The sequence below is a fragment of the Wolbachia endosymbiont (group A) of Acrocera orbiculus genome, from assembly GCF_947250015.1.
Classification (GTDB): Bacteria; Pseudomonadota; Alphaproteobacteria; order Rickettsiales; family Anaplasmataceae; genus Wolbachia; species Wolbachia pipientis.
Map to the genome: position 1 here is coordinate 634387 of NZ_OX366272.1, position 57671 is coordinate 692057.

Annotated in this window: 48 protein-coding genes, 1 tRNA gene and 10 pseudogenes (2 of these 59 only partly in view); 31 read left to right on the forward strand and 28 right to left on the reverse strand. The window is 35.3% G+C overall.

All coding sequences use genetic code 11. From position 1 onward, the window contains the following. The 9 genes from pstB to OOL03_RS03235 form a co-directional block, all read right to left on the reverse strand. Positions 1-425, reverse strand: the 5' portion of a protein-coding gene (pstB, locus tag OOL03_RS03195; protein WP_006280935.1) for a phosphate ABC transporter ATP-binding protein PstB. 334 nt of this gene lie to the left of the window's left edge; only the first 425 of its 759 coding nucleotides appear in the window; it begins with the start codon at positions 423-425; its stop codon lies beyond the left edge, outside the window. After that, complete coding sequence (gene dapB / locus OOL03_RS03200) at positions 422-1207, reverse strand: 4-hydroxy-tetrahydrodipicolinate reductase (RefSeq protein ID WP_264707625.1); 786 nt, start codon at positions 1205-1207, stop codon at positions 422-424. Before dapB ends, pstB begins: the two co-directional genes overlap by 4 nt. Positions 1208-1353: 146 nt before the next feature. Then, on the reverse strand, positions 1354-1530 hold the full coding sequence (locus OOL03_RS03205) for a hypothetical protein (RefSeq protein WP_264707626.1): 177 nt from the start codon (positions 1528-1530) through the stop codon (positions 1354-1356). An 83-nt stretch (positions 1531-1613) separates the two neighbouring features. Next, positions 1614-2660: a Fic family protein gene (locus OOL03_RS03210; RefSeq protein WP_264707627.1), complete on the reverse strand. Its 1047-nt coding sequence runs from the start codon at positions 2658-2660 to the stop codon at positions 1614-1616. 169 nt (positions 2661-2829) lie between these two features. Further along, entirely contained in the window at positions 2830-3822 is a 993-nt protein-coding gene (holA, locus tag OOL03_RS03215; protein ID WP_264707628.1) for a DNA polymerase III subunit delta, read from the reverse strand. Positions 3823-3827: 5 nt separating this feature from the next. Then, positions 3828-4007: a hypothetical protein gene (locus OOL03_RS03220; RefSeq protein ID WP_010082539.1), complete on the reverse strand. Its 180-nt coding sequence runs from the start codon at positions 4005-4007 to the stop codon at positions 3828-3830. Between the two features lie 131 nt (positions 4008-4138). Then, positions 4139-4948, reverse strand: a complete 810-nt coding sequence (locus tag OOL03_RS03225; RefSeq protein ID WP_264707629.1) for a metal ABC transporter permease — start codon at positions 4946-4948, stop codon at positions 4139-4141. Position 4949: 1 nt separating this feature from the next. After that, positions 4950-5315: an Mth938-like domain-containing protein gene (locus OOL03_RS03230; RefSeq protein ID WP_182366721.1), complete on the reverse strand. Its 366-nt coding sequence runs from the start codon at positions 5313-5315 to the stop codon at positions 4950-4952. Between the two features lie 3 nt (positions 5316-5318). Further along, a complete protein-coding gene (locus tag OOL03_RS03235; protein WP_006280386.1) occupies positions 5319-6185 on the reverse strand; it encodes a 4-(cytidine 5'-diphospho)-2-C-methyl-D-erythritol kinase in 867 nt (288 codons plus the stop codon). An 81-nt stretch (positions 6186-6266) separates the two neighbouring features. On the opposite strand from OOL03_RS03235, the gene OOL03_RS03240 reads away from it, so the two are divergent. After that, positions 6267-9671, forward strand: a complete 3405-nt coding sequence (locus OOL03_RS03240) for a UvrD-helicase domain-containing protein (protein WP_264707630.1) — start codon at positions 6267-6269, stop codon at positions 9669-9671. A gap of 268 nt (positions 9672-9939) precedes the next feature. On the opposite strand, the gene OOL03_RS03245 is transcribed toward OOL03_RS03240, so the two are convergent. From OOL03_RS03245 to OOL03_RS03265, 5 genes are all read right to left on the reverse strand, one after another. Beyond that, positions 9940-10230, reverse strand: coding sequence for a GIY-YIG nuclease family protein (locus OOL03_RS03245; RefSeq protein ID WP_010082530.1), 291 nt, complete (start codon positions 10228-10230; stop codon positions 9940-9942). A gap of 160 nt (positions 10231-10390) precedes the next feature. Then, positions 10391-11065, reverse strand: coding sequence for a RadC family protein (gene radC / locus OOL03_RS03250; RefSeq protein WP_006280440.1), 675 nt, complete (start codon positions 11063-11065; stop codon positions 10391-10393). Then, complete coding sequence (locus tag OOL03_RS03255) at positions 11040-11270, reverse strand: hypothetical protein (protein WP_041573522.1); 231 nt, start codon at positions 11268-11270, stop codon at positions 11040-11042. The genes radC and OOL03_RS03255 overlap by 26 nt, the downstream gene beginning before the upstream one ends. Positions 11271-11412: 142 nt before the next feature. Then, positions 11413-12009: an RDD family protein gene (locus OOL03_RS03260; protein ID WP_064124935.1), complete on the reverse strand. Its 597-nt coding sequence runs from the start codon at positions 12007-12009 to the stop codon at positions 11413-11415. Between the two features lie 24 nt (positions 12010-12033). Then, positions 12034-12116: transfer RNA gene (locus OOL03_RS03265), tRNA-Leu, on the reverse strand. A gap of 114 nt (positions 12117-12230) precedes the next feature. Between OOL03_RS03265 and OOL03_RS03270 the strand changes: the two genes are divergently transcribed. Further along, the gene (locus OOL03_RS03270; RefSeq protein ID WP_264707631.1) at positions 12231-13682 is read left to right on the forward strand and encodes a replicative DNA helicase; all 1452 of its coding nucleotides are present in this window, start codon (positions 12231-12233) and stop codon (positions 13680-13682) included. Between the two features lie 115 nt (positions 13683-13797). Further along, positions 13798-15018, forward strand: a complete 1221-nt coding sequence (locus OOL03_RS03275; RefSeq protein WP_264707632.1) for a hypothetical protein — start codon at positions 13798-13800, stop codon at positions 15016-15018. 33 nt (positions 15019-15051) lie between these two features. Here the strand turns inward: OOL03_RS03275 and metG are convergent, their stop codons facing one another. Next, positions 15052-16689 (reverse strand): methionine--tRNA ligase, encoded by a 1638-nt coding sequence (gene metG, locus OOL03_RS03280; protein WP_038228048.1) that lies wholly within the window; start codon positions 16687-16689, stop codon positions 15052-15054. 157 nt (positions 16690-16846) lie between these two features. Between metG and OOL03_RS03285 the strand changes: the two genes are divergently transcribed. Beyond that, positions 16847-17269, forward strand: coding sequence for a TrbC/VirB2 family protein (locus tag OOL03_RS03285; RefSeq protein ID WP_233395601.1), 423 nt, complete (start codon positions 16847-16849; stop codon positions 17267-17269). Between the two features lie 11 nt (positions 17270-17280). Here OOL03_RS03285 and ubiG read toward each other — a convergent pair whose 3' ends face one another. Continuing rightward, entirely contained in the window at positions 17281-18456 is a 1176-nt protein-coding gene (gene ubiG, locus OOL03_RS03290; RefSeq protein ID WP_015589098.1) for a bifunctional 2-polyprenyl-6-hydroxyphenol methylase/3-demethylubiquinol 3-O-methyltransferase UbiG, read from the reverse strand. A gap of 195 nt (positions 18457-18651) precedes the next feature. On the opposite strand from ubiG, the pseudogene OOL03_RS06975 reads away from it, so the two are divergent. The 5 genes and pseudogenes from OOL03_RS06975 to OOL03_RS03310 all read left to right on the forward strand — a co-directional run. After that, a pseudogene (locus tag OOL03_RS06975) lies at positions 18652-18741 on the forward strand (WPE palindromic element domain-containing protein); the annotation flags it as partial. A gap of 607 nt (positions 18742-19348) precedes the next feature. Beyond that, positions 19349-21097, forward strand: coding sequence for a DNA primase (gene dnaG / locus OOL03_RS03295; RefSeq protein ID WP_264707633.1), 1749 nt, complete (start codon positions 19349-19351; stop codon positions 21095-21097). Between the two features lie 227 nt (positions 21098-21324). Continuing rightward, positions 21325-21966 (forward strand): Fic family protein, encoded by a 642-nt coding sequence (locus OOL03_RS03300; protein WP_264707634.1) that lies wholly within the window; start codon positions 21325-21327, stop codon positions 21964-21966. Then, on the forward strand, positions 21936-22406 hold the full coding sequence (locus tag OOL03_RS03305; RefSeq protein WP_264707670.1) for a Fic family protein: 471 nt from the start codon (positions 21936-21938) through the stop codon (positions 22404-22406). Before OOL03_RS03300 ends, OOL03_RS03305 begins: the two co-directional genes overlap by 31 nt. Before the next feature lie 208 nt (positions 22407-22614). Next, complete coding sequence (locus tag OOL03_RS03310) at positions 22615-23697, forward strand: efflux RND transporter periplasmic adaptor subunit (protein WP_264707635.1); 1083 nt, start codon at positions 22615-22617, stop codon at positions 23695-23697. A gap of 57 nt (positions 23698-23754) precedes the next feature. Here OOL03_RS03310 and OOL03_RS07155 read toward each other — a convergent pair. The 4 genes and pseudogenes from OOL03_RS07155 to OOL03_RS03340 form a co-directional block, all read right to left on the reverse strand. Then, positions 23755-24848, reverse strand: a pseudogene (locus OOL03_RS07155) (IS3 family transposase). A 287-nt stretch (positions 24849-25135) separates the two neighbouring features. Next, positions 25136-25450: an FtsB family cell division protein gene (locus OOL03_RS03330; RefSeq protein WP_264707637.1), complete on the reverse strand. Its 315-nt coding sequence runs from the start codon at positions 25448-25450 to the stop codon at positions 25136-25138. A 49-nt stretch (positions 25451-25499) separates the two neighbouring features. After that, a complete protein-coding gene (gene ykgO / locus OOL03_RS03335; protein ID WP_006279631.1) occupies positions 25500-25628 on the reverse strand; it encodes a type B 50S ribosomal protein L36 in 129 nt (42 codons plus the stop codon). A gap of 49 nt (positions 25629-25677) precedes the next feature. After that, positions 25678-26508 carry a pyruvate, water dikinase regulatory protein gene (locus tag OOL03_RS03340; RefSeq protein WP_065095172.1) on the reverse strand — a complete coding sequence of 277 codons (831 nt, stop codon included), beginning with the start codon at positions 26506-26508 and terminating at the stop codon, positions 25678-25680. Positions 26509-26658: 150 nt separating this feature from the next. Here OOL03_RS03340 and ccmC point away from each other — a divergent pair, with 150 nt between their 5' ends. Beyond that, positions 26659-27369 (forward strand): heme ABC transporter permease CcmC, encoded by a 711-nt coding sequence (gene ccmC, locus OOL03_RS03345; RefSeq protein WP_065095173.1) that lies wholly within the window; start codon positions 26659-26661, stop codon positions 27367-27369. A gap of 8 nt (positions 27370-27377) precedes the next feature. Next, entirely contained in the window at positions 27378-27794 is a 417-nt protein-coding gene (locus tag OOL03_RS03350) for a GNAT family N-acetyltransferase (RefSeq protein WP_006279634.1), read from the forward strand. Positions 27795-27845: 51 nt separating this feature from the next. Here OOL03_RS03350 and OOL03_RS03355 read toward each other — a convergent pair. Together OOL03_RS03355 and OOL03_RS03360 are read right to left on the reverse strand one after the other, a co-directional pair. Continuing rightward, positions 27846-28421: pseudogene (locus tag OOL03_RS03355) on the reverse strand (hypothetical protein); the annotation flags it as partial. Between the two features lie 20 nt (positions 28422-28441). After that, positions 28442-29301 (reverse strand): IS630 family transposase gene (locus tag OOL03_RS03360; protein ID WP_264707019.1). Its coding sequence is split into 2 segments (ribosomal slippage): positions 28442-28977 and positions 28977-29301, totalling 861 coding nucleotides; the frame shifts between segments, so codons are not numbered across the junction. A gap of 61 nt (positions 29302-29362) precedes the next feature. Between OOL03_RS03360 and OOL03_RS03365 the strand changes: the two are divergent. From OOL03_RS03365 to OOL03_RS03425, 13 genes and pseudogenes are all read left to right on the forward strand, one after another. Next, positions 29363-30274, forward strand: a pseudogene (locus OOL03_RS03365) (phage portal protein); the annotation flags it as partial. Between the two features lie 11 nt (positions 30275-30285). After that, a complete protein-coding gene (locus OOL03_RS03370) occupies positions 30286-31353 on the forward strand; it encodes a S49 family peptidase (protein ID WP_264707639.1) in 1068 nt (355 codons plus the stop codon). Positions 31354-31568: 215 nt separating this feature from the next. Then, entirely contained in the window at positions 31569-31940 is a 372-nt protein-coding gene (locus OOL03_RS03375; RefSeq protein ID WP_264707640.1) for a head decoration protein, read from the forward strand. Positions 31941-31989: 49 nt separating this feature from the next. Then, positions 31990-32991 (forward strand): major capsid protein, encoded by a 1002-nt coding sequence (locus tag OOL03_RS03380; RefSeq protein WP_264707641.1) that lies wholly within the window; start codon positions 31990-31992, stop codon positions 32989-32991. Between the two features lie 82 nt (positions 32992-33073). Next, on the forward strand, positions 33074-33379 hold the full coding sequence (locus tag OOL03_RS03385) for a head-tail joining protein (RefSeq protein WP_264707642.1): 306 nt from the start codon (positions 33074-33076) through the stop codon (positions 33377-33379). Then, complete coding sequence (locus tag OOL03_RS03390; RefSeq protein WP_264707643.1) at positions 33380-33934, forward strand: phage tail protein; 555 nt, start codon at positions 33380-33382, stop codon at positions 33932-33934. It begins immediately after the preceding gene. Next, positions 33907-34029: pseudogene (locus tag OOL03_RS03395) on the forward strand (IS630 transposase-related protein); the annotation flags it as partial. The gene OOL03_RS03390 and the pseudogene OOL03_RS03395, both read left to right, overlap by 28 nt. 71 nt (positions 34030-34100) lie before the next feature. After that, positions 34101-34217, forward strand: a pseudogene (locus tag OOL03_RS03400) (tRNA pseudouridine(38-40) synthase TruA); the annotation flags it as partial. Positions 34218-34292: 75 nt separating this feature from the next. Next, positions 34293-35152, forward strand: a protein-coding gene (locus OOL03_RS03405) for an IS630 family transposase (protein WP_264707019.1) whose coding sequence is annotated in 2 segments (ribosomal slippage) — positions 34293-34617 and positions 34617-35152 — 861 coding nt in all. Because the reading frame shifts where the segments join, the coding sequence is not laid out codon by codon here. 51 nt (positions 35153-35203) lie between these two features. Further along, positions 35204-35494: pseudogene (locus tag OOL03_RS03410) on the forward strand (ankyrin repeat domain-containing protein); the annotation flags it as partial. Positions 35495-35536: 42 nt separating this feature from the next. Further along, positions 35537-35968, forward strand: a pseudogene (locus tag OOL03_RS03415) (DUF2924 domain-containing protein). 10 nt (positions 35969-35978) lie between these two features. Then, entirely contained in the window at positions 35979-37481 is a 1503-nt protein-coding gene (locus tag OOL03_RS03420; protein ID WP_264707645.1) for a recombinase family protein, read from the forward strand. 28 nt (positions 37482-37509) lie between these two features. Continuing rightward, a complete protein-coding gene (locus OOL03_RS03425; RefSeq protein ID WP_264707646.1) occupies positions 37510-38070 on the forward strand; it encodes a hypothetical protein in 561 nt (186 codons plus the stop codon). A 592-nt stretch (positions 38071-38662) separates the two neighbouring features. Here the strand turns inward: OOL03_RS03425 and OOL03_RS03430 are convergent. The 3 genes from OOL03_RS03430 to OOL03_RS03440 form a co-directional block, all read right to left on the reverse strand. Next, entirely contained in the window at positions 38663-39319 is a 657-nt protein-coding gene (locus OOL03_RS03430; protein ID WP_319803727.1) for an ankyrin repeat domain-containing protein, read from the reverse strand. Positions 39320-39344: 25 nt separating this feature from the next. Further along, positions 39345-39923, reverse strand: coding sequence for a DUF7691 family protein (locus OOL03_RS03435; RefSeq protein ID WP_264707647.1), 579 nt, complete (start codon positions 39921-39923; stop codon positions 39345-39347). A gap of 112 nt (positions 39924-40035) precedes the next feature. Further along, positions 40036-40458, reverse strand: coding sequence for a hypothetical protein (locus tag OOL03_RS03440; RefSeq protein WP_264707648.1), 423 nt, complete (start codon positions 40456-40458; stop codon positions 40036-40038). An 85-nt stretch (positions 40459-40543) separates the two neighbouring features. On the opposite strand from OOL03_RS03440, the gene OOL03_RS03445 reads away from it, so the two are divergent. The 3 genes from OOL03_RS03445 (at position 40544) to OOL03_RS03455 (ending at position 48831) form a co-directional block, all read left to right on the forward strand. Further along, positions 40544-41368: an IS110 family RNA-guided transposase gene (locus tag OOL03_RS03445; protein WP_264707142.1), complete on the forward strand. Its 825-nt coding sequence runs from the start codon at positions 40544-40546 to the stop codon at positions 41366-41368. Positions 41369-42007: 639 nt separating this feature from the next. Beyond that, the gene (locus OOL03_RS03450; protein ID WP_319803723.1) at positions 42008-42514 is read left to right on the forward strand and encodes a phage major tail tube protein; all 507 of its coding nucleotides are present in this window, start codon (positions 42008-42010) and stop codon (positions 42512-42514) included. Between the two features lie 188 nt (positions 42515-42702). After that, complete coding sequence (locus OOL03_RS03455; RefSeq protein ID WP_264707649.1) at positions 42703-48831, forward strand: ankyrin repeat domain-containing protein; 6129 nt, start codon at positions 42703-42705, stop codon at positions 48829-48831. Here the strand turns inward: OOL03_RS03455 and OOL03_RS03460 are convergent. Then, positions 48744-49603, reverse strand: a protein-coding gene (locus OOL03_RS03460) for an IS630 family transposase (protein WP_264707034.1) whose coding sequence is annotated in 2 segments (ribosomal slippage) — positions 48744-49279 and positions 49279-49603 — 861 coding nt in all. Because the reading frame shifts where the segments join, the coding sequence is not laid out codon by codon here. The genes OOL03_RS03455 and OOL03_RS03460 overlap by 88 nt on opposite strands. A gap of 487 nt (positions 49604-50090) precedes the next feature. Then, positions 50091-51008, reverse strand: a complete 918-nt coding sequence (locus tag OOL03_RS03465; protein WP_264707650.1) for an Rpn family recombination-promoting nuclease/putative transposase — start codon at positions 51006-51008, stop codon at positions 50091-50093. A gap of 120 nt (positions 51009-51128) precedes the next feature. On the opposite strand from OOL03_RS03465, the gene wmk reads away from it, so the two are divergent. The 4 genes and pseudogenes from wmk (at position 51129) to ltrA (ending at position 56220) form a co-directional block, all read left to right on the forward strand. Beyond that, positions 51129-52049, forward strand: a complete 921-nt coding sequence (gene wmk, locus OOL03_RS03470; protein ID WP_264707651.1) for a WO male-killing family protein Wmk — start codon at positions 51129-51131, stop codon at positions 52047-52049. A 171-nt stretch (positions 52050-52220) separates the two neighbouring features. Then, positions 52221-52877: a JAB domain-containing protein gene (locus tag OOL03_RS03475; protein WP_264330402.1), complete on the forward strand. Its 657-nt coding sequence runs from the start codon at positions 52221-52223 to the stop codon at positions 52875-52877. 99 nt (positions 52878-52976) lie between these two features. Further along, positions 52977-53942 (forward strand): annotated as a pseudogene (locus OOL03_RS03480) (hypothetical protein); the annotation flags it as partial. Positions 53943-54390: 448 nt separating this feature from the next. Next, positions 54391-56220: a group II intron reverse transcriptase/maturase gene (gene ltrA, locus OOL03_RS03485; protein ID WP_264707652.1), complete on the forward strand. Its 1830-nt coding sequence runs from the start codon at positions 54391-54393 to the stop codon at positions 56218-56220. Positions 56221-56609: 389 nt separating this feature from the next. Here the strand turns inward: ltrA and OOL03_RS07160 are convergent. Continuing rightward, positions 56610-57671: pseudogene (locus OOL03_RS07160) on the reverse strand (IS3 family transposase); it runs 32 nt beyond the window's last position.

Consider the following 57671-nt stretch of genomic DNA (forward strand, 5'->3'; position numbering starts at 1 on the left):
TCCTTCAATTCTTCCCATAAACCAACCTTGGTTAAACTATTTTCCACCATCTCATTCAATTTTTGCTTATCCTTCGCCATACCATGCAATTTTGGCCCACAAGCAACATTATCATATATTGATTTTGGAAAAGGATTTGGCTTTTGAAATACCATACCAACTTTTGCTCTAAGTAGTACAACATCCATATCGCGTGAATATATATCACCCAGCCCATCGATATCTAATTCACCAACAGTTTTGCAACCTGGTACGTAGTCATTCATACGATTAAAACAACGCAAAAATGTTGATTTACCGCACCCGGATGGTCCGATAAAAGTAGTAACTTTTCTTTTATAAATATTCAAATTTATATCGAATAAAACTTGCTTAGAGCCGTACCAGAGATTTAAATCTTTAACAGAGGCACGTGTATTGCTCATATCACATCCTGCATTGAATAGAGCCCCGGAATTTCTCTTTTATTTTCGTATAGCCATACTGCTGCTTGAACAGCTCCTCTAGCAAATGTTGTGCGATCAATTGCTTTGTGGTTTAGTTCTATCCGTTCATCAGAATTAACAAACATCACGCTGTGATCTCCTATTACTCCACCTCCACGAGATACTGCAAAACCTATTCCCCCCTTTTTTCTTATGTTTGAACCACTATGTAAATATTGATTGGACTGAAAATCCATTTTTGAAGCGTTAGCAATTGTTTTGCCAAGTTCTATAGCTGTTCCAGATGGTGAATCCTTTTTTAAGTTATGATGCATTTCCCAAATCTCAACGTCATATTCATTACCTAAAAGCTCAGCAGCTTTTTTTACCAATTTCAGCAACACATTAACCCCAACACTCATATTTGCTGACCATAATATTGGAACTTCAGCAGCATATTCTTTCAAATCGACACCTTCTATTCCAGTTGTGCCACTAACCAGCGGTGTTTTAAATTTTACAGCTGCTTTAAGGCAGTCTAACATACATTCTTTAGTTGTAAAATCTATTACAACGTCGGATAACTCAAATATGCCACTAATAGAACTTGTAACCTTGATTCCTAGATTGGCTATAATTGGTCCAATATCTGAATCTATGTACTTACTGCCTGAACGGGCAACAGCACCTGCTATTTCCACTTTGGTATTTGTAATTAATTCATTGAGTATTTTTTTGCCCATTCTGCCTAAGCAGCCTATTACTCCAACTCTGATTTTCATAAAGCTTTTTACGTTTATTAAGAATGTTAGGCCTTTTTTTAAGCTCTGTCACTTCTGATCTATATTCTATAGCTGTACGAACACTGCAATTTCAGATCCCAGTGCCTTGACCACAACTATTGCAATATGGTACATAGTGAACGATGTCATTCCAGTCTGGAATCTAGCCTTTCTGAAATCTCATCGAAAACGTTGTAACCACTTTCTATGCTAATTTGCTTGCTTACAAGCAAACTTTTCTGGATCCCAGTGTCTGGGCACTGGGATGACAGGAGAAGGCACTGGGATGACAAGAATAGGGCACTGGGATCTAGTGGGCTCAAACTACAATGTTTGTACAGCTGTGATCTATATTCTATAGCTGAATAATTTAACAATTCAAAATGAATACATATCCTGTTGAGCTCTATATTACATACCAGGTTGCTTTGCCTTTTCCATGCTGAGTGATGTGATTACTCTTTACGAGATTAGATACGTGCTTCTTTAAGGTATTGCAGTTTGCTTTAGTAATATTTTCCAAATCCTTAATTGTAAGACGTCCATGTTTGCTGAGTAGTGCTAATACTTTAGCAGAAAGTGGTGGTAAATAGAAATTTAACACTTTTTCATGTGACACCTTTTGTTCAAGATGAAATTTTTGCTTTTGTAGTGACCTTAAAAAGAACATAAGCCATGGATTAAAATCATAGCTGCTCGTCTTCAAGGATTGTTGAGTACGACGCAAAGCTAAGTAGTAACTCTCCTTATTACTTTCAATTATACTTTCAAGGGAACTGTAAGGTACATAGATATACCCTAACTTTAGTAACAAGAAAGTTGTGAGAATGCGTGATAATCTGCCATTTCCATCCTGGAAGGGATGAATAGCTAAAAAAGTAACTATAAAAATGCCAATAATTAATAGAGGGTGTAACGATTTCACCTCTAATTGCTGGCTAGTCCAATAAATAAGTTCTTGCATTTGTGTTGCTGTCTCAAATGGAGAGGCTGTTTCAAAAACTATGCCCAAGCTTTTTCCAGATTCATCAAACGCTTCAACATGATTGGGGAATTTTTTATATTCTCCCATGTGCCTTTGATCTTTATATGAAAATTGTAAAAGCCAGATGTGAAACTGTTTTATAGTGTTTTCTGTAAATGGCATCTTGTTAAAGTTTTGAAATACTTCTTCACACACATACGCATATCCGGCTATTTCTCGTTCATCTAGAGAACGAAATGAGCGTGTATCAAGTTTGGATAGTAATTGCTCAACTTCACGGTCTGATAATCTTGCCCCTTCAATACGAGTAGAAGAACCAATACTTTCAATTGTTGCAATTTTCTTGAGCATTTGTAAACGTTCTGGAGCTAAATTACCAAACAATTGCCATGCTCCTTTAAATTCATCAATTTCAGCAACTAATTTTAACATTTCAGGTGTTATTACAATTTTTGAAATGTCAAACATATCTGTATTTTTATCTAGTTATATTCAATTATATTCGAAAATATCCTATTAGCAAAGAATACTTGTGAGACACACACTAAAGAATGAATTTTGGTAGGCATAAAAGCAGCTATTTTATGTTAAAATACAACATTTTGATGAAATTATAAGAAAGGCTGGATCCGAGTAGTCAGCTACCCGTCAGTGCATGTTGAAAAATCATTTTATGATCTAAATCAGTTTTTTTACAGGTAACTTCTAAGCTTATCAATTTTTCCAAGATCTTCTTAAGTTCTGAAAGTTGCAAACTTTTCAAATGAGATTTAAAACTCTGCAATTGTTTAAAAAACAATGGAGGGCTTAGCTGATCAATCGCAGCCTGCTCACTCATTCCACCTTGCACTGACAGCAAAACGTTTTCAAGGCGTAGGAAATAATTTGATATAATGCGAATTAGCGCTATCGGTGAAAAATTTTCTTGCGATATCAATGCATCAGAAATTCTAATGAAACGCGACATATCTTTACTTGCTATGGCAGAGCATAGATCATCAAGTGTAGCATAGTCGTTGCCGGAAGTTGAAAAGCATAATTCTATATCAGTAAGTTTTAGGTCTTTTCTCTCCCCTAAGTATAAAACTAACTTCTCAAGTTCTGAACATATAGGCAGCTTGCTATGATTAAAGTAAGATTGCAAATGGTAGATTATCTCATTTGTGCATTTTATATCATTTTGTTTTAAGTAACTTGATATAATATCATAAAGATTACTGTTGCTGTCCTTATAGCAAGCAATTACACCAAAAATTTTTGAACTCTCCATATAACTTTTGGTTGCAGAATTGTGTGGAAGATCAGTTGCTGTCATCATTACATAATGACCACTTGCATTATAATCCAATACGTTTTTTAACTCTTTGGATATACCTCCACTCACATTTATCAGCTTAATTAATTTTTTGCTGGTAAACATCGAAATGTTTGCCAATTCAGAAAACAGTAAACCGGGTGACTTATTCACTATTGCAAAATCCATCACCTGAACTGAATACTCATCCAAATTAGCAATTATTTCTTGTACATAAAAACCAACCCTACTGTTATCACTTCCATGAATTAACACACCACTTAAAGCATCAGGTTTCTCTAGGAATCTTTTAACTTTGGATGGTGTAACCCTCATGCTATCTATATGATATCATTCTCATTTGACTGTACATGAGTATCCAAAGACTCTGAGTCTCCTTGTGCAATATTATGCACATCACCTGCTACATCATCTGACTCTTCTGTTTTTCCTGTAATATAATTATAAAATTTTTTCACAGGTTGAGATATATATTTGGAAAAAAATCCTTCTTCGCTCATATTGCTTACTCCATAAAATTAACAACTTATCATTAGCATATAAATAATAGTATAGCAAAAACTATTTTGTGCTAAGATAGTGATGTTTTATAATGAGTATATTACAAAATTATTAACATTCGAGATCAAAATTAAGCCAACCTGCTTAATACTAGCCTTATAAAATAAGCGATAATTAAATATACCGCTGCAACAAGTATAATTGCAGGTCCAGTTAACAAATCAAAACTTGCAGATAACATGAGACCCGATATCCCAGAGATTACAGAAAAAACTGTTGCAACAATAATCATCTCCATTGGAGTTTTTGAGATGAGTCTTGCGGATGCTGCTGGTATTAGCAAAAATGCAGCAATGAGTAATATTCCTATTAATTGGGCAGCAATTGCTATAAATATAGCAAGTGTAATTAAAAATTCTAGTCTAACAAAATTAACATTAATCTTCTCAACTACTGCTAAATCTTGATTAATTGAAATCATTAACCAATAACGCCATCTAAATATTAATATCAAAGTAACTACTGCAGAGGTTAAAAAAATCAATACTATATCACTTTGATCGAGCGTTAATATATCACCAAACAGTGAGCTAATAATACTATTATTGCCAGATGGAAGAAAAGACATAAGTATTAAACTCGATGATAAAACTACATTGGTAACGATGTTCAATATCGTATCGGCAGAATATAATCTGTTAAAATTAAGAGAAAGCAGTATTGCAAACGCAATTGCAATGAGCATTATGCTAAGCGATGGGCTAATCTTAAAGATCAAAGCAAGTGCAATACCAAGCAATGAAGAATGGGACAAACTATCACCCAAATACGATAACCTTTGCCATATCATAAACGATCCTAAAGCGCCTGTTACTAGGCTAATCATAACTACTGCAATTAGACTATTGATGAAAAAATCCTGAGTAAATATTTCAAGCATGCTATATGGCTATTAGATAACTGACAACAAACCTATCTTCGGATATCAGAACATTATGGGTTCTACATGCAGAACCTGTTGTCATAAATTCAAAATTTAAACCTTTTTGTTCCATAAGATAGGACTTCACTGAAGAACTTGGTATATTGCGTGTTTTACCAGTACCTATTATCAAAATTTCTATTTCCTCTGTTAAAAAAGATTTAAAATGTTCCTTGCTATTTATATCACTTTCTTTCAATTTAATCACCTTTTCAGGAAAAATTATAATTGAGCCGCAATATTCTCTATTATTCACCAAAAATTTTCCTTCCCTGTAACCATTTATAAGATTTTTATTCTCGGAAATTAAGGGAGTTATATCCATAAGTCAAACTATTAATTGAGTGTCACATACCCACCATTCTGGTTGCTTTTTTCCGATATTAACTGCAGCAGCTTTTGCATTTTCCTCACTATCGAATATTCCAAAACATGATACACCACTGCCTGACATGCGAGAAAGTATAGAGCCTTCTTGTGACTCAAGTGTTGATATCACATCCTTAATTTCAGGTACAAAGCTTATTGCTATTTCTTGAAGATCGTTTCTCGTCTCTTTAAGAAGCTTCAACAAATCCTTTTCAGCGTCATCGCTCCATTTAATTGGCTCAGAAAATTTTCCTTCATGTTTGGAAAATACCTCTGGTGTACTCAAAAACCTTTTTTTCGGTTTCACAAGCACCACATTTGTAGGTAAAGAGAATTTTTTAATGTGGCATAATTCTTCGCCAATACCTCTAACAAAAACTGGCTTGCTATCTACGCTTGCGGGAACATCAGCACCAACGTTTAAGGCTATTTCATTTAAAATCGTCCTATCAATCTCCCACAGCTTCCCTAGCGTACGTACCACAGCTCCAGCATCTGAGGATCCGCTACCAAGTCCTGCAGCAATTGGTATGTTTTTTACAACCTTTACAGTGACTTTAGTGCGTACAGGAGCATGCCTAAGCAGCAGATTAACCGCTTTCATTACAGTGTTATATTGGTTATTTATTTTAGACTCGGAGTTTATAAATTCAACTGTAGAGTTATCGTATCTAGAATCCTTCTCACCTACTTTTATTTCCAAAAAATTAGAGAGATTAGCAAAGACAAATAAACCTTCAATCAAGTGATACCCTGTTTCTTTTTTGTCTACAACATGCAAAAAAAGATTGATTTTTGCAGGCGCCTTTACACAAAAACTTTTCATTATATATCTTCACTAACACTATTTTTACATTATATGTATAATGCTATTCTAGTCAACTTTTATAAGGTTCTCACACTTCTGATGAGATCAAATGCCATAAATCCTAATTTCTCTGTGTGGGTAAATGCGTCCGCTGGTACAGGCAAAACAAAAATCTTAATAGACAGAGTATTGAGACTTTTATTAGAAAACAAAAGAAATATTCTTTGCTTAACATTCACCAATGCTGCAGCAAACGAAATGGAGAATCGCATTCACAGCATACTCAGTAAGTGGGCAATATGTTCAGATAGTGTGTTGGCAGCAGATCTAGAACAACTAGATTTCTTTCCAATGTCATCCCAGTGCGTGACACTGGGATCCAGAAAAAATAAAGATTATTTAACAAAAGCAAGAAGGCTTTTCTCTGAACTGGAAAATCTTGGTCTAACTATACAAACCATACACGCTTTCTGTTACAAATTAATCTCCAGCTTTCCTATAGAAGCTGGCATTGCTCCAAATTGCACGCTGAGTGAATGTAAAGAATTACATTCCATCATATTCAATAAAGTGCTTCATAACGAAACTGTGCAGGATGATATCAACCTTATTGCAACTGAAATTGATGAAAATAAACTACGCGATTTGCTTTATACTTTATGTGTAAAAAGATCGATGTCAGCAAATGATTCGAAATATATCAAAGATAAATTGAGCGCCCCAGATGAAATTCATGACTTACAGAGTGAAACAATTGAGCACGTGGGAAGACTAGCCGAGATATTAAGTGAAGGCAGTAAAAGAGATCAGAGTTATAGTGAAATACTTTATTCTACTGTCATCCCAGCTGGGATCCAGAAAAAAAGAACCAGTGTCAGCTACTCGGATGACACCGGAATAAAGTGGAATGACACCAAAATAGAAAACCTAGCCAAGGTATTTCTCAAATCAGAATCGCACGAAAAAAAGAGCATATCATCCATTGCAACAAAAAGTATTTTGGAGAAATTCAAAGATGCAGAGCAAATAATAGAGAGCGTTCAGAATGTAGTATTTACCCATATAAGAGACATGAACTCTTATCAAATATTCAAGAGAACCAGTAGCTTACTTGGTGTATTTAAAGTATATGTTGATTTATATAATAGTGAAAAATCAAAAAATGCACTGCTTGACTACAATGATATAATTGACTTAGCAACAAATCTTCTCAGCGACCCAGATCATAAAGATTGGGTATTGTTTAACTTAGATCAAAAAATAGATCACATCCTTGTTGACGAGGCACAAGACAATAGCATCAGTCAGTGGAAAATTATAACAAATCTCTGCGATGAATTTTTTGCCGGTAATGATGAAAAGCGAACCTTATTTGTTGTTGGTGACGTAAAACAATCCATATACAGATTTCAAGGAGCAAATCCCCATCTATTCAACTATATGCAACAATACTTTCATACGAAAACTGGTGGTAGAGATTGGATATCATGCCAACTTGAAAAGTCATTTCGTTCAACTCCAGAAGTTTTGATGCTTGTAGATAGAATATTTAATAACTTCCGCGCAGAAATATCTTTTAATGATAATGAAATAAAACATGTTCCACATAGAGAAAATGACCAAGGATATATTGAAATTTGGCCAGCGTTACCAAGGCGCAAAGAGAAAGAACAGCAAGCTTTACAAATTCCTCTGACATGCAGGGAAAATTATATAATAGCAGACCGATTACTTGCTCAAACAATAGCCAACAGAATTCACAATTGGTTAAATGAAGGGCGAATTTTAGTCGCTAAAGATCGCCATATAGAGCCAAGAGACATTATGATTTTGGTGCGACAACGAAACGTGTTAGTTGATTACATAATAAGCGAACTTAAAAAAGCAAATGTGCCAGTTGTAGGCCGAGATTATTTTAGAATTATGGACTATATAGCCGTGCAGGACTTAATAGCTTTGGCCGAATTTTTACTCCTCCAGGCAAATGATCTAGCTCTTGCAAATGCTTTAAAATCACCGCTATTTAATTTCACCGAGGATGATTTATTTAACATTGCATACGACCGTAAAGAGCATTCACTATGGGAAAGAATTCAGGATTATTCTGTGGTTATCTATAGTAAATTAAACTATCTCATTAACTTATCTCGCACAGAATCCCCTCTCGCATTATTCACGCATATACTGCGCACAGGTAAGAAGAAATTTGCTGCAAGGCTAGGTCTTGAGTGCTTCGAGGTTCTAGACGAATTTATGAACCTTGTGTTGCAATTTGAGAACCCATCTCTTCAAGCGTTTGTTCAATGGATCAAGGAGAATAATCCGGAGATTAAGAATGATATGCAATCAGAACGCAATGCTGTGCGAATAATGACAATTCACAAATCAAAAGGTCTGCAAGCTCCCATAGTATTTTTGGTTGATACAAACACAGTGCCAAGAAACAGTGAAAGCATTATCTTTGATGGAACGGAAGCACCATTTTGGTGTGGAAAAAACAACAACGCTTATTGCGATCAAGTAAAAAGAGAGAAAAAACTAGAGGATTATAATGAATATTTGCGTTTATTATACGTAGCACTCACGCGTGCTGAAGATGAGTTATACATCTTAAGTAAAGAGCCAGTGCAAAAGGGCTCTTGGTATGATCTAATCACTAAGTATGGAGAACCATATAAAAAGAAACAAAGGGGTTTACGGCCAATATTTAAAGAAAAAGTTGAAGTATTATGCGTGAATGCAAACTACCCTTACATTTATAAAAAACGTGATTACTTTGACGTTCCGGTCATTTCCCTTCCACCAGCTTTAGCCCACTCTTCGGTGTCATCCCAGCGTCCTCCCCTGTCATCCCAGTGCTTGACACTGGGATCCAGTAAAAAAGAAGAAAAGCCAGCATCAGCTACTCACTCTTCGATGTCATTTCAGCACGTGACGCTGGAACCTGGAGAAAAAAAGCCAGTGTCAAGCACTGGGATGACAAATAGGGGTATTAGAATGACAGACAGGGGTATTGGAATGACAGATGAGAGTGCTGGAATGACAACAAGGAGCATTGGGATGACAGATGGTTATGCAAGAGGCCTGATTATTCACAGCATATTGCAGTATATGCCCAAGATAGAAAAAGAAAGGAGAAAAAATTGGGTCAGAAAATACCTTGATAACATCAGTGAAGATAAGGATGAAATTTACAGTAAAATATTAGCCTTTAATGAAAAATATGGCTATTTGTTTGACTTGGAAGGCAAATCAGAGATTACACTGAGTGGAACAATTGATGGCAAGTCAGTATTAGTACGACTAGATAGGCTATGCATAACGCAAGATAAAGCAATCATAATTGACTACAAATCACACCGTAACGTTTCTGTTTCCTTATTAAATGAAATAAAAAAACAGATGTTAATCTATAAAACCTTAGTACAAGAAATATATCCAAACAAGCAAGTAGAGTGCGTGGTTATTTGGGTGGAAGATTTAACCATTCAATCTGACTTTTAACGAAACTTGATTGCAAGAAATAGCTACTACGTCATACCACCGCGAACCGTCATACCGCCGCAGACCGTCATACCGCGATTCATTCGCGGTATCTCAGCTGCTAACACGTAGCGGAATGACGAATTACTTAACTGTCATACCACCGCAAACCGTCATACCGCCGCGGTATCTCAGCCACTAACAAGTAGCGGGATGACGAATTACTCAACCGTTATCCTGCTGCTCCTTTCTCGTCATCCCGCTACGTGTTAGCGGGATCTCAGCATAGCTATCTTAAAGCTAAGTAATATAAGTCAATCCAGCTAGGATTCTTTTGATTGATCAAATTAATTTTCCACTGCCTTGGCCATTCTTTCAGGCGCCTTTCTCTTGCAATAGCTAAACTTATATCTTCAAACTCTTCAAAATATACAAGTTTATTTACATTATATCTTGATGTAAAACCTGAAACAATTTTGTTTTTGTGTTCCCAAATCCTCTTGATCAAATTTGCAGTTACACCAATATATAATGTGCTATTAGCTTTATTTGTAAGTATATAGATATATGATAACTTCATCTTAATCGTTTATAGCTAAAGTAACTGAGGTTTACCAACATTATACTACACCATCATACCACAATAAAACTTACCGTCATGCCGCCGCAGATAGATCCCGCTAACACGTAGCGGAATGACGATTGTCGGTAAATCTAAGTTACTGTAGCTATAAAGGCTTTCACAACAACCTATTTTCCTTGAAACTAAAATAGCTACTGAATGTAATAATAATGTGATCTATTAATTCTATTCCTATACTTTGGCAAGCTTCTGCTAGTTGTCTAGTGAGAGATATATCGCTATTTGAAGGTTGTGTATCTCTGCTTGGATGATTGTGAGATATTACAATGGATGTTGAACCAATCAAAAGTGCGCGCTTGATGATCTCTCTGACATAAAGAGGAGTTTGATCTACTGTACCAATATTTTGCAGGTCTTCCGCTATTAGACGATACTTTTTATTCATATAGATGACGCGAAAATTTTCCTTATTGAGGCTTCCTATACTTATTCTTAAATAATCAAGCAATTTTTCCCAGTTATCGATTATAGGCAGGTCTTTTATTTCTTCTCTTGCAGAACGAACAAAGGCTTGTTTTACACAAAAGATGGCAGATATCGCTGCATTGCTGACACCATCAACGTTTTGCAGCGCTTCCAGGTCAGCATTAAAAACTTTATTCAAACTGCCAAAATTTTCTATCAAACTCTTTGCTATCGGCTTTACATCAATTCTACTGTATGCTGAATATAAAATGTGCTCTAAAACCTCATAATCAAGTAATGATTGTCCATTATCTAAAATAATTTTCTCCCTTAGGCGCTTTCTATGCCCCTTTTTGTAATTTTTCATCATCAATGAATTGCTTATCTCTTGTATAATAAGAAATTAGATTTTTAAGTAAAATATTTAATAAAGCGCATGACGCACAATTGTAAGAACATTCATTTTTAAAGACAGCAAATGGTGTCATGAAAGTAGCTGAGACACTGTCCTCCTTTGTCATCCGAGTAGCTGACACTGGTTCCTTTACGACGGCAGTGCCCAGAGGTGTCATCCCAGTGCGTGCACATAGTGCAAAAAATTAAAAATAAGACGCCAATACGTAATACTGTTGTCGTTTAATCTGCACAGATTGAAGATAAATGAATACCTTCAGTATCATGATAAAGGGGCTGGCGAAGGGTGTCAAGTAGTTTTTAGCTCTGCCTTCTAAGGCTTTTACTCGTGACAACCACTGTGCCTGCGATCTTATCGTGCCAAGTTTGACAGCGTTTGTTGAAATTTGACCATAAAAAGCCCAAGAATAATGGTGCAACTGACAATATAAAGGAAAAAAATCTCTTTGTTGCTTGTCTTAAAGTTATCTTTTCGAAAGTTTGTGCATCCACAACTCTAAGCCCAAGTAATAGTTTTCCAGGTGTAGCAGCAAACCTTACCCACATATATATTACATAGCAAAAGAGCATAATAAACTGGACTATTTGATTTAGGATTAGTAATTTTATAAGTCTACTCTGCGTTGTCTTTTCTTCCGCAGACAGTGGTGCTTGCATTGGGGATTTTGCAGCAATTTGACTTAATATTTTGCTATCCTCTGAGTTCATAAAGAGCTGATTTAAGGCTTGGCTGCAAAACTGCAAGAACAAAACGATAATAATTAAATCAAGCAATACTGATATATAGCGCCTGAGGCCCGTTACATAACATATCCCATTTTCATCTTTCTTTACCTTTTGAATAACATTTATAGAAGAAAAAATAGAAAATAAACGATCAAAAAATTTATGTAACATATATACACTTTCCAATATTTAACGTGCCCCTGGCCGGACTTGAACCAGCATGCTTTTGCAAGCAACAGATTTTGAGTCTGCCGTGTCTACCATTCCACCACAGGGGCATTAAGTTTTAATGCTATAGGCAACACGGAATTAGTCAAATTTTTTTGCCTTTACATCTTTCAAATGAGGACTAAATATTCTACAATAATCAACAGTTACTCTCAAAACTTAAAATGAATGAATTAGCTAGTCTCTTGGGTTCAAGAAGTGTAGACAAGGAAATATGTAAATTACCGCATAATCTAGAAGCTGAACAGATGCTTATTGGTGCAATGATTCGTGATAATAGAATCTGTGATGCAGTTGAAGACACAATTACAGCAGAAAATTTCTATGATCCACTGCATCAAAGTATTTTTACGCAAATATCTAAAACCAGGAAACACGGTATAGTTGCCAATGAACTGAGCCTCAAAATGTTTTTTGAGAACGACCAAGCGTTTACCGAATGTGGTGGGGTAGAGTACTTAGCAAAGCTTGCAGCGAAGGCAAGTATTGCGCTTGATATCTATAGTTTGACTAGAATAATCCGTGATACTTACTTAAGGAGATGTTTAATTAAGCTCGGGCAAGAAATAGTTGGTGATAGCTACAACTACGATATTGAAAATCCTGCACAGGCGCAAATTGAACAAGCAATGACAAAATTGTTCAATTTGGCAGTAAAAAAACAAGGTGAGAAAACATATATAAAACTTGCAAGTTCAATTAAAGATGTAGTTGAGAAGATCAGCACACTGAAAAATAATCCAGAAGCGCTAGGCGTTACAACCGGACTTCAAGATCTAAATCAGCTTCTTGGTGGTCTACAAAAATCTGATTTATTAATTTTAGCTGCAAGGCCTTCTATGGGTAAAACAGCATTGGCGCTAAACATCGCACTTAATGCTTGTAAGATGTTGCAAAAAAGAGCAGATAAGCAACACTATGTAGCGTTTTTCTCGCTTGAAATGTCAGCAGAGCAATTAACTGCAAGGCTGATCACTATAGATTCAGGGATTAGTTATTATAAGGCATTAACCGGGAGAATTAGTGATTTTGAATTGCATGAATTTATCAATACTAGTACAGAATTATCTGAACTGCCTTTCATCATAGATGACACCCCTGCGCTATCAATTAGTGCCCTTCGCACCAGAATACGCTTGCTGTATCAATTATATAATGTAGAAGTGGTATTCATTGATTATTTGCAGCTAATCAGAGGAACAACAAAAAGGAGTAATGAAAATAGAGTGCAAGAAATCTCGGAAGTGACGCAGGGTTTGAAAGCAATTGCAAAGGAGCTAAATATTCCCATTGTTGCACTATCTCAGCTCTCTCGTTCTGTTGAGCAGAGGGATGATAAAAAACCACAACTTTCTGATTTACGTGATTCAGGGAGCATAGAGCAAGACGCAGATATAGTAATGTTTCTCTATAGAGAAGAGTATTATGAACTAAGAAAACAGCCAAATGAAGGAAACAATAAACATCGGGAATGGCAAGAGAAAATGGAAAAAATTAGAAACATTGCAGAGCTCATTATTGCAAAGCAGAGAAATGGACCAATTGGCAGTGTGAAGCTATATTTTAACTCTAACAGAGGTGCATTTAAAGATTACACGGAAAGGCATAGTTCATAGCTTGGCAGCAATCTTCTTGTTCCCAAGTTTATCAATTATTTTTTTTTATGTAAAGATAGCTTGACAACTTCTTAAAAATCCTTTTATAATGGTATTATATTTTATAATACGTGAGATGATGAATAAAAACAATGTACCCTATTATATAGCTGGAACTCTGGCTACTTTCACTTTATTAGCATCTGGAGTGTTTGCTGCAGCTCCTTATATTGGTTTCTTAGCTCCAGTTGCAGCATTAAGTGTTGGCCTGCCATTTATTATTGGTTATGCTGTGTTTTCTGTTGTAACTATTGCACTTTCGTATAAAGCAATTAGTGAGAACAAAACAAATTCTGAGTTAAAAAATAAAATGAAAGCTCAAGAGCAAACAATTTCTGGGCAAAAAACTCAACTAGCTAAAAAAGAAGCGGAAGTAAAAGCTAAAGAGGAAGAAAATTCTAAGTTAAAAAATAAAGTAGAAGCTCAAGAGGAAGAAAATTCTAAGTTAAAAGATCAAGTACACACTCAAAAGCAGAAAAGTTCTGAGCAAAAAACTCAACTAGCTGAAAAAAATAAAAAGATAGAAGAAGACAAATTAAAAGTGGCAATTGCTGATGGCACTGTTCAGCTTGCAAAAGGAACAGTTAATAGCGCTGTTTGGTTTGCAAAAGAAGCAGTTAATGGTGTCTTGTATTCTGGCAAATATGCTTACGATAATTATGTGCCATCAACTGAGTCTACAAAAGGAACACTTAGTGGTATTGGAGGTGGCTTGAAAAATACTTATGATGCGTCAATTGCATCTGTAAGAGAAGCACTTAACAGCGTTGGAAGCAGCTTGTACAGTAGGATTTATGGTACTAAGGTTTCTAGTCCGGAAGAGCAGTTTAAGCGTGAAGATGGATCTAAACCTAGCATGCAAGAACTAACTCGTTTGGATTATTTAAATCTTGAGGTTCTTTCCAGTGAGCAAAAGCAACGAGCTAATAGTTTGGATTATTTAAGTATTGATAACGTTCCTAAGCAACCTGATCATTTAAATGTTGATGCTGCTAAAAGTTATTTAATGAGTCTTTCTGAGGATCAGGATGTATTTTATGATGCAGAATCTGGTGATGAAAAAGGTACTGAGATTTCTAGCCCAGAAAGTCAGCCAACTAAAGAAGAAAATGGTCAAGGCTGGGATGCATGGGCTAAGGCTAAGGTAGTTAAAATAGTGACCACTGGAATAGGACTCTGTGGTACTGCTGTTTTATATTATGCTGCACCATATATTCCTACAGTACTTAATGGAGTTGTAGCATCATCTATGGGCAACAGTGCGTCTGTAAACAATGGTACGTTCCCTAGTCAATAAATGTAATCCCATCCAGGAGAAATAGTTTTTACACTATTTCTCCTCTTTAGCATCAACCCTCAAAAAAACCGGCGTAGGTTTAGGCAATGTTATGCCTGAACTTACGCACGCGTCGCACAAAGATTTTAAATCTCGTTGTTCTTTCGGAATTTGCAGTTGATTTAGTATCATCTCTGCTGACTTGGGAACGATTGGCTGCAATAAAATGCCTATTATCCTGATATATTCCAGTAACTTGTAAATTACTAAATTCATGCGCTCTCTGTCAGTTTTGCTCAATGTCCAGGGTGCACTTTTGTCTATATAAGCGTTGGCTTCAGAAGAGATGTTGATAATTAGAAGTATGATATGGTTAAATTCATACTTTGATAGGTGATTCATCACTTGATCGAGTATAGCTTTGCAACCTGGAAGACTTTCTTCACCTTTAAGTAGGCTTTGATCGATTGTTGGTACAATTCCAGAACATTGCTTGTGTAAAAATGAAATTGTTCTTTGTACTAAATTGCCTATGTTGTTTGCCAGTTCTGAATTTATCCGGCTGATCATATTTTTCTTACTAAAGTTGCCATCTTGGCCGAAGCTTGCTTCCCTGAGGAGAAAATAGCGTAGCTGATCAACACCAAACTCTTGAGCGAGGCCAATTGGATCTATGACATTACCAAGGGACTTGGATATTTTCTCTCCCTCGTTCAACCACCAACCATGAACTGCAATTTGTTTTGGCAGTGGCAGGTCTGCTGCAAGGAGAATCGCTGGCCAATATACAGCATGAAAGCGCAATATGTCTTTACCGATTACATGAACGTTGAAAGAGTTGTCAGCTAGGTTTGCAGCGCTTGACACTGGAATCTGCGTTTTCCCTTGGTTTGGTGTCATTCCAGTGCTTGACACTGGAATCTGTGTTTCTGGTTCTGCCCAAAACCTCTTATATTCCTCACCTTCAGTACTAGGGAAACCTATTGATGTAAGATAATTGGTTAATGCATCTATCCAGACATAGATTACGTGTTTGTCATTACCTGGTACTTTTATTCCCCAGTTAAAACTAGTGCGAGAGATTGAGAGGTCAATGAGCCCTGATCTTACAAACGATATCACTTCATTTCTTCTGCTCTCAGGAAAGATAAAACTTGGCTGATTTTTATAGAGTTCCAGTAATTTTTCTTGCCAGTTTGATAAGCGAAAAAAGTAACTCTCTTCTTTTATCCACTGGACCTCAGCACCTGTTGGTGCTTTGCCATCTATCAGCTCTGACTCCTGATAAAATGCTTCATCACGAACTGAATACCAACCCGAATAGGAATCCAAATATATTTGCCCTCTCTCTTCAAGTCTATTCCATAAAGCTATAACTGCTTTTTTGTGACGTTCCTCCGTAGTGCGAATAAAATCGTCATACTCAAAATTCATGAACTTAGCCAATTCTTTAAATGAAACGCTCACTTCATCTGTAAATTCTTTTGGCTGCATTTCCTTTGCTTTAGCTGCTTTTTCTATTTTTTGTCCATGTTCATCTGTACCGGTGGTAAATTTGACATTTTTCCCAGCTAGTTTCATGAACCTTGCCACCACGTCACACAAGAGAGAAGTGTATGCATGACCAATATGCGGCTTATCGTTTACGTAATATACTGGCGTGGTGATGTAAAAGTTCTCGAATTGTTCCATGGTTTAGCATTTTGATAAAAATCAACTGAGTTAATTATAGTATTAAAAAGGCAGTAATAAATAAATATTGATTGGGTTAAGCATAATTTTTGAAAAAAGCTATTTACTGAAATTTTATTAAAATAAGAAACAATCAGGCATGATTATTGAAAGAACAATGAGAAATTTTCTTGTAATTCTATTTATAGTTTTCTATGCATTTGATGCACACGCTGATGGAGCAACAGATGTAATGTGTAATGTAATAGGTTACGTTCATGGAATAGGTGGACCAATGATTACAGTGGTAATAATTGGTTCAAGCTTACTTGCAATATTTGGCAGAATGCCTTGGCCTGCACTTTTCGCACTGGGTATGTTTGTTGCTGTGTTTTTTGGTGCTCCTCAAATTGTAACAAAGGTAACAGAAAAAGAAGTTTGTTGTCTTTTTAAAGGTCAAACCTTGGAGAATGGAAAGTGTGTTGCTGCTCCTGGATATGAACGTGTAGGTACAGGTTATGCTTGTCGTTCCGGTTGGGCGCTAACTAATAAAGGCTACTGTATAAAAGCTGGCCAAGATCCTTCAAAGTATTGGAAGTGAAAATGGTGCTTTTATAGAGTTAAATCTAACAAACCGCAGAGTATATAATTAACATCCACGCCTTTAGTTAGATTCCACTCACGCTTTATTACGTTGTACTCCATGCCAGCCATGTTTTGCAGCGTTACATTATTTTCTCTTAAGTGATTTGCAATTTCTGACGGCTTGAGAAATTTATTCCAGTTATGTGTACCTTTTGGCAGCCAATTTAATATGTACTCTGCACCAATTATTGCAAGACAAAAGGATTTAATAGTTCTATTTATTGTGGATATAAAGATTAACCCCTCCGGTTTTAGCAGTTCTATCGCTTTTTTCATGAAAAGCTCTAAATTATCCACATGTTCAACTACTTCCATCAGCAGAACCACGTCGTACTTCTTGTCATTGCTTAGCTCTTCAATGCTGGTGTGTATATATTCTATATTTAACCCTACTTTTTTTGCATGTGAATGCGCTACTTTTATGTTTTCTTCACATACATCTATTCCCACAACGTTAATGCCAACGCGTGCCATTGACTCTGACAAAATGCCACCACCGCATCCAACATCAAGCAATGATAATTCTTTCAAATTGCATTTTTTTAACTCTTTTATTTTCTCAATAATGTAAGATACTCTAACAGGATTCATCATGTGCAATGGTTTGAATTTGCCGTTCTCATCCCACCACTGGCCTGCCATTTTAGCGAATTTTGATATTTCATCTTCGTTATAAGTTTTTGTTTTTTTTTTCTTAGAGGTTATATTGCTGAGTTTATCAAGGCGTTTTTTATGTCTGCTTTCTTTTGAAAATTCTGTTTCGAGGAATTGTTTGACTATGTCTTTTGCTAATCCACTCGCAGTAAACCCTGCACCAAGACACAGTACATTTGCGTTGCCATGCTCGCGAGCTAATTTTGCGATCTCAACACTGTTACATAAAGCAGCGTAGATTCCTTCAAAACGATTTGCCACAGTACTCATGCCCAAACCTGTACCACAAATTAATATCCCATAATTTGCTTTTTTGCTTGTTATATCTTCTACAACTTTAACAGCATAGTTTGGGTAATCTACACACTTTTGCTTAGCAGTGCAGCCTTGATCTACTACTCTGTAACCTAGGGCTTCCAGGTAAGGTTTTATTTCTGATTTTAATTCATAACCAGCATGATCTGAGGCAATTGATACTATACCTAACATATAAGAAATAAGGACATTTTATATGGGTTTGAACTTTCTGTCAAGTCATTCAATGCTTCTGACCTTTTGGGAGTTCTAAAGCTATAGCTAAGGTTTTCCTACGTCATACCGCAATTCATTCCACAACTGTACGAACATTGTGATTTGAGAATAATCTCCGCCAGGAAGGGTGTCATCCCAGTGCTTTGGCACTGAGATCCAGAAAACTTAATTTTAAATAAGTACACCAGATAGCTGTATAATAAGAACTGGATTCCAGTGTCAAGCACTGGAATGACACCTTCTGTATAAATATTAAGAAATTTACCAAACGAAAAAAAAGGCAAAAGAAGCCCCGTGGTTGGCTAATTACTTACATTATACTTTCAAGTATGGCGTTTTTTTATTCTAAACACTTAATAACCGCGATTTAGCTGCTTTTAAGCTGCAACTACTCTAAATTATAAACGTTAAGAAATTTACTAAACAGAAAAAAAGGCAAAAGAAACCCTAGGGTAGCTAGTTATTCACTATCCATTTTTTAAGTTGGCGTTTTTTAATGTTTTAAATAGCGCGTTTCAGCTTGTGTAGGTAAAAACCTAGAAATATTGTGAAGACATAAGGTGCACATAGTGCAAAAAATTAAACATGAGACGCCAGATACGTTGAGTTTTTTTGTCATTTAATCTGTACAGAGAAGATAAATAAATAGCTTCAGTTTCATGATAAGGGCGCTGGCGAGGTTTGTCAAGGAAGTTTTTTGTTTCTGTGGGCTACCTGGATGACAGGATTGCTCTTGAATTTGTATAGCTACATTGTCGGTAAATCTAAATTGCTTTAGTTATAGAAATAAATTTCGAGTCAGATGTGTATAAATTCTATATAATTTTTATCCTACTACTAATTTAACAAGATGGATCATATAGATATTATAAAATCAAAATTATTATTATCTGACATAGTAGGTAAAAAAGTCAGGCTAATAAAAAGAGGAGATAGTTTTGTTGGGCTCTGTCCATTTCATAACGAAAAAACCCCATCTTTTTCGGTGAGCAATACTAAGGGGTTATATTACTGTTTTGGTTGCTTAGCTAGTGGTGATGCATTTGAATTTATTTCACAAACTGAAGGATTAAGCTTTAAAGAAGCATTGGAAAAATTAGCATCGGTTACAGGTGTTGAACTGCCCAAAAATCTTAGTATTACAAAAGAGAACAATAAACTATTTTTAGCGCTTGATTTAGCTGCAAATTGGTTTGCACAAAAAAATCAAAGTGTTGTAGATTATTTAAAGCAGCGTAAGATTTCACCTAAAATCATAGATAAATTTAAGATAGGTTATGCACCAAGCTCTGGTTTGAAAGAGTATTTAAACTCTTCAGGTATTGAAGACAAAATTTTAATTGATATTGGATTAGTAAACAAAAATTTTCATGATTATTTTTATGACCGGCTGATATTTCCTATACAGAGCATTGCAGGGAGAGTTATTGGTTTTGGCGGACGTGCGCTAAGTTCTGAGCAACAGCCGAAATATTTAAACAGTCCAGAGAGTCAGCTCTTCAAGAAGAGGGAGAATTTATACGGATTAAACTTTGCTTTAAGCGAAATACGTAAAAAACAGCACATACTCGTTGTTGAAGGATATATGGACGCTATAGCGCTACATCAAGCAGGAATTAGTAATGCAGTTGCTCCGCTTGGTACCGCAATTTCTGCAGAGCAGATAAAAAATCTATGGAGATTTGCTAAAGAAATCTCCATCTGTATGGATGGCGATAGTGCTGGACGTCATGCTGCTACTCGAGTTGCAGAACTTGCTCTGCCAATATTAGAGCCTGGATACACGTTAAAATTTGTGACTTTGCCGAGTAATAAAGATCCATACGATATATGTAACGAACTGGAATACAAGAAAGAAGACGTATTGATTGCGCTTGATCACTCAACAAAACTTCATTCTGAATATTTATGGCATCACATAATCGATAGCAATTTGCAAAATTATGAAAAACTTGCTCCGGAAAAATATTCAATTCTTGAGCACAAGTTCATGGAATATGTAAATACTATTAGCAACAGCAGTATTAGAAGGTATTACAGAGATTATTTTTACAATAAGGCTAGTGAACTAAGAAGTAGCTTCAAAAAACAGATTTTTAATAGTAAAACTAGAGCAACAAAAGGTGAGTATCTTCATAACAAATCTCCAGAGCTAATTGAAGCAGAGCAAAATCAGGCCGTAATTTTGCGTATAGCCGTAGAATTTCCTGAAATCTTGAACCGTCCTATATTTTTTGAGCAATTTTCTCATTTTGAATTTACTAATGAGATGAAAAGATTACAACAGCGTATAATTGATGTAATAAGTAACAAAAACAAACTCGATAAAGAGGCTTTGTTACAAGAATTGAAACAGTTTAACGTTATAAAGTATGTATTTGAAAAAACTAGTGTACTAAATAGCCAACTGAACGAGAGAAAATCTGCAGAAATTGTGTGGAATAATATAGTGTTACTAAAAGAATTAAATGCATTACGAAAAGAAAGAACCGAAGCGAGGCTGAGCGGTAATCTTGACTTAGAAGAAAGGTTGATAGAACAAATAGAGCAAATAGAAAGTAATATACAAGAAATGCAAATGGAGTTTATTGAAAAGTAGATATCGTCTCGTTAGTCAACAAGAAAATTACAAAATAAGACAATATTTTACATAAGATTGAAATTTTTAACTAATTAAGCCTTCCTCTAACAGCTTTGCCCTGTAGTTTTTGATATGGTTAGGATCACTTGAAAATGTATAATTTTTGTAGTTAGCTCTGCTGTGCATATAAAGCTTACTATTGACTTTTATCACATTATCTCACATAATATGCATGTGAGAAGAATATGAACTGGAAGAATTTTCGTCTTAGTACACGTCTCAACCTAGAAGGGCCTGTAATTGAGCAAGTGTACGAGTTAATTACTGCAGTTGATAGTGTTAAAAATAGCTGGCAGATAACGAAAAAACTACTACCACAAACAATTGAAAGATTAACTCATTCAGTTATTGTTACATCTTCTGGCGCTTCTAACCGTATTGAAGGAAATCGTCTAACCGATAAAGAAGTTGAGGATCTATATAAAAACCTACGTGTCAAAAAATTTAAAAATAGAGATGAGCAAGAAATTGCTGGCTACTTAGAAATGCTTACACTAATATTTCATGATTATACGGATATTCCAATTAGTGAGTCATCAATATTGCACATTAACAACCAGATGCTACTTTATAGTGAAAAAGATTTGTATCATAGAGGAAAATACAAAGCAAGTTCTAATAGAGTTGAGGCAAAAGATCAGAATGGAAAAGTTGTTAGTATAATTTTTGATCCCACACCACCTTACCTTGTTAGAAAGGAAGTACAAGAGCTTATTGATTGGTATCACTGGTCCTTAAATAATAAATTTAAGCATCCTCTTATTATTGTTGCTAACTTTGTTTTGAGTATCTGGCAATACACCCTTTTCAAGATGGGAATGGCATAACTAGTAGATTGATGACTAATTTAATGCTGTTGCAGCAGGGTTATGATTTTGTATCTATTGTATCACATGAAAAGATAATTGAAACTAACAAACTTGATTACTATTTAGCGCTTAATAAAACACAAAGTAGCTGGAAAAGTGGCAAAGAAGATATTTCCCCATGGTTAATATTTTTTCTTAATGTGCTCAAAACGCAAGCAAATGAGGCGCATTATATTCTTGAGAGGGAGAATACTGAATATTTATTATCAAGAAAACAATCGTTCTTCTGGGAATGGGCACTTAGCCTTGCAGATAAAGAATTTAGTAGAAAAGATGCTATAGAAGCTCTAGGATTTCCTCCAAGAACAGTAGAGGCAATTACAAAGAAACTGCTAGGGATGAAATACTTACAGCGTCTTGGAGAAGGCAAAGCCACTAGATATAAAGTTATTATTTAAAAGTTTTAGTATGTTTTTCGAGATTTTTTAAATCCAGTTTTATGCACAACTTTATTTGCAATTTTACATTTTTATTCGATTCAAAATTGCATTTTTGCAATAGAAAACTTACTTATTGTAGGAAAATCTTGTGTTTGTTCTCATATAAAATTATTTATGGAGTGACGATGGTGCATGTATTATACTTACATTTCTGATTCGAAAATTTATGCAGTTGTTTCTAACAAAATTAGTTAACAAATTCTATTGTTTAAAGATGAGAAATAAAGTAATCATCATTTCCAGTATTGCTTTTATTCTACTGTTTTTTATCAGCAGTGCATTTTTAAAAAAAGATCAGGCGGTTTATAGTGATAATGCAACTAGTAACTTTTCAGTAAAAACTCAAGAATGTGCGCCGCAAAACCGCACTATATATTTAAATTTTTCTGGTACAGTAAATCCCTTACATAGAGCTAGCCTTGTCTCAAAAATAAGTGGTAAGATTATTGCTATTTATTTACCTGATGGTGAAAAGGTAAAAAGAGATGATGTAGTGTTAAAGATAGAAGATTATGACAGGATTGAGCAAGCTCAGAAAGCCAAAGCTTTATTAAAGCAGCGTGAAATTGAGTATGATTCCTCTCACAAACTGAATAAAAAAGGCTATGGGGCACAAATACAAGTAGAAGCAGCTTTTACTGCGTTACAAAGTGCAAAAGCTGACCTAAAAAGGCTAGAATTGGATTTAGAAAATACTGCAGTCACATCTCCTATAGATGGTTATATTGATAAAATCAATGCAAACGAAGGGGATTTTGTTAATGCTGGGCAAAAAATAGCTGACGTGGTTAATTTCGATCAAATTCTTGTAGTGTTATACGTTTCGGAAAATGAAGTAAATAAAATAGAGCTAGGCAGCACAGCTCAAATTAATTTGCTGGACGGAAAAGAATTGGCAGGTGAAGTAAGTTTTATTAGTAAAATTGCTGAGCCTAAAACTGGGTCTTATAGGGTAGAAGTAAAGGTAACTAATAATAAAATGATATCCTTGCAGGGACTAACTGCCAACGTAAGGCTACCTTCAGGCGAAAGATTTGCATATAAAGTTCCTTCTTCAGCCCTGAGCTTAAGTGACGAAGGTGCTCTTGAAATAAAGATTGTTGATGATAATAATTATGTAGTATTTGCACCAATAGAAATTGTTGATCATGAGAGCGATGGGGTTTGGATAGTAGCAAATAACGAAGGTAAACCCATAAAGTTAATAGTATTGGGCCACCTATTTGTTAAGCCTGGTGATAAGGTTTAAGACATAAGATCCTTTGACCTTACCCAGAAAAAGTGGAGAGAAAGTGTGGAATGTTTTTTACAAAAAGAATGATGCATCAAATTGTTCTGGAATGCAATAGTTAATAGTGACGTTGTTTGTTATAAAAAATTTCTATATATTCAAATATAGCAGTTTTGATATGCTGTTTAGAGTGCCGAGAGGTGTCTATTGGTAACTCCCTTTTTAGAGAACTGAAGAAGCTTTCCACAACAGAATTGTCGTAACAACAACCTTTATGATTCATCTATGTTTTTTATGGATAAGAGATATTGATAACCTTGCAAAGTATATTGTGAACCTTGGTCACTGTGCAGCAGTAGATTTTTAACAGGTTTACGCCTATTAATGGCCATTAATAAAGAGTTCATAACCAATTGTTTATTTATTGCACTACTCATTAACTACCATACGTGAGAATTATTGCTGCCAAATATAGCCATCCCTCCTTGGTTTTGATGTAAGTAATCCCATACTTTATTTGGTTGATCAACAATAAAGTTTTGATCTAGTATATTGGGAGCTACAGCTCTATTATCTGTTTGTTGTTTTTTAATTTTAAACTTTCTTCTCAGTATAGCCCTGATGTCATTTTTCTGCATAATACTTTGCACCGTTTTCAAATTGCAACTTTTACCCAAAGCCTTTAATTCAGCATGAATTTTAGGAGCTCCATATCTACATTTAGAAGCTTGATATATTTTTTGAATATCTGCTAATAACTCTTTATTTGCTGATTCTCTACTGCTTATTTTCCTTGTAGTCCACTTATAGTAGCCACTAGCAGAAAATCCTACATAATTCCTGCACTTTATAGTGTTTACTATGCTCTTTTATGAAAAAATATTTTACTCTTTTTGACTGGCCGGGCTTTTTTTTAAATGTCTCTTTCCCTTGTTACTCTTGCTTTGTAAATCAAACCTCTCTTTGTCGTAAGGAGCCATGTTACCTCTACCTGGAAATGCATCTGCTGCCGACTTTTTTTCGTTGTGTTTCTTTATCCATTTTCCTAATAAACCACCCTTTATTCCTAAATCCTTTGCTGTTTTTGTAATTGTTTGACCTGCCTTTCTTTGTTCATTTGCCAGTTTAACAGCTTCCAATTTGAATTCTGCTGTATATTCTCTTACCATTTCTAATCCTCCAAAATTTTATTTTACCCAAAAAAACTCTTTTCTTTCTCTCCACTTTTTCTGGGTAAGGTCATGCAGCTTTTGGGTAATTTAATGGTAAAAATTTTAGAGAGAAATTTTATACACAATCTCTGACATTTTTCCTTAAGTTGACGCCATTGTCTGTTCAGCTAAGCGGTGTGAGAGACAATATAGCTAAACTGACTTAGATTTACCGACAATTTGAAAAACCGTCATCCCGCTACGTGTTAGCGCCGCGGCGGTATGACGTAGGGAGATCTCTACTGCTATTCCACGTCAAGAACAACCATAAGTTCATTAGGGTTCACATAACCTAAAGCATTTTTTGCTTGCTCATCAAGCAGATCTAAATCTAAGCTTTTTTCATATAAGCCAAATACTTTGTTGTCCAACTTTTCCTTTTCAGAAGAGACACCCTTTAGCAAAAGTTTATTGTACTCGATTTCTTTTTTTAAATCGATTAACGTCAATAAGCCACGTTTACCTGTAATTGTGCTAATGCTGAAATATAATGTAAGGGAAGAAATGAGTAAGGCTGCGCTTAAACACAGTAACTTTTGCTTCTTTTTAGATATAAGCACCGTACTTTCACATATAAAAAATATATAACATGAAAAGGTGAACAAAAAGCTAAGAACCTTGACGCGCTTTACACCTTGGCTTTACCTTATTTATAATGTAAATCTTACCACCCCTTTTCACAACTTTACAATTTTTATCTCTGTTACGATGAGATTTTAGCGACCCTTTGACTTTCATATCTATAGTAAGAATTAAATTACTTTACATTATAATCACTTATCAAGAGTTAGTCAATTGATAACATTTTATTAAAATATTGTATAATTGTTGCTGATACTTCTTCGATCGACTTTTGCGTGACATCGATAATTGGCCAGTTATTCTGTTTAAAGAGCTCCTCTGCTTCTTTAATTTCCTTTTCTACTTTCTCAGGGTTAGCATATATATTATTATCTTCGTTGTTAATTGAAGTAAGTCTATTTTTGCGTATTTCTATTAGCCTACTTACGTCTATTGTTACCCCTATCGTTAGTTTATTTTTTAATTTTGCCAAGTCAACATAAAAGGGTACTCCACTAACAAAAGGAATATTTGCAACTTTATAGCCTCGGTAAGCTAAATACGTACTGGTGGGAGATTTTGATGTACGTGAAACTCCAACCAAAATTATATCTGCTTTATCAATATCTTGAATATTTTGTCCATCATCATGATTAATAGTGTAGTTTATTGCCTCAATGCGCTGAAAATATTCGTTATTTATCTCAGTATGCAAGTCAAGCTTTTCGTCTTTTTCAATTTCAAGATAGGACGAAATTTCTCTAATAATATGTGATAATATTGCTCTATAGGGAATTTTCAACTTTATACAGTTATCTTTTAAATATTTTCTTAGCTCATCATCAGTAATAGTGCATATAACAAAATTATGCTCATCACTTTTCCTATTAATTTCCTCCAGAATTTTGTCAATCTGCTCCTCTTTTTTCACAAAAGACCAAACATATTCGATCGTTTCTATAGAACGAAAGTGTTTCAGAGCTGATTTTGCAACTGATATAACAGTTTCACCACTTGAATCTGATACTAAGTGTAGATTAAGCTTTTTAATGGTCATGTTTTATATAGTGTTATACTAAAAATAATGGCTAGCAATCTGCTACTGAAATTATGCTAATTTGTTGACCTACGTAAATATAGAAAAACTATCCTGTTGATAAAACTCAAACTAATTGGTAAATTCTTAACACAATTATTCTCAAAACGAATGTTTTTATTAAAGCCTACAAATTTCTCTTATTTTTCTAAGAAAGCTCTACCTTGGCTTGGGGTTATTTGTTTCGCATGTTTTTTAATTGGAATGTCTTTGGCGTTATTCTTCTCTCCAGAAGATTATAAACAAGGAGAAATTGTACGAATTATGTACATTCATGTGCCTTCTGCATGGCTTGCTCTTGGAATATATGGATTAATTGCATCACTCAGTTTCATTTCATTGGTATGGAACAATAGCATTGCTAGTGTCTTGGCACATGCTGCTGCTCCTGCAGGGACAGTCTTTTCGGCAATATGTTTAATCACAGGCAGCATCTGGGGAAAAGGAACCTGGGGCACTTGGTGGGTATGGGATGCAAGACTTACTTCAATGCTGATTTTACTTTTCCTATATGTTGGCTACCTTTCATTGTGGAGCGCTTTTGATAATGAAGCGAGGGCAGAAAAATCAGCAGCAGTATTTGCCATCTTTAGTGCTATAAATATTCCTATAGTAAAATTTTCCGTGAATTTATGGTCCACTCTCCATCAGCCAGCAAGCATTTTGAGAAAAGGTGGAATAGCAATAGAAAGTTCCCTGCTGTTGCCACTGGTTGCAATGTTTATGTTTTGTGCCACATTTTTTTTAGTAGTGTGGATACTGTATTCACTTTACTTAATTAATTTATATAAGATAAAGAGAGAAATCAGTATGCGGTATTAGGCCGAGAGATGAAAATAGAACACACCACATCACCAAGTAGCAAAGACATTGAATTCCTACTCAAAAAGATTAATGAAGAAACCGTTGATAAAGGTACGTGTAACCCATTTGCTTTTTTTATTCGCGATGATACTGAACAAATTATTGCAGGTTGTAGCGGTTTTGTTATCTATGGTTCAATTTACACTGACTTGCTTTGGGTACATTCTGATTATAGAAGAAAAGGTATGGGAAAGCAGCTAATGGAAGAAGTTCATGATTATGGTCGTGAGATGCACTGTAAAATAGCAACCGTTGCAACCATGAATTTTCAAAAAGCGAAAGTATTTTATGAAAAGCTTGGGTATAAGTGTGATCTTGTACGTCCAGGGTATGTTAACATGTATATTTTTGAAGAAAGTGTTGTGAGATGCACTGTAAAATAGCAACCGTTGTAACCATGAACTCTAAAATATTTAAAGAGCCTACTAATATCTTTAAGGTAAATGTTCATGTGATTCCGCAGAATAATTCTGTTTTTTGATTCTATCTGTCCATTTATCATTTTCTATATCTTGTTTGTTGGTTGCTTTTTTTTCTTGCTCAACAATTGCCTTATCTATCTCCTTATGAATTGCATCAATTGCATTAATCGCACCTCCTTTTTTGTATACTTCGCTTTTCCCTTCAATAATTAACTTAATAAAAGTATTTACAACAGACTGCACTTGATTATGATTAACCTGACCTTTTATCAAAGAAGGTAAAGAGCCTAATTCCATCAATACTTCTGGTGCTGTTTTATCTTGAGTGGAAAGTCCTAAATTATCTGCTACTTTACTTATTAATAACTCTCTGTGTTCTTTATTATCTTCCAATTTAGCATAATCACTCAATAGATCTATAACGGTAGATACTCTGACTTCAACAATATCATCAACATCTTCATCTTCTAGAGCAACTCCTGACCCCAATAACCTCTCTCTGAGATTTTCGCTTAAAAGATTGATAAATTCTTCATTTGCATCTGATCCTGTGGTTGATATTGTACCATCTAAATAGTTATAGCATTTCTCATAATAGTCCAAACAGGTCATAGGAAGGCAGAATCAACAGCACGAAGAAAGGATTCGAATAGAGGAATGTTTTTCCTGGCTCTGTTTTTTATAGCAAACCAATGATGCTCAATTTTGTTGAAATCTGGAGAATAAGGCGGCAGATACAAAATTTCTGCACCAACCCCTTTAGCAAGCTCGATAATCTTATCAGACTTATGAAAAGTAGCATTGTCAAGAATGACAGTCTGTCCAGGTTCCAAGATCGGTGTCAAAAATTGCTCAAACCATCCATTAAAAACATCCATATTACAGTGGCCTTCAAAGGTTAACGGAACAACTATCTTTCTTCCACTTAAGGCTGCAACCATACTGATTCGTTGAGTTTTCTTTCCAGATTTTAAGGCATAAAACCGCCGTCCTTTCTGGCAATATCCGTAGGGGTAGTCTTCGGTGTTATCAATGCCAGACTCATCTATATACACTAAGTTTTTAGGTTCTTTTGTCGCTATAATTTTCAAAAATTCAGCACGTTTTTCTTCGTTTCTTTCCTTGTATCCATATGTCTTTTTTTGCGCGTAAATCCAATTTTTTTAAGGGCTCGATAGATCGTTTGGATACTAACGTTGTTCCAAAGTTTAGCCATTTCCGATAGAGTCTTTCCTCCGTGTTCTCTGGCAAATTTGGCAAAGGTATCCCAGTCGGTAATTTTGTGATTGTAACCCCCATTTCCAAGTTTTTTTGATTGAAAGTCTCCTGTTTCTTTTCTTCTTTGCTGCCACTCCCATAAAGTAGTTCGTCCAATCTTAAATCTTGCTGCCACTGTTTCTCTGCTTTCTCCTTCGTCTAGCGCTTCCATTGCTTTTTTTCTTAAATCATAACTATATGCTGCTGGCATTCAACCTCCTTATCATCATCTATCCTTATCCTATCACATCCGGACTTTTATCGAAAGAGCTATAATAAGAAACGGCATTGAATTTAACCGACTTGGGCAAAGAGAAGCATATTACCTATTTAGAGAACATCCAGGTGAAGGCTCGTTTGGCGAATCAGTAAGAGTGCCAGCAAACGATGTTTTACATATCTATAGACCACTAAGACCTGGGCAGATTCGAGGAGTACCATGGTTGTCCAGTGTACTGTTAAAGCTCTATGAACTTGATCAATACGATGATGCGGAATTAGTCAGAAAAAAGACTGCTGCAATGTTTGCTGGGTTTATTACCAGACTCGATCCAGAAGCAAATATTTTAGGAGAAGGTGAAGCAAATGAGCATGGAGTAGCATTATCTGGTTTAGAACCTGGGACTATGCAATTACTTGATCCCGGAGAAGATATCAAGTTCTCGGAACCATCAGATGTTGGAGGAAGTTACGAAGCATTCATGAAACAGCAGCTTAGAGCAATAGCAGTAGGCATGGGAATAACTTACGAGCAGCTAACAGGAGATCTAAGTGGTGTCAATTATTCATCAATCCGAGCAGGATTAATAGAGTTTCGTAGGAGGTGCGGAATGTTACAGCATAACATAATGGTATTTCAATTTTGCCGTCCAGTATGGGATAGGTGGTTAGAATTAGCAATACTATCTGGAGAACTGGACATAGGTGAAAATTGGGCAAAAGGAACAGCAAAAGAGGTAAAATGGATACCGCAAGGGTGTGCTTACGTAGATCCACTGAAAGACCAGCAAGCACAGCAAATGGCGGTAAGAAATGGGTTTAAAAGTAGGTCAGAGGTGGTTTCAGAGCTAGGTTACGATATAGAAGAAATAGACCAGGAAATTGCTGAGGATCAAAGACGTGCAAGTGAACTGGGCTTAAGTTTTGACTCTGATGTACAAAGTAGTTTTGCGGAAATGACATGAAACAACAAGCAATGTGGCTGAACAGACCGGTAATGATGGAGCAAAGAAGTTTTGATCTATTGTCATTACATGCAGCAAAACACCCTACGTTTAAAAACATAAAACACACTGCAGAAAACAACGTAGAAAAAATAGCAATAATACCGATACATGGAATTTTGACCAAGAAACCAGGAGCTTTTGATGATATGTTGGGAATGACATCATATGAGAAGATACGTGAAGAGATAGAAAAAGCTTTAATAGATGAAGAAGTAGAAACAATAATTTTGGACATAGACAGCCCCGGAGGAGAAGTAAACGGTTTATTCGACCTTGCTGACTTTATTTACGAAGCAAGGACAAAAAAGAGGATTGTGGCAATAGCAAATGATGATGCGTATTCTGCGGCATATGCGATAGCGTCAAGTGCTGAAAAAGTATTGGTAACGAGGACTTCAGGAGTTGGAAGCATAGGAGTAATAGCAAGTCATATAGACCAAAGTGGGTTTGATGAAAAACAGGGGATAAAATATACCACAGTATTTGCTGGGAATCGAAAAAACGATTTAAATCCGCATGAGCCAATAACATCAGAAAGTGTGGAAAGCTTGCAAGAGGAAGTAGACCGCCTATATGAGATGTTTGTCCAGCTTATAGCACGAAACAGAAATTTGTCCACGGAAAGAATCAAATCAACGGAAGCAGGGCTATATTTTGGTGAGAAAGCAATAGAGATTGGACTTGCTGATGAAGTAATAACATATTCTGAATTTATTAATAATCATAGGAGTTTTAGTATGACAAAAGAACAAACCATAAATACTAATGAGTTAATTGAGGAAGCAAAACATGTAGGCTACGAGAACTGTCGTAGAGAAATTTTAGAGGTGATAAGATTATGTAATTTATCAAAGATGCCAGAGAAAATAGGAGAATTTATCGAGCAGAATGTAAATGCCAAACAAGCCCAAGAGATATTGATGTCGATACTAGCAGAGAGAACAAAGAAGACAGAGATACTGAGTACAATACCGCAAAATACACCAGAAGACTTGATGATGCAGGTAGCAAGAACTCGAGCGCAATCTGGCATTTGAGAAATTTAGGTATCAGCAATTACAAACGCCGCGGTAAATAAGTGACCAAAGTCCGCCAGAATAGGCAATTACAGGATGGCATATCTTTTACCGCGGCGTATAACAGCTACAAACACAGCGGTAAACAAGTAGCCAAAAATTATAAGCAATCTATCTTTTACCGCCGCGTATCAAACATGGCGGTAAAACTAAAGGGAAAAAAAGGAGAAAAATTTATGAGTTGTATAACCGAACAAAATAACCTTGGTGACCTATTAAAGTATGAGGCATCAAATCTATATTCAAGAGACCAAATAACAGTAGCAAAGGGGCAGAACCTTAAACTTGGTACAGTTGTTGGGTGTGATACTAAAGACGGTCTAATTAAGTCCTTAAATCCAACAGCTACAGACGGCACGCAAACAGCAATAGGTGTAATAACAAGTGATGTAAATGCAACGGAAACCACCAAAGCAGTAATCATTACACGTATTGCGATGCTAGCGGATCATGCAGTGGTGTGGCCAGCAAATATAACAGAAGAGCAGAAAGCTGCAGCAATAAAGCAACTTGACGCACGGGGTATCATCATCCGCAAAGGTGTCTAAACTTCAACTCAACTCAACTTAAATTAATAGGGAAAACAAGGGGAAAAACATGCAAAATCCATTTACAAATCCGGCATTTAGTATGACAGCATTAACAAATGCAATGAACATATTGCCGATAAATTATGGTCGAACAGAAAATTTAAATTTATTTCCAAGTAGGTCAGTAAGATTTCGTCATATTACGATAGAAGAACACCAAGGAGTTTTAACTTTATTACCAACGCAAGTGCCAGGAGCACCAGCAACAGTAGGAAAACGAGGAAAAAGGAAAATAAGAACTTTTACCATTCCGCATATTCCCCATGATGATGTAGTGTTGCCTGAGGAAGTGCAAGGAATAAGGGCATTTGGGTCAGAGAATGAACTTAAGGCGCTGGCAGATGTAATAACGGATCATTTGCAGATGATGAGAAACAAACACGCGATAACGTTAGAGCATTTGCGGATGGGAGCATTGAAAGGGATTATTCTGGACGCAGATGGCAGTGAATTGTTAAATCTGTATAACGAATTTGAAATTACACCGAAAGTAGTAAATTTTGCACTGGGAACAGCAACCACTGATGTAAAGCGTAAGTGTCTGGAAGTATTGCGTCATGTTGAGGACAACTTAAGTGGTGAATACATGACTGGGATTCATGCGCTGGTAAGTCCAGAGTTTTTTGATGCACTAACTTCGCATGCCAAAGTAAAAGAGGCATATGAGAGATGGCAAGAAGGAGCAGCACTCCGGAACGATATGAGATCAGGATTTACGTTCTGTGGAATAACATTTGAGGAGTACAGAGGACAAGCAACTGACCCTGAAGGAATTGTGAGAAGATTTATAGAAAAAGATACGGGACACTGTTTTCCACTTGGTACAGCTAATACATTTACGACTTACTTTGCCCCAGCAGACTTTAATGAGACGGTAAATACACTAGGACAACCGCTCTATGCAAAACAAGAGCCAAGAAGATTTGATAGAGGGACTGACCTTCATACCCAATCAAACCCTCTACCAATGTGCCATCGCCCAGGTATACTTGTAAAACTCGCTGCATAACAGGTGAGGTAAACAGATTGTTTTTAATACCCCGAACAGGAAACATTATATCAACTAAAGAATAAAAAGCAACTAAAAAATTATGTTTAGAGATATTAAAAGATTATTTGCAGATTGTTTTACACATTTAGGACAGCAAGCTTTGTATGAATCAAAGGATAAGTCATACATGGTGCAGATATTAAAGCAACAGCCAGATAAATTATACGGGATTGGTGAAGGACAATTTGTAGGGGAGATGTTGATTTTGGAGGTGAGTATATTCGATGTATTGCAGCCAGTAGTAGGAGATACCTTTATTATTGATAAGCGTAAGTACAAAGTACATTCACCACCACTTAGGGACAATTCGGGAATGCTATGGAAAATTCAAGCGTCAGGGATGTAGATGCGTATTAACATCGAAGTCACCGGTAGTATTATACAAAGTATAGATGCTGAAAGGAAAAAAGTGGAAAAAGCAACGGTGAGGGCATTAAACAAAACAGCACTATGGGTAAGATCGCAAACTGTCAAACAAGTTAGCGAAGAAAAACAAATACCAAAAAAAGCAATGAGAAAAAAGTTAAGTGTGGATAAAGCAAATAGAAAGCGTTTGTGGTCTATAATAAAGCTTAGTTCGCAGTGGATAGGAGTAGCAAAACTTGGGAGTATAAAACAGACAAAGATAGGAGCAAAGGTAGGAAGCCGTACGTATGAAGGAGCATTTATAGCAACAATGAAAAATGGTCATATAGGAATATTCAAAAGAAGGTACATGACACCGTTACCAATAGATGAAATTAAAGTAAACACGCAAGCTCGGGAAATAATGAAAGAGTTAGCTGAAAATGAAGCAGAAAGAGTATTTGAGAAGTATAGCTCTTTTCATAGAAGTCCGGATGTGATAAGGATAGATAATGATAAGGAGGTTGAATGCCAGCAGCATATAGTTATGATTTAAGAAAAAAAGCAATGGAGGCGCTAGACGAAGGAGAAAGCAGAGAAGCAGTGGCAGCAAGATTTAAGATTGGACGAACTACTTTATGGGAGTGGCAGCACTGTAGGCTTGACCATAAATTATGTTAAGATAGAAAATGACTATTTTAGATAGAGCTTGATGTAATGCAGTGCGATACAAAATAACGGTAGAATATAATGGTAGTAATTTCTCTGGTTGGCAAAAACAGCAACACTCTGCTAACTCAATCCAGGAGAAGATAGAAAATGCTATATTTAATTTTAGTGGTGAGAAAGTTATAGCTCTTTCGATAAAAGTCCGGATGTGATAGGATAAGGATAGATGATGATAAGGAGGTTGAATGCCAGCAGCATATAGTTATGATTTAAGAAAAAAAGCAATGGAAGCGCTAGACGAAGGAGAAAGCAGAGAAACAGTGGCAGCAAGATTTAAGATTGGACGAACTACTTTATGGGAGTGGCAGCAAAGAAGAAAAGAAACAGGAGACTTTCAATCAAAAAAACTTGGAAATGGGGGTTACAATCACAAAATTACCGACTGGGATACCTTTGCCAAATTTGCCAGAGAACACGGAGGAAAGACTCTATCGGAAATGGCTAAACTTTGGAACAACGTTAGTATCCAAACGATCTATCGAGCCCTTAAAAAAATTGGATTTACGCGCAAAAAAAGACATATGGATACAAGGAAAGAAACGAAGAAAAACGTGCTGAATTTTTGAAAATTATAGCGACAAAAGAACCTAAAAACTTAGTGTATATAGATGAGTCTGGCATTGATAACACCGAAGACTACCCCTACGGATATTGCCAGAAAGGACGGCGGTTTTATGCCTTAAAATCTGGAAAGAAAACTCAACGAATCAGTATGGTTGCAGCCTTAAGTGGAAGAAAGATAGTTGTTCCGTTAACCTTTGAAGGCCACTGTAATATGGATGTTTTTAATGGATGGTTTGAGCAATTTTTGACACCGATCTTGGAACCTGGACAGACTGTCATTCTTGACAATGCTACTTTTCATAAGTCTGATAAGATTATCGAGCTTGCTAAAGGGGTTGGTGCAGAAATTTTGTATCTGCCGCCTTATTCTCCAGATTTCAACAAAATTGAGCATCATTGGTTTGCTATAAAAAACAGAGCCAGGAAAAACATTCCTCTATTCGAATCCTTTCTTCGTGCTGTTGATTCTGCCTTCCTATGACCTGTTTGGACTATTATGAGAAATGCTATAAATGCGAGAGATCATAAAGGATACACACCACTGCATATAGCATGCAAAACAGGAGAAGGAAGGATAACAAAAGAGATAATAAAAGAGCTAGTAAAAGCGGGAGCAAATGTAGAGCAAAAGGATAAATATGGCAAAACCCCAATGGATTATGCGAGAAATAATAAAGAGATAAAAGAAGTGTTAGAGAACGTAAAAATGGCAAATAAACAGAGAGAGTTCATAGAAAGAATAAGGGTTGTATCGGAAAGTACGGCAGCAGGTGTGATAGTAGCAAAGGAAGAGCTAGAAACTGTGGATGAGAAAGTGCTATAGCGTTTAAAAATTCAGAAGGGCTGTGTTTGAAAAGGTGATTATATGGAAAAAAAAGTAGAAAAAGAGGTAAAATATTTAGAGAAAAAACCACTAGCAGAACTGAAAAAAATATGGAAGAAGGTATTTGAGGAAGAAGCACCTAGACACTCAAAGAAATACCTGATACCAAGATTGGCGTATAGGTTGCAGGAGAAAGCGTATGGAGAAATATCAAGAAAAGGAGCAAAAAGACTAGAATACCTGGCAGATCGGCTAGAACAGGGAAAAAGAATAAGTAGCGATAAACTGCCAGTGGAGGGAACGGAGTTGATACTAGAAAGAGGTGAGGAAACGCATGCGGTAATGGTAACAAATACAGGTTTGATCTACCGAGAAGAGTTTTATACGTAATTATCAGCAGTAGCCGGAAAAATAATGGGAATGAGTTATAACGGACCGTTGTTGTTCGGAATGCGTGATAAAAAGGGAAGTTGAGGAGGAGAAGATGCTAAAAGAGGTAAGATGTGCGATATATACGAGAAAGTCAAACGAAGATGGATTAGAACAAAAGTTTAATAGCTTGGACGCGCAACGAGTAGCATGTGAAAAGTATATAAAAAGCAAAGAAGGGTGGGCAATATTACCAAAAAGATATGACGATGGAGGATATTCGGGAAGCAATTTAAATAGGCCAGCGATAAAGGAATTATTAAAGGATATAGCAGCAGGAGAAATAGATTGCGTAGTGGTATATACGCTAGATAGGTTATCAAGAGAGACAAAAGACAGCATAGAAGTAACGTCATTTTTTAGAAGACACCGGATAAGTTTTGTAGCGGTGACGCAAATATTTGATAACAACACACCAATGGGAAAATTTGTACAAACAGTGTTATCAGGAGCGGCACAACTAGAAAGAGAAATGATAGTAGAGAGAGTAAAAAATAAAATAGCAACATCGAAGGAAGAGGGTCTATGGATGGGAGGAAATCCACCACTCGGCTATGATGTAAAAGATAAGGAATTAATAATAAATGAAAAAGAAGCGAAAGTAATAAAGCATATATTTGAGAGGTATATGGAGCTGAAGTCAATGGCAGGATTAGCAAAAGAGTTAAATAGCCAAGGGTACCGAACGAAAGCAAAATCAGATATCTTTAAAAAGGCAACGGTGAGAAGAATAATAACAAATCCAATATATATGGGAAAAATACGGCATTATGAAAAACAGTATAAGGGAAAGCACGAAGCGATAATAGAAGAGGAAAAATGGCAAAAAGCGCAAGAGTTGATAAAGAATCAACCATATCGAAAAGTAAAATATGAGGAAGCGCTGCTAAAGGGGATAATAAAGTGCAAGAGTTGTGGTGTAAATATGACGCTGACATACTCAAAAAAAGAAAATAAAAGGTATCGATATTATATATGCAATAACCATTTAAGAGGAAAAGATTGTGGATCAGTGAACCGAACAATAGTCGCCGGAGAAGTGGAAAAAGAAGTAATGAAGAGAGCGGAATGCTTATATGAGAATTGGGAAAAAGGGGCAAAAAAAGAAAAATGGGAAAATTTAAGTTTCAGAGAACAGAAAGAAGCAGTGAAAAAATTAATAAAGGTAGTGTGGGTAAGAGAGGAAGGAGTAGAAGTATGTTCTGAATCAGAGGAGACATTTATAGCGATGAATTTGAAGAAGAAAGGAAACAAATGCACAGTAGTAGAACCAGAAGGAAAAACAAACAATGCGCTACTGAAAGCAGTGGTGAGAGCCCATCTGTGGAAACGGCAACTAGAGGAAGGAAAATATAGAAGTGTGAAAGAGCTGAGCGTTAAAATTAATATAGGTACAAGACGTATACAACAAATTTTAAGATTAAATTATTTAGCTCCAAAGATAAAAGAAGACATAGTAAATGGGAAACAACCGAGAGGTTTAAGGTTGGCTGATTTAAGGGAAATACCGATGCTGTGGAGTGAACAGTTGGAGAAATTTTATGGCTTAGCATCTTAATTTATAAAAGAAATAGGAGAAAAACATTATGAGAACACCGAAAAAAATATGGAAAGATATTGCTGAAAAGCTTAGAAATAAAAAAGGTACCACTACCGCAAAAGGAGCTGATATGGAGATGCCGGCAGATGTTGAGGAAGTTAAAGTTGAAATAAAAAAGCAAACCAATACAGTTGATAAAGCTACAGAAACTGACACTAAATTATGTAATATAAATAGTGAAGATCTTCAACCTATATGTGAAAGTAGCGAAAAAGCGCAAATAGAAACTACTGTAGAGCCAACTTCCGTTGATAGAGCTGACAGCCCATCTTCCGCTGAACCATGTTTTGATGCTACAGACGAAAAAGATAAACCGTTAACGCAACAAAGGCAAGCAATCCTGGCTGGTGTTGTTGGTGCAGTGTTATTGGTAAATTGTGCTGCATTGTATATCATGAAAATGCCTGTAGTAGCAGCGGTTGTGGGAATAGCTGGATTGGTGTGTCTGAGCTTTGCGTTGTATAATGTGCTGAAACCAAGTACAAAAATCGAAAAAGTAGAGGACATAGAGCAACCGATTCTTGAGTCTCCTTTGAATCCAACGTAAAAGGATATATTCAAAAAATCATAATCGTCAAAACGGAACAATTTATTTAGAAAAGATCTTAAATCATTAATTAAGGATTATCTTTCTCCACACTTTCGCCATTTCTCCTTAACTTGAGCTTATGGAGCTTTTCATCCTATTTATTAAGAGTTTAATGAACTATCGAGAATAACAATAAAGAGCACACCTAACATTATATAAACGAATACCATAATAAAAGCCCCTTAGCTAACCACATTAAAACCATTGCCCTTCTCTGGCTTTTTTGATTGTTTCGTTTACTTCTGCCTTGTTACAATACATAGTACGAATAAAAACTAATGCAAGAATAATTTTTCTAACCTTTGTATTCTTTAGCTTGACACTCCCATAAACTTCACTGACATTGACCTCTGAGCCTGCTATGCTTCTGCTTGTTAACTAGCTATGCAACAAAGCCTGCCTAATGCTGTACTTCCCGTCCATTCCCAGTTATGCCTTGCTCTTCTCTCGTTTCATCAATTTTAGTACTAGGCTTTGAGGTCATATATGTAATACCATCAACCGCTAAGCGCCACTGTTGTGATTGCAACCACTGCTATTACTATAGGTATTAATCCACATTTGATAAATAAGAAGCTACTAAATTTTTTAAATCTGCATTTGATAAATAAGAAGCTACTTTCTCACTTACTTCTAGAGGTAATACTTTATCATTGTAAAGTTTAGAGTATTTAGTAATCACTATGCCACCGTTATCTATTAGCTCTCGTCTTTCTACTCCCTTATTGAATTTATTCCTTATTTGGCTTTCAATGATAGAAAATTCTCCTTCGTAATTGAGTTCATTTATTGCTTTTTTAATTTCATCATTTATCATGTAGGTAGCGATTTCATCTTCATCAGCTTTAAGTAAGTCAAGGTATGAAGTATTGCTATTGCCAATTTTTCCTTCAATTTCATTTTTACACTCATCCCAATAAGTAGAAAATGCACCTGTCAAGTAATTTGGTTTTTGTACGCTAAAATCTTGTATTAATATTTTCTGAATTAGAACTTCAGTTGCATCTTTATAACCAAATTCAACAGCCCAATGTAAAGGAGCATATTTATAAATATCTCTCGCATTAACCTTAGCCCCTTTTGCTAATAGGGCAACTATTGCATATATATCGCGACTTCGAGCAGCCAAATGTAAAGGAGTATTTCCCATATCACCTACCGCATTAACCTTAGCCCCTTCTGCTAATAGGGCATCTATTGCATATATATTGCGACTTTGAACGGATACGTAATTAGTAGCAAAAAGAAACTAAATCGAAACCACCTTCGACACAATATGAAATATGTTCTTTAATCTCTTTTATAAGAGGATATGCTATTGCTTTTCTTGCTTTGTCACTAGGCTCACCATCCTTTTCTTTTTCATTTTCGAAACCCTCAAGAGTTTCAAGCAAATCATCAGTAATCTGGATCTTTTTAAATTGTGATTGTAATGAAAGGAGGTCATTTCTATCTAAAAGGCCGCTAACTACATCACCTTCGATAGGTAACCCAAAGAATTCATCACGTGAGATATTTATAATGGTTTCCACAATATTTATACTTAATCCAAAATCTGATTCAAGTATATCGTCTACAATATCAGTTACATAGCCAAATTTAAAGTCGGAGTAGTAAGGTAATTCTTGACCAAAGTAAGAACATAGCGCCTGAAATGCATAGTGATAAAGATCAGCCGAATGACTATAGGGAGGTTGGTTAAGTATTAAATCTTTCAAAGCACTTTTTATATCAAGTTCTGTACTATCAAATAAATCATCAACTACTTTTAAAACATCCTCCCTTTTTCCACTACATCTACATTTATTCATACTATAGTAAGCTCATTTATAAAATTTCCTTAATATAGAGAGTTAAGATACTGATACATCTGTCACTTTTGTACCACTTAACATATTTACAACCTCCGTGCGTTCTGTTTCTTTAGCAAGATCTCTGATTGGCCGATTTGCAAAAATTTTCTAAATCCACATTTGCTAAGAAACTAGCTATTTTATCTCCGACTGGTAATGGTAGTTCAGGAATTGTTTCTAAATCAGGATGTTGTATCCCCATAGCTTCTGCAGTTTTATCTAATAGTATTCTTCTTTCCATTCCTTTTTCATATTGACTTTCTATTATATTAGCCCATAGAGGAAATTCCTTTTTATAATTACCTGTTTTTAACACACGTGCTATACTCTCATTCTGCATATAAGATGCCAATTTGTTACCCTCGCTTGCTAAAATATCATAGAATGTGACACCTCTATCAATCTGTTTATTCCTTACCTCAATTACATAACGTTCTGCTGAATCTAAAAAAGTGTTACATACTGTAATTGCTATTGAATGATGGAGAGACATACTCCATTATTTTAGCACGAAGTAACAAATTCAATAGAATTAGTTCTTCAAAAGTAATTTAAACTTTTACAGTAGGAGTAGTCTCATGAAATATTATAGCGGGTTAGATATCTCATTAAAAGAAACTTTTATAAGTATTGTTGATGAGAAAGGAAAAATTGTTAAAGAAGAAGTTGTTACAAGTGAAAGCAGTGTGATAGCTAAGTTTCTGCTTAGTCAAAGCAAAGAATACGAATCCATAGGGATAGAAAGTGGACAACTGTCAATATCAATGTGCAAAGGGTTGAGGGGCTTTGGATTGCCAGTAATTTGTGTAGATGCAAGGCATATGGCAGCAGCATTATCTGCAAGGATCAATAAGAACGATAAAAATGACGCAAGGGGTATAGCTCAAATGATGAGAGCTGGATTATATAAAGAAGTATTAGTAAAATCAGATGAGTCTTGTCAAATTAAAATAGCACTTGGAAGCAGAAGACAGTTAAAACGCAGCAGAGAGCAAATTGCTGGGACAATAAGAGGGTTATTAAAAATACATGGGATAAAAGTTAGTCAAAGTTCTAGTTCTGTAAGCTTCTCTTTAAAAGTGCAAGAAATAATCAACAACCTAGATGAGATTAGCAAAAACTCAATTGAATTATTGGTAAATAGCTTAGAAGCAATAGAAGAATCAATGAGAAAGCTTAACAAAATAATTTTAGAGCAAGGCAAAAAAGATGAGGATTGTAAATTATTAACTACTGTTCCAGGAGTTGGTATTATAGTAGCAATGACATACAAAGCTGCAATAGATAATCCATATAGGTTTGAAACATCTTATGCAGTTGGAGCCTATTTAGGGTTAAGCCCAAGACAGTATGCTTCTGGTGAGATTGATAGGCATGGAAGTATATCAAAATGGGACCAGTAGAATGTAGGAATATGTTGTACGAAGCTGCGCAAGTCTTACTGACAATATGTAAAAGGACATTTAAATTGAGAAGCTGGGGGTTAAAGCTTCTAAAAAAGAAGGGTACGAAGAAAGCAATTATTGCTGTAGCACGAAAGTTGTCTGTAATTATGCATAGAATGTTGGTAAGCAAAACAGAGTTTTGTTGTAAATAAATGCAAGAAAGTATATAATTTTATGTGGAGTAAAGATAGCAATGCCGATGGAAGGGATAAGCAAGATTTTTGGTTGAAGCATAGACTTCGTGTGTTACATTTTGCCGTCCGCTTCCGCCTAACAAGTATAGTGCGGCTTGGCTAAAATTAAACTAGCCATATCAGACCGCGGAGAGAACCATGGAAGCAAGCTGTTTTAACTTATGTAAAATCATTAAGATTATGGAGGGAAAGAATGATACCTTAGTTTTTATAAGCTTAATGAATATGTGGATAAATACTTTAAGTGTGTGTGGACGTATTTATCCACATATTCATTAGCTGTATCAATTTAAAGATAGAATATCAGTATTGTAACTGTCAGCCTTTGACTGAATAGGATGAAGTAACGGTATCCGATTTGGGATGGTTAATAAAAATATTTTATATTTTAGAGTATAGAAAGATGTTGCCAAAAATTTTAAAGAACTTTAACATATTTGTTGATGGTAGAGGTTATGCTGGGAAAATCGATGAAATAACTCTGCCGAAGCTCACTATCAAAACAGAAGAATACCGTGCAGGGGGTATGGACATACCAATTAGCATTGATATGGGCATGGAAAAGCTTGAAGCTGATTTTACTTTTGCAGAGTATGATTCAGAGCTATTTAGGCTTTTCGGTTTGATAGATGGGAATTCAGTAGCTTTGACACTCAGAGGTGGAATGCAAGGGAGTGGTAGTAACGATATTGAAGCTGTAGTAATCAATCTCAGGGGAATATTCAGAGAATTTGATTTTGGTAGCTGGAAACCTGCTGAGAAAGCAACCCTTAAATGCACAGTTGCAGCTCACTATTATAAACTCACCATATCTGGTTATGAGCTTATTGAAATCGATGCTGAGAATATGATTCGTAAAATTAACGGTGTTGATCAAATGGCCTTACTGCAGACAGTTTTAGGTATTTAAGTTTTTATTTCTTATAGAAGGAAACTCATGCAAGCAATAACACTACACAGCCTAATCACAGAAGTCTTGAATGAAAAATTGTATTAGAGTTGAATTTTACATCAAAAAATATTTTCAATGATATAAAAAATTATTATTGACTTTCATGCAATTAGAGAACCTATAAAACACTTACAGATGGTGATGAGGTGAAATTTATCGGTGTTGTTTTCGATAAAGGATCTAATAATCCAAATAGACTTATTTTAACAAGTAGGACAGCTGAGGAAGGATTTATTCCTGTTGAAGTAGTTCATAGTTCAGTTCATATGTTACCTACTGTAGGGCAGTGTTCTAAAAGAAAATCTTCATTGCCGGAGCATCAACCAAGTAAAAAACCAAGAAGAGAAAGAAGTGTAAGTATGGCCTGCATAGATTCGTTTGATGAAGAAAAGATTACAGAGGAGGAAAAAGAACAGCGTATCAAAGAGTTATTCAATACTGATAAGGTAGCAGAAAGAGTAAAGAATATTGAGTTTTATGATCAGCTTTTCAAGGTTTCTCAGAAGATATCTGAAGGTGAAATTATGGACAAAAATGTTGAAGAAGCATTTGTAGCAAAGATTAAAGACATAGATCTGGATTCAATAGACCCAGAGATTAGGGGTATTGTGAAAGAAATGAAGGATAATATAGAGAACAAAGAAGAAGTGAAAAATATTCTGAGAAGATCCGGAGTAGCAGAAAAAATAGGAAAAGTAGCAGAAGGTGCAGGTCTTGCCTTTACAGCATTTTTAGTTGGTAAGCATATAGCAAATGGAGACATAGAGGGATTAGGCTACGATGCATTAAATCTCTGGGTAATGCCAAAAATTGGTGAAAAAATCTCTGGAAAAATATTAGAGTTAGGAACAAAGCTTGATTCTCAGATGTTGAAGGGGTTTGCTCCAGCTATGGGACGTGCTATAGGTAACTTTGCGGCATTTTTAGGGCTAGCAGAATCGATTAAAGCAAGACAAAATGCAACAGATCCTGCAGACATAAAGATTGCCGATCTAAACATAGCAACTAATTCTATCTTTATAGCTGCAGATGTACCTGCGGTTATTACTGAAACAATGTCAGTAGCAGGTTTAGAAACTGGAGTAGTAGGAGAATTTGCTGGTCCAGTTGGTGCTGCTGTCTCAGTTGCTGTTATTGTCATATCACAGTTTGTAGAAGCAGGGCTTGAGGTAGAAAAATTAGAAGAACAAATGAACCTTACAGATCAGGAAAAACATGATCTTTATTGGGATTTATTCTTGGGTAAAAAAGTACCTCATTATATAGAAGATAATATGGAAGTAAAAGAGATATATAAACAATATATATCGAAGATTGTAGATAAGTTTAAGAATGATTATTCCAGGATAGCTATATCCTTACCTCCCATTTCAGTTAAGAAAATAGAGTATGCTACTAATAATCAGCTTCGTCAAAAGAAAAGAGGTGTAGTGGATGACATAGATAATCAAATGAAACATTTATTCGATGCTTGCCGCATTAGAACAAAGGTTGTTGATAGGGAATTTGATTTTAACTTTACTGCTGCTGTGTCTTCATCTAATACAGGATACACTGATCACTATTCTAGAATAGTTCCTCACTCTCTTGAAAACTATAATATTGTTTGTGGGTCACGTGGTGATAATATAAAAGAACAAGAAGTATCTAGGGAAACCTGGCATAAATTACCAAGTGAAGCATTATGCGATGATTCTTCACCACATAAAGGTAAAGTATTAAGTACAGTAAAAGAGAAATGGTCTTTACAAGAATATCCACCTCACTGCCAAAACGTAGTTGTGTATAAGAACGAGAGTCCTCACAAGTATAAAACTGATATGTATTACATAAAATCTTTATATACCGATATACATATAAGTGAAGAAGATAGCCTTAATCTTATTTTTTGGGGAACTCATGTATCTATTGCTGATTCAAGTAAAAAAGGAAGTGATAAAGTGGAAAATAGGTACTATTTTATGAATCCGTTGGAGAGCTGTGATGTACAGAAATCAGGTAACAACTTCTTTTACATAGAGGATGATAGGCTTTCTTGTAACTTAGGAATAAATGGACAAAAAAACATAGTTGTAGTAAAAGGTGATTTTAAAGATTCAGAGAATATACACTCTGTCATTGGCAGTAACGAAGCTAATCATATAGAAATTTCTTATGCAGGTTATGTAGATGGTAAAGGTGGAAATGATATAATAATGGCAAAGAGCTTTACTACAATAAAGGGTTATTTTGGTGATTCTATTTATGGAAAAGGTTTAGTATTATTACCAATAAATCTTAGTGATATAGGTAATATAACTCATGCTAATAATATAACAAACATCTACAATAAAAGTGGAGCTTTTATAAGTGTAGGTAAACAAACATCGGTAAAAACAGCAGATGGTTTATTTGTAACACCAACAAAAGTAGACATTAATACTGATAGAGTAACAAATGTGCACATAACAAAATTAGATAATAAGTTGGATAATCTGCAAAAAATGGACAATTCAAACTTTAATATTACAAAGCAATTATTAAACACTAATTATCATGGTGTTACAGGTAGTTTCGGTAATCATATTTTTTACCCTGATGAGGAGCACCATAATTTTTACTGGAAAGCTCCAAGTAATATAAGCCATCTTTATCTTTTCGATAACAGAAACGCTAATATTATGATTGCTCAAGCAAATGGTATATTAGATTTTAGCCTACTAAATAGTACATTAAATGATATGCCATTTATAGAAGATAATGAAGGAGAAATAAAGATTAACAAAAATGGCCTAAATGTCACCCTGCTACCAGATTATAAAGATGTTACAGTTACATTTAATGGGGAAGAATATTACAAACTTCAGAATGGAGAATTAGAGCGAGATTATTGCTCTCATAGTTTGAGAATAGATGGAAGATTTAGTGTTAATGGTACTGACCTTTTAAATCATCATAATTGTTTCACATTTGACTCAGATAAAGTACTTTTTTTGAAGCTAAATAATGATTTGCTATTATTATCAGATAGAGGAGCATTATCGATATCAAATTATTATTCTTCTGTTTACAAAAATTGGGATTTATCTATAGGACTGAACGACAGAATTATCGAACCAGAAGAATTTGGAGAAAGAGCTGATGACTTTAGTTCTTTCAGGTATTATAAACCAGATGAGCAAGGGTTACAGATTTATCATAATCAGCCTATTAATAAGAATGATATCGGTTTAGTTGATTTGAAAGATAAATCTATATTAGATTTCGATATGAAAGTTATTAATGATAACTTATTGCTATCACATAAAAATAACACTCTTGTAAAAGTAGAAAACTGGAATGCTTACCAACCAGCAAGAGAAATGATGTTTGCTTTTAATGATGCAATAGTTTCTAACTCAAAGTGTATAGCTTCTATTTGTAACTCAGAAGATGTTATAGTGGGATTTAATAAAGAAAAAGCAATTCTATCGACAGAGCAACTGTTTGATGCTGTGAGACGAAATAATCTTAGTGAAGTTGAGAATCTTCTCAGTATGGGTGCAGATGTTAATATTAGAGATAAACGTAGTTGGGCGCCTTTGCACTGTACTGCTGACAATGATAATAAGCTTGATATATCTGGGGCAATTTTAAATCGAAATGCTGATATTGAGGCTAGAACTAACATTGGGGAAACACCTTTACATATAGCAAATGCTTATGGTCAATTGAAAATAATTGAGCTTCTTGTAGATAAAGGGGCTAGCCTTGAAGCTAAAACTAATGATGGTTTAACGCCTTTGCATGTGGCTATTCAGCATAATAATACTACACCTAAAATAATTGAGTTTCTTCTTAAGAAAGGTGTTAATATTGAAGCTAAAACGAAAAATGACTGGACACCTTTACATTATGCAGTTTTCAAAGACAGGCTTGATATAGTTAAAGTACTTTCAAGTCGAGGGGCTAATATTGAAGCTAAAACTAGCGATGGAAAAACACCTTTAGACTTGGCTATTCAAGGGAATTATACAGACATAGTGGGATTTTTAAAACAAACAGAATTAGACAAAAAATTATTGACTGCTACAGAAAATGGAGATCTCTCTGAAGTCAAAAAATTTGTTGATCAGAGTGCTAATGTTAATGCTATAGATGTGGGCATTTTTGGTAAGAAACCTATACACATTGCTGCTGAAAAAAATTACAAAGATATTATAGAGTTCCTTCTCGGTAAAGGAGTAAGCGTTGATGATAACAGTAACTATGGTTGGACACCGCTACATTATACAGCATGGTGGAAAGGATGCTTAGAAGTTGCTAAGTTTCTCGTTGACAAAGGGGCTAATATTAATGCTCAAAACGTTTATGGCAGAGAGCCTATCCACATTGCTGCTGAGCACGATAATAAAAATATTATAGAACTTCTTCTTAATAAAGGAGTAAGTGTTAATGAGGTTGACAAAGACGGCTGGATGCCTCTGCACTGGGCTTCTTGGAATGGCCATCTGGATATAACAGAATACCTTGTAGGTAAGGGAGCCAATATCAATGCTAAAGATAGGAATGGTAAAACACCGCTAGATATTGCTAGAGATAAAGGACATAATAATGTTGCAGAATACTTACAACAAACACAATTAGGTCTAGATAGGCAGTTGTTAACTGCAGTACAAGGTGTTAATCTTAATGAAGTTAAGGATTTTGTAGTTCGAGGCGCTAGTTTAGATACTCAAGATAGTAATAATGGTTGGACACCTATAGTCTATGCCGCTCAGGGAAGTAAATGGGATATGGTCAAGTTCCTTATAGCTCAGGGTGCCAAGTTTAATAATGAGATCACATATCAAGGAACACCCTTGCACTTTGCAGCTCAAGAAGGTAATTCAAATATGGTTCAATTTTTTCTTGATAAAGGTGCTAATATTGAGGCTCAAGATGCATACAATAGGAAACCTTTGCATATTGCTGTTGACGCAAACAGGTTGAATGTAGTAAATCTACTTCTTGACAGGGGTGCTAATTTAAAGGCTACAGACATGTACGGCAAGACATCTTTAGACCTAGCTATTCGAAAGGGTTACGAAGATGTAGTAGAAGTTTTGAAACAAAAACAATTGGATCTAGACAAAGAATTATTAATTTCTACGGAAAAAGGAGATCTTGAGAAAGTTAGAGACAGTATCAGACAAGGTGCTAACGTTAATGTTCAGGGTAGGCAGGATTGGACTCCCGTGTTCTGGGCCATTCAAAAGAACAATTTTAATATAATTGAACTTCTTTTAGATAACAATGCTGATATTAAGGTCAAAGATAATGAAGGTTGGACACCTCTTCATTGGGCTGTTCAATTGGATTCGTTAAATGTAGTTAAATATCTTGTTGAAAAAGGTGCTGATGTCAATGCTTTAACTGCTGACGGTAGAGCACCTCTAGATATTGCTAAAGAAAAATTCAGAGGACTTAGTGAAAATGAAGAACGTAATGATATTGTGCAGTTCTTAGAAAAACTTAATGAAAAAAAAGAAAAACCTGCACAACGTAAACGTCGTCATCACCATGGTGATCACAATCGTCATCGCAGTCACTTATCACGTAATCTTCTTACTATAGATTCAAGTGGTCAACCTGAGATAACAGCAAGCAGTGGCACAAGACCATCTTCATGGATAAATAATTTGTTTAGTTGGGTAAAAAGCTCTGTAGGTGGATTATTAAATTCTAAACCTACATTATCTGAGGAAACATCAAGCACTTCAAGTCCAATATCACAAGTAGATGCAAAAATGGATGTAAAGGGTTCAATAATGTTACTTGACGTGCTGATTAGAAAGGTCACTGGTCAAAAGTATATTTCTACAGTAGATCAGCCTATATCTCCACTAGAGGCACAGGGGTATGCACTCAATATTACAAAGGGATTTGAGAAAGTAGTAGAGCAAGCTGGATTAAAAAGTGGTGTATCAATGCATCGATTAAATATTGATTATATGGGAATGCAGAAAGAGATTACTAGAAAAGTCATGAGTGGTAAATTTAATGAAATTTCAGGGATTTTAAAATCGTATGTAGAGAAAGCATGTCCTGGTGAAGAAGCTGGTAAATTAAGTCCGAAGAAATTTGAAAAGTTTATAGCTCAATTTAATAAGGGTCTGCTAAATCAATCAATAGAGCAGATATTACACAACAAAGATGGTATAGCATTTCTCATAATAGTCCAAACAGGTCATAGGAAGGCAGAATCAACAGCACGAAGAAAGGATTCGAATAGAGGAATGTTTTTCCTGGCTCTGTTTTTTATAGCAAACCAATGATGCTCAATTTTGTTGAAATCTGGAGAATAAGGCGGCAGATACAAAATTTCTGCACCAACCCCTTTAGCAAGCTCGATAATCTTATCAGACTTATGAAAAGTAGCATTGTCAAGAATGACAGTCTGTCCAGGTTCCAAGATCGGTGTCAAAAATTGCTCAAACCATCCATTAAAAACATCCATATTACAGTGGCCTTCAAAGGTTAACGGAACAACTATCTTTCTTCCACTTAAGGCTGCAACCATACTGATTCGTTGAGTTTTCTTTCCAGATTTTAAGGCATAAAACCGCTGTCCTTTCTGGCAATATCCGTAGGGGTAGTCTTCGGTGTTATCAATGCCAGACTCATCTATATACACTAAGTTTTTAGGTTCTTTTGTCGCTATAATTTTCAAAAATTCAGCACGTTTTTCTTCGTTTCTTTCCTTGTATCCATATGTCTTTTTTTGCGCGTAAATCCAATTTTTTTAAGGGCTCGATAGATCGTTTGGATACTAACGTTGTTCCAAAGTTTAGCCATTTCCGATAGAGTCTTTCCTCCGTGTTCTCTGGCAAATTTGGCAAAGGTATCCCAGTCGGTAATTTTGTGATTGTAACCCCCATTTCCAAGTTTTTTTGATTGAAAGTCTCCTGTTTCTTTTCTTCTTTGCTGCCACTCCCATAAAGTAGTTCGTCCAATCTTAAATCTTGCTGCCACTGTTTCTCTGCTTTCTCCTTCGTCTAGCGCTTCCATTGCTTTTTTTCTTAAATCATAACTATATGCTGCTGGCATTCAACCTCCTTATCATCATCTATCCTTATCCTATCACATCCGGACTTTTATCGAAAGAGCTATACATTAGAAGTTTATGGTGCAAAGCAAATGAGTTTAGAGCCTCAAAGTTATTTAAGTAATGCTTCTATTCAAAGCCATTCAAAAGTATCAACTTGTCTTTCTGATGTAGGAGTAACCAAGCTTGGAAATACTTTGAGTAAGTAGGTGAGAATATGGAAGATATAATATGCCAAATAGTGAAAAGCTTATAATAGAATTTAAAGTAAAGGTAGCCAAAATAATGAGGGAAATCAGTAGCAAGTTTGATGGTCCCAATACTAAAGTAGCTTTGATATAGAAGTTTGGGTAACGTTATGATAGTAATTTATATAATTCTATGTGCAATCTTTATAGCCATTTTAGACAGTTCACTAGATTTTTAATTAGGGGATATGTCTAACTTAGAGAAGGTTTTCATAAATGTTAAAGTGAATAAGTAGGGATATTATGTTTTTTTCTTAAGTTGCAAAATTTCAGAATGAGAGAGACCGGTAATTTGAGCTATAACATCTATAGAGACACCGGCCTTGAGTGAGTTTTTTGCAACTTCAATTTTACCTTCAATTTTACCTTTTTCATGGCCGATTAGGATGCCTTCTTGTCTACCTTCTTGTCTACCTTCATGTTTAGCATCATCGAGTTTTTGAGCAAGGACAGCCTGTTCATCACGAATACGCTTGATCTCTTGTTCATATGCAATAAATTCTTTTTCTGACCAGTTGAACCTATTTAGTTCTTCATATGCTCTTTTAATTATTAGATCACTTCCTATTATTCTCTCTAGCTCTTGTTCACTAGTTTCATCTGCATATCTAAAGAAGTAGACCCATTTTTCAACAATACTTGAAAGCTGATCTTCTTTGGTTTTTGGAAATTTAGGCAACTCAATAAATATAAAGTAAAAATCTTTTAGATCATGCTCATTAGTATCTTCATCGCGAATAGTGTGCTTTGATTTGTACTCAGACTTATCAGGAAATAAAATACAGTCTGCTATAGCAATAAAGATAATTTCCTTAAGGTCATGATATTGATCGCCTTTGTCAGCCTGTCTTGAATAGGCTTTAGCAGCGTAGTATTGAGCACGTTTTTCAAAGCCCTTAGTTTTAGCGACCTGCATTTCGACTATGACTTGCAGCCCATTTTCATCCCTACAAAGAACATCAACAATGCTTTGTTTTTTAGAAGCAATATCAGGGTCTTGAATAGTACTTAAGAACTCTATATCCTTTATTGTACTTTTGCCAGTGAAGCCAAGGATATCATTAAGGAAGTGAATAAGAATGTCCTTATTTTTTTCAGTGCCAAAGATGCGCTTGAACGATATATCATTTTTTGGATCGAGAAACTTCGAAAGAGCCATGACGAATTAACCTAAAAAGCATTAATAATTATACACAATTCTGAAGAAATATTCAACTAAAATGCAAACATAGAAGTTTTTGTATATCTTTATTTGGTAGTATTAACCTATATAATATTTATGGCAAATATCTCAATAAGGTATCAGATAGCAGAAAAAGTAAGGAGCTGGAGGTTAAAGCGAGGATATACTCAAAAAGATTTAGCAAAAAGAATCGGAACAACATATCAGGTAATACTACAATATGAAAAAGGAACACGCAGAATTTCAATTAAGAAATTATATGAGTTAGCAGAAACATTATCAACAACTGCTAGAGATCTAGCTTGCGGACAAGAAGTATCAAATGAGAAAGGGTATGAGGGAGAGGAGGTACTAAATCTAGTAAGAAGACATAAAGAGATTAAGGACCAAGAATTACGTGAAACGTTTTATTTATTAACTAAATTCATCCGTATTAGTGAGGAAAGAAGTGGAAAAGCGGTAAAAATAGAAGTAGCAAATGGTTTGGTTAAGGAAGGAGTTTCTGCTCATGTTATCTCTCAAACGACCAGTTTATCTATTGATGAATATGATAATGATGAGAAAAAAATTTCTATTCCGTATAAAGTAGGTCAAAGAATAAAAGAATGGAGATTAAGACGAGAATATACTCAAGAAGATTTAGCAAGTAAAGTGGGCATAATAAATCAAAGAATATATGAATATGAACAAGGACGAGCTGCTGTTTCACTTGAAATGTTAGATGAAATAGCAAAGGTACTATCAATTAGTATTACAGACCTACTTCCAGAAACAAGAGAAAATGAGAATAGTGAAGCAGAGCTATCAAGGTTAATAGAAGAATACAAAAAGATCAAAAGCCAAGAACTACGTCATGTACTAATAAAATCTCTGTTTGAAAGCATACAAATTTGCAAAGAGAAAGTGAAGAAAGTAGAAAAGATGAAAATTGCAAAGAATTTGGTTAAGGAAGGAATTTCTATCAATATTATTTTAAAAACAGTAGGCATCTCTTTAAACGAAATTCAACAAATTTAAATAAAAAAAATCAGCATATATTAATATCTTTACTTTTTGATGAAAAAATAAGTAAAAAAGATTGAAAAATTGATTTGACTTCACTCGGAAGCTATGGCTCTATGCCAATGCTGATAAAAAAACAGCAGTAAATATTTAAAAAAAGTTTGTTGTTAGTGAAGGGTAAATTATATGAATAAAAGTAAAGAAGAAATCGAATTCAGAATATTAGAAAGCAAAGGCAAAGCACTACTTGATCGTGAAATAATGGAAACATTTCTAAGTGCAGTACATGAAAGGCCGCAAGCTCAAGAAATTGCTAAAAATCTGGTGAATACTTATACGGGAGTAGGAAGGATTTTAGGCCGAGAAATGGATGATCTGAAAGTTATAGAAGGAGTGACTGATTCTGCAGTAGCAATGATTATGTGTGTTAAGGAAACACTAGAAAGGGTACTGAAAGAAAAGCTTAAGAGTGAGCCAATAATGGACTTACAAGGGCTAGTAGAGTACTTAAACGTAAGTATAGGTCATGCAGAGAGGGAATGTGTAAAAATACTGTACTTGAATAAAAGGCGTCAACTAATTGGAGAAGAATCCTATATTGGTGAAATGGAAAAAGCACCAGTATACATAAAGGAAATTATAAGAAAAGCATTAATAAAGAATGCAACATTAGTAATAATGTCACACAACCATCCTGGGGGACGCTTAGAACCATCAGAAGAAGATCAAGAAGTAACGAAGAGCTTAGCAGCAGCATGTAGTACTGTAAGCGTTAGATTATTTGATCATATTATTATCACAAGTGGGGGCTATTTCAGTTTTCGAGAAAACGGATTGTTATAGCAGAAAGTATTTGTAAATCTACTCACTATAATTTATAATGAGTAATAGAGTGTATAACAACTATACACTTAGAACGTATATTTAATAGCGGAGGCTAATATGGTTAATAAAATAATTGTACCTTTTAGTGATAAAGAGGGAAGTATCTACGAGTTAAACATTGATATTGATAGATTATCGAAGGGTGAAATATCAAATGCTATTGTAGGAATTGGTCGTACTAGCCAGCAGCCTACTTTTGTAAGCAAAATTAATAAGGCTAAAAAGCTTGTAGATAAAAAAGTAGTACCTTTCCCTGGTAGAGAAGTTCGCGAAAACCAAATCAACTATGGGAAAGGATTTGACTATATTTATGGCACAAAACCTGTAAACGATCAAGCAGATTATCTAAATCCGTTTGCTTCAGCTTTACAAAAAATAAAGCCAAATGCAGAAAAGTTGAGCTGGTTTAAGAGTGCAGTGGTAGAGGCAAAGAACGTAAATGAATTACACAAAGTTATAGACAAAGTACTAACTTCCGGAGCAAGGCTAAATGCATGTAATGATGGAGAATGGAGCTTTGCTGAGTATGTAGTATTGGGTACACATTTTCACAAATTAGAAAAAAGTGATCGTAAAAAGCTAATACGAAAATTAATGCTAAGCGGTGCAGAGTTTCATGATACTTTATTGCAGAATAAACTGATAGGTGAAATCTATAATGAGCTACAACCAGAAGTTCAGCCACAGATAGATGAGAGACTAGAAGAACTAGAGAAAGCTGGTGAAAGTGCTGCTCAGGAAGGAGCTTTAATAGATCTAGAAATAGATAATAGGACGTTTTTTGTGGAATTTTCTGAGAACAGTAAAGTAGAAGTTGCCAAAATACTGGAAGCAAACAGAGAGTTAGGAAGTAATATTTTAAAAATTGGTAATGATGCAGTTGAGGTTAAAAGTGAGAAGGGAGGTATAAGAAACTATACTGATATGTCAGATGGCAGCTCCGTCATGTTAGAATTTCCTACAAGCGCTGGTAAGCTAAATATCATATTGTACCAAGATGCAAATCAGGTGCAAGTGAGAGTGTGCGATCCGATGTCATGAAATCATGATGGTTAAATTCCATCCACCATAACATCTGGTTGAAATCATAGTTCACATTTTAGGAAATTGGCAATTTTCTAGGGTGCAAGCATGAACTAAAAGGGAGTAATATTAAACCTTATAATAAATCCTCTCGAGAAGAGTTAGATATGGTTACGAAAGAAACTTATGTTTGAATTGTCGTCATTGCAAATATGCGAAAAAAAAGGTTGATACGCATAAACCAAAAGGTACAGAGAATGGATGATTAAAATGCTCACGTTTAATCAAGATGTTTCCGATCTCTCGGCAAAAAGTAAGAACCTAAATCCAACACGAAATGGTTTCATGGAACGGAGTAACCACATGGAAGCTCTTGTTAATCTTTATAAGAGTAACAAGCAGGTAGCCAACCGCAAGTCTCTGTGTGGAGGGATTGTTTAAGAAGCTAATGCCTAGGGTAATGTCTAGGATATGCAGACGTGGACACTGTAATTTGGAAGGTAAAGTTGTAAATAGTAGTGAATATGTTATGAGCCAACAAAATGTTAGGTATGAATGGAATGAAATTCCTTGGCGCAAGCTAGAGAAATTTTCGTTTAAGCTACAAAAACGAATTTACCGAGCTTCACAATGTAATGATATCAAAAAGATGCACAATCTTCAGAGATTATTACTCAAATCAACAAGTGCAAGAACGATAGCAGTTAGAAGGGTAACTCAGGACAACAGAGGGAAAAAAACTGCAGGTATTGATGGAAAAGCTAACCTTAGTCAAAAAGAAAGATTGCAATTGGCAAACTCCTTAGATATAAGGGAGAAAGCAAAGCCATCAAGACGCATTTGGATTTCAAAACCTGGAAAGAATGAGAAACGCCCATTGGGGATACCCACTATATCGTGTCGAGCAAAACAAACACTTGTAAAAATGGCTTTAGAACCTGAGTGGGAGGCAAAATTTGAGCCAAACACTTATGGTTTTAGACCTGGTAGATCATGTCATGACGCCATTGAAGCAATATTTCAAGCGTTGAGTCGAAAGACAGCATTCATCTTAGATGCTGATATATCTGGGTGCTTTGACAATATTAACCATAATAAACTACTTGAAAAGCTCAATACCACACCAACGTTAAAGAAAATATTAAGAGGATGGTTGAAAGCAGGTGTTATGGAAAATAGAATATATAAACCAACTGAAAGTGGTACTATCCAAGGAGGAACAATTTCTCCATTGCTCGCCTGTATCGCTCTAAATGGTTTAGAAAGCTATTTAAAAGAAACAATGGCAGATCAGATAAGAAGCTATAGAAAAGAAAAACTTGGTAGATCATGTAGAGAAAAGGCAAAAAGATCACTCAGCATAATTACTTATGCCGATGACTTTGTGGTATTTCATGAAAGTAAGCAAATTGTGCTTAAGGCAGAGATTTTAATTAAGGAATGGTTAAAAACCATTGGATTAGAATTAAAGTCATCAAAGACAAAAATTTCTCATTCATTGAATCCTCTAAAGGAAAAAAAACCAGGCTTTGATTTTCTTGGATTTACAATACGACAGCATACAGTAAAACAAGGTAAGAAAACATACAAGTTACTAATAAAACCGAGCCGCAACTCTATAAAACGATATACATTAACCGCTAAGTACAAACTTAAAGAAATGTGTGGAGCACCACAAGAAGCTATTATAAAAAACCTAAATCCACTTATTAGAGGATGGTGTCAATATTATACTTCAGTGATTTCAAGGAAAGTCTTCGAGTTACTAGATAGCGTTATGTTTAGAAAACTATGGAAATGGGCAGTACGTAAACATACAAATAAAGGCAAATACTGGATAAAGAGGAAATACTTTAAAAGGTATAAGAATGATAATTGGAGGTTTATGACAAGTAATGGAAAATATCTTATCAAACATGGAGACCATGCTATTAAGCGGCATATCAAAGTGAGAGGAGCAAAATCTCCATATGATGGAGACTGGATATATTGGAGCAGTCGTAGAGTACCAGATAAGTCACTAAGAGTGATAAAATTACTGAAGATGCAACAGGGTAAATGTAATTATTGTCAGCTATATTTTAGGTCAGAGGACATAATTGAAGTGCATCATCAAGACAAAAATAGGAACAATAATACCATAGGAAATTTGTCTTTATTGCACGGGCATTGCCATGATTATTTACATAGGAGTGTGTATGACAAACACCAAGTTAGAGAGAAGCCGGATGTGGTGAACGTCACAAGTCCGGTTTCGAAGTCGAGTGGGGAGAGGTGACTTTCCTCACTTAGATAACTCTTCATCCAGTAATATATTTCCTCCAAAAGCGATTATGCAGGAAGGTAAAGCAAGAGTACCAGGAGCATGAACTCAAAGTTGCTTAGGGTCAAGTTTTGAGTATTTTACTAAAATAGCTTTAACATTTTTTGGGGAATGTTTTAAATCCTATGGTGATGTTAAGTTAATAGCTTAAGAGATATTCTAAAGGAGTTATCTTATTTAAAAAATTACTTGGACGCTTATAGTTTTTTGAGCATAACCTTTCATGTTAGATTCAAAGAAGACTGAATAGGCTGCTCCACACTTTCTACTTTCTCGAGCTTGGTGTTGGGCTTAAAGGTATTGACCTTACCCAGAAAAAGTGGAGAGAAAGTTTGGAATGTTTTTCACAAAGAGAATGATGAATCAAAATGCTCAGGAATGCAATAGTTAATAGTGACGTTGTTTGTTATAAAAAATTTCTATATATTCAAATATTGCAGTTCTAGTTTGTTGAGCAGAGTGTTGTGAAGTATCAATAAGTATTTCTCTTTTCAATGAGCTAAAGAAGCTTTCTGCAACAGAATTGTCGTAACAACAGCCTTTATTACTCATCTATATTCTTTACAGCTAAGAGATATTGATAACCTTGCGAAGTATATTGTGAACCTTGATCACTATGTAATAGTAGATCTTTGGCAGGTTTACGCTTGTTAACGGCCATTAATAAAGAGTCCATAACCAATTGTTTATTTATTGAACTGCTCATTAACTACCATGCGTGAATATAGATCGATTATTGTTGCCAAATATAGCCATCCTTCTTTGGTTTTTATATAAGTAATCCCATACTTTATTTGGTTGATCGACAATAAAGTTTTGGTCTAATATATTGGGAGCTACTGTCCGTTTGTTGTTTCTTAATTTTAAATTTTCTTCTCAATATAGCCTGAATACCATTTTTCTGCATAATACTTTGCACTGTTTTTAAGTTGCAACTTTTACCCAAAGCCTTTAATTCAGCATGAATTTTAGGAGCTCCATATCTACATTTAGAAGCTTGATATATTTTTTGAATATCTGCTAATAACTCTTTATTTGCTGATTCTCTACTGCTTATTTTCCTTGTAGTCCACTTATAGTAGCCACTAGCAGAAAACCCTACATAATTCCTGCACTTTATAGTGTTTACTATGCTCTTTTATGAAAAAATATTTTACTCTTTTTGACTGGCCAGGGCTTTTTTTAAAATGTCTCTTTCTCTTGTTACTTTTGCTAACTCTTTCTGTAAATCAAATCTCTCTTTGTCATAAGGTGCTACATCTGGAAATGCATTTGCCGCTGACTTTTTTTCGTTATATTTCTTCATCCATTTTCCTAATACACTATCCCTTATTCCTAGATCTCTTGCTACTTTTGCAACTGGTTGACCTACCTTTCTTTGTTCATTTGCCAGCTTAACAGCTTCC

What these genes read in the sequence shown, in the direction of transcription:
- OOL03_RS03340 (WP_065095172.1), bottom strand. Translation starts at nt 26,508, where the DNA reads ATGACCATTAAAAAGCTTAATCTACACTTAGTATCAGATTCAAGTGGT.
- dnaG (WP_264707633.1), top strand. Translation starts at nt 19,349, where the DNA reads ATGGATCATATAGATATTATAAAATCAAAATTATTATTATCTGACATA.
- OOL03_RS03465 (WP_264707650.1), bottom strand. Translation starts at nt 51,008, where the DNA reads ATGGCTCTTTCGAAGTTTCTCGATCCAAAAAATGATATATCGTTCAAG.
- OOL03_RS03375 (WP_264707640.1), top strand. Translation starts at nt 31,569, where the DNA reads ATGAGTTGTATAACCGAACAAAATAACCTTGGTGACCTATTAAAGTAT.
- OOL03_RS03260 (WP_064124935.1), bottom strand. Translation starts at nt 12,009, where the DNA reads ATGTTACATAAATTTTTTGATCGTTTATTTTCTATTTTTTCTTCTATA.
- wmk (WP_264707651.1), top strand. Translation starts at nt 51,129, where the DNA reads ATGGCAAATATCTCAATAAGGTATCAGATAGCAGAAAAAGTAAGGAGC.
- OOL03_RS03275 (WP_264707632.1), top strand. Translation starts at nt 13,798, where the DNA reads ATGATGAATAAAAACAATGTACCCTATTATATAGCTGGAACTCTGGCT.
- OOL03_RS03370 (WP_264707639.1), top strand. Translation starts at nt 30,286, where the DNA reads ATGTGGCTGAACAGACCGGTAATGATGGAGCAAAGAAGTTTTGATCTA.
- OOL03_RS03435 (WP_264707647.1), bottom strand. Translation starts at nt 39,923, where the DNA reads ATGAATAAATGTAGATGTAGTGGAAAAAGGGAGGATGTTTTAAAAGTA.
- OOL03_RS03300 (WP_264707634.1), top strand. Translation starts at nt 21,325, where the DNA reads ATGAACTGGAAGAATTTTCGTCTTAGTACACGTCTCAACCTAGAAGGG.
- ltrA (WP_264707652.1), top strand. Translation starts at nt 54,391, where the DNA reads ATGCCTAGGGTAATGTCTAGGATATGCAGACGTGGACACTGTAATTTG.
- OOL03_RS03475 (WP_264330402.1), top strand. Translation starts at nt 52,221, where the DNA reads ATGAATAAAAGTAAAGAAGAAATCGAATTCAGAATATTAGAAAGCAAA.
- ykgO (WP_006279631.1), bottom strand. Translation starts at nt 25,628, where the DNA reads ATGAAAGTCAAAGGGTCGCTAAAATCTCATCGTAACAGAGATAAAAAT.
- ccmC (WP_065095173.1), top strand. Translation starts at nt 26,659, where the DNA reads ATGTTTTTATTAAAGCCTACAAATTTCTCTTATTTTTCTAAGAAAGCT.
- OOL03_RS03350 (WP_006279634.1), top strand. Translation starts at nt 27,378, where the DNA reads ATGAAAATAGAACACACCACATCACCAAGTAGCAAAGACATTGAATTC.
- OOL03_RS03310 (WP_264707635.1), top strand. Translation starts at nt 22,615, where the DNA reads ATGCAGTTGTTTCTAACAAAATTAGTTAACAAATTCTATTGTTTAAAG.
- OOL03_RS03240 (WP_264707630.1), top strand. Translation starts at nt 6,267, where the DNA reads ATGAGATCAAATGCCATAAATCCTAATTTCTCTGTGTGGGTAAATGCG.
- OOL03_RS03385 (WP_264707642.1), top strand. Translation starts at nt 33,074, where the DNA reads ATGTTTAGAGATATTAAAAGATTATTTGCAGATTGTTTTACACATTTA.
- OOL03_RS03380 (WP_264707641.1), top strand. Translation starts at nt 31,990, where the DNA reads ATGCAAAATCCATTTACAAATCCGGCATTTAGTATGACAGCATTAACA.
- OOL03_RS03390 (WP_264707643.1), top strand. Translation starts at nt 33,380, where the DNA reads ATGCGTATTAACATCGAAGTCACCGGTAGTATTATACAAAGTATAGAT.
- ubiG (WP_015589098.1), bottom strand. Translation starts at nt 18,456, where the DNA reads ATGTTAGGTATAGTATCAATTGCCTCAGATCATGCTGGTTATGAATTA.
- OOL03_RS03270 (WP_264707631.1), top strand. Translation starts at nt 12,231, where the DNA reads ATGAATGAATTAGCTAGTCTCTTGGGTTCAAGAAGTGTAGACAAGGAA.
- OOL03_RS03210 (WP_264707627.1), bottom strand. Translation starts at nt 2,660, where the DNA reads ATGTTTGACATTTCAAAAATTGTAATAACACCTGAAATGTTAAAATTA.
- metG (WP_038228048.1), bottom strand. Translation starts at nt 16,689, where the DNA reads ATGGAACAATTCGAGAACTTTTACATCACCACGCCAGTATATTACGTA.
- OOL03_RS03285 (WP_233395601.1), top strand. Translation starts at nt 16,847, where the DNA reads ATGAGAAATTTTCTTGTAATTCTATTTATAGTTTTCTATGCATTTGAT.
- holA (WP_264707628.1), bottom strand. Translation starts at nt 3,822, where the DNA reads ATGAGGGTTACACCATCCAAAGTTAAAAGATTCCTAGAGAAACCTGAT.
- OOL03_RS03235 (WP_006280386.1), bottom strand. Translation starts at nt 6,185, where the DNA reads ATGAAAAGTTTTTGTGTAAAGGCGCCTGCAAAAATCAATCTTTTTTTG.
- OOL03_RS03440 (WP_264707648.1), bottom strand. Translation starts at nt 40,458, where the DNA reads ATGTCTCTCCATCATTCAATAGCAATTACAGTATGTAACACTTTTTTA.
- OOL03_RS03450 (WP_319803723.1), top strand. Translation starts at nt 42,008, where the DNA reads ATGTTGCCAAAAATTTTAAAGAACTTTAACATATTTGTTGATGGTAGA.
- radC (WP_006280440.1), bottom strand. Translation starts at nt 11,065, where the DNA reads ATGAAAAATTACAAAAAGGGGCATAGAAAGCGCCTAAGGGAGAAAATT.
- OOL03_RS03230 (WP_182366721.1), bottom strand. Translation starts at nt 5,315, where the DNA reads ATGGATATAACTCCCTTAATTTCCGAGAATAAAAATCTTATAAATGGT.
- OOL03_RS03255 (WP_041573522.1), bottom strand. Translation starts at nt 11,270, where the DNA reads ATGACACCTCTGGGCACTGCCGTCGTAAAGGAACCAGTGTCAGCTACT.
- dapB (WP_264707625.1), bottom strand. Translation starts at nt 1,207, where the DNA reads ATGAAAATCAGAGTTGGAGTAATAGGCTGCTTAGGCAGAATGGGCAAA.
- OOL03_RS03445 (WP_264707142.1), top strand. Translation starts at nt 40,544, where the DNA reads ATGAAATATTATAGCGGGTTAGATATCTCATTAAAAGAAACTTTTATA.
- OOL03_RS03425 (WP_264707646.1), top strand. Translation starts at nt 37,510, where the DNA reads ATGAGAACACCGAAAAAAATATGGAAAGATATTGCTGAAAAGCTTAGA.
- OOL03_RS03225 (WP_264707629.1), bottom strand. Translation starts at nt 4,948, where the DNA reads ATGCTTGAAATATTTACTCAGGATTTTTTCATCAATAGTCTAATTGCA.
- OOL03_RS03420 (WP_264707645.1), top strand. Translation starts at nt 35,979, where the DNA reads ATGCTAAAAGAGGTAAGATGTGCGATATATACGAGAAAGTCAAACGAA.
- OOL03_RS03220 (WP_010082539.1), bottom strand. Translation starts at nt 4,007, where the DNA reads ATGAGCGAAGAAGGATTTTTTTCCAAATATATATCTCAACCTGTGAAA.
- OOL03_RS03245 (WP_010082530.1), bottom strand. Translation starts at nt 10,230, where the DNA reads ATGAAGTTATCATATATCTATATACTTACAAATAAAGCTAATAGCACA.